The following is a 57,671-nucleotide window of genomic DNA, read 5'->3' on the forward strand; positions in this document are numbered from 1 at the left end:
TCGCGGTGGGGTTCGACGCGATGAACGGCGGGTTGTGGTGCTCGCCGGTGGCGAACACGTCCAGGCCGATCTCCTCGGCCTTCGTCGCGATCTCGACGGTCGCCTTGATCCGCTCGTGCTCGGTCGGGGTCCGGCCCGTCGTGGGGTCGGCCGTGACGTCACCGACGGTGAAGATGCCGAACTGCATGACCACTCATCTCCTGGGGTAGTTGGTTGAAATCCGAACTATATCGCCCAACGACGCACGCCCGCCCGGTATTCCTGCCACCATCCTCGCGTGACGCCGCCGACGACGAGAGTCCGTGCCTGGGTCCCCGCGCTGGTCCTGCTGCTCACGGTCGGCCAGCTGGCCGTCGCCGAGTGGGTGCCGGGCATCGACCGCTTCGCCGACAAGGCCTTCCGCGCCCGGCTGCTGGCCTATCCCCTGCTGATGCTCGTCGCCCCGGCGATCTGGTGGCTGGCGACCCGGCGCCGTGACCCGCGCCCGGCCCCGCCGTACGGCGCGTTCACGCTGATCATGCTGCCGTTCCTCGTCGACGTGACCGGCAACAGCCTGGACCTCTACGACTCGCTCGTGTGGTGGGACGACGTCAACCACTTCGTCAACTGGTTCCTCCTGCTGGCCGGCGTCGGCCTGCTGGTCGCCGGGCCGGTGCGGCCGCGCTGGGCCGTCGTGCTCGTGGTGTGCGGGCTCGGCGCGATCCTCGCGATCGGCTGGGAGGTCGGCGAGTGGTGGACGTTCATCCGCCACGGCACCGAGATCGACACCGCCTACGAGGACACCCTCGGCGACGAGGTGCTCGGCACCCTCGGCGCGCTCTGCGCCGGGCTGGCCGTCGCCGTCGGCGGAGGTCGGTCGGACACAGTTCGATAACGGGACGTCGTCAGCGACCCGCGTGCTTGCAGCGGGGCTGGCAGATTTCTGTCGGCGGTTGTCGAGTTCTTGCACAGTTCCATCGGTTAGATTGCGGCCATGACGCGGCGTTTGGCGGAGGTGGCGGCCCGGGCCGGGGTCAGCGAGGCGACGGTGAGCCGCGTGCTCAACAGCAAGCCCGGGGTCTCCGAGGCCACCCGGCAGACCGTGCTCACCGCCCTCGACGTGCTCGGCTACGAGCGGCCCACCAAGCTCCGTGGCGAGCGGGCCCGGCTGGTGGGCCTGGTGCTGCCCGAACTGTCGAACCCGATCTTCCCCGCGCTCGCGGAGGTCGTCGGCGCGCTGCTCTCCCAGAACGGCCTGACGCCGGTGCTGTGCACGCAGATCAACGAGCCCGGCGCCGAGGCGGCCTACGTCGACATGCTGCTCGAGCAGCAGCAGGTCGCGGGGATCATCTTCGCCGGCGGGCTCTACAGCCAGGCCGACGCCGACCACGAGCACTACGACCGACTGGCCCGGCGCAAGCTGCCGGTCGTGCTCATCAACGCAGGCATCGAGCGGCTGCCGTTCCCGAGCGTGGTCTGCGACGACGCCAGCGCCGTCGAGCAGGCGATCGACCACCTGCGCGCGCTCGGCCACGAGCGCATCGGCCTGGTCCTCGGGCCGCGCGACCACGAGCCGTCGGTCCGCAAGCTCGCCGCCGCCCGCGCCCTCCTCGACCTGCCCGACGACCTGGTCGGGCACAGCCAGTTCTCGCTGCAGAGCGGCCAGGCCACGGCCAGCGTGCTCGTCGGCCGCGGCGCCACCGCGCTGGTCTGCGCGAGCGACCCCATCGCCCTCGGTGCGATCCGGGCGGTGCGCCGGGCCGGCCTGCGGGTGCCGGAGGACGTGTCGGTGATCGGGTACGACGACTCGGCGTTCATGTCCTCGGTCGAGCCGCCGCTCACCACGGTCCGGCAGCCGATCGAGGCGATGGGTCGCGCCGCGGTGGCCGCCCTGCTCACCCAGCTGCGGGGCGAGGACGCCGCCGCCGACGAGCTCCTGTTCGAGCCCGAGCTGGTGGTCCGCCGCTCCACCCGCCCTGCAAGCGCGAGCCCCGTCGCTGCAAGATCTGAAAGATAAATACGTCCTGTCGAGTTCTTGCAGAGGCCTGCAAGCCCTCCTAGCGTTCCCGTCGCCGTCAGCACTGTGACGGCCACCACAACCGGGAACGAGGCCCTCCGACGTGAGCACCGACTGGTGGCGGGGCGCCGCCATCTACCAGGTCTACCCACGCAGCTTCTGTGACGCCAACGGCGACGGGACCGGCGACCTGGCCGGCGTCCGCACCCGGCTCGCCTACCTCGCCGGGTTGGGCGTGGACGCGCTCTGGTTCACGCCGTGGTACCCCTCCCCGATGGCGGACGGCGGCTACGACGTCGCCGACTACCGCGCGATCGACCCGCTGTTCGGCGACCTCGCCGAGGCCGAGGCGCTCATCAGCGACGCCGCCGCGGTCGGCATCCGGATCATCATCGACGTCGTCCCCAACCACGTCTCGGACCAGCACGCGTGGTTCCAGGCGGCGCTCGCGGCCGGGCCTGGCTCTCCCGAGCGCGAGCGCTTCTGGTTCCGCGCCGGCCGGGGCGAGGACGGCGAGCTGCCGCCGAACGGCTGGGTCTCCGAGTTCGGCGGGCCGGCCTGGTCCCGGGTCGTCGGCCCGGACGGCACCCCCGAGCAGTGGTACCTCCACCTGTTCGCCCCCGGGCAGCCGGACCTCAACTGGGGCCACCCGGACGTCATCGAGGACCACGAGCAGACGCTCCGCTTCTGGTTCGACCGGGGCGTCGCCGGCATCCGGATCGACTCGGCCGCGCTCGTCGCCAAGGACGAGCGGCTGCCCGAGGTGCCGGGCACGCCGCTGCCCGGCGAGCACCCGTACGTCGACCGCGAGGACCTTCAGGACATCTACCGCTCCTGGCGCCAGATCGCCGAGTCCTACGGGCCGGACCGGGTGCTCATCGGCGAGCTGTGGCTTCCCGACGCCGAGCGGTTCGCCCGGTTCCTGCGTCCGGGCGTCCTGCACTCGGCGTTCAACTTCGACTACATGTCCTCCCCCTGGGACGCCAAGGCCCTGCGTGCCTCCATCGAGCAGACGCTGGCGGTCCACGACGGGGTCGGCGCGCCGGCGACGTGGGTGCTCTCCAACCACGACGTGACGCGGCCGGTGACCCGCTACGGCCGTGAGGACACCGCGTTCGCGTTCGACACCAAGCGGTTCGGCACGCCGACCGACCTCGAGCTCGGGGCCCGCCGGGCTCGCGCGGCGGCGCTGCTGGCGATGGCGCTCCCCGGCGCCTACTACCTCTTCCAGGGCGAGGAGCTCGGCCTCCCCGAGGCCGACATCCCGGTGGAGCGCATCGAGGACCCGATGCACGCGCGATCCGGCGGGGTCGACCCCGGACGGGACGGCTGTCGCGTGCCGTTCCCCTGGTCGGGCACCGAGCCGCCCTACGGCTTCAGCCCCCGGCCGGTCGACACGTGGTTGCCGCAGCCGGCGGGCTGGGGCGACCGCACCGCGGCAGCACAGGCCGGTGACCCCGGCTCGATGCTGGCGCTCTACCGCACCGCCCTGCGGCTGCGGCGGGACGTGCCCGAGCTCGGCGCCGGGCACGACGAGGCGCGGTTCCACTGGCTCGACCTCGGCGCGGACGTCATCGCGTTCGGTCGCGGCGAGCGGTTCGTCTGCGTCAGCAACCTCTCGGGAGCCCCGGTGGACCTGCCCCGCGCGGTCCGGCTCCACCTGAGCAGCGCACCCCTCGTCGACGGGCAGCTGCCCGTCGACGCCACGGCCTGGCTGGACCTGGGCTGACCCGCACCACCCCGGCACCACCACATCCACCATCAAGGAGTCACCCATGAGGAACCACCGGCGGCGCGGCCTCACCGCGCTGGCGACCATCGCCTCCCTCGCCACCGTGTCCGTGCTCGCGACCGCCTGCGGCAGCGACGACGACAAGGATTCCGAGAGCGACGGCAAGGTGCACATCACCGTCGAGGGCTGGCGGCCCGGGGACGAGCAGGGCACCATCGACGCGGTCAACAAGCAGGCCGCGGCGTTCATGAAGGACAACCCCGACATCATCGTCGAGCCGATCGAGTGGGAGTGGAACGCCGAGACGTTCTCGACCCAGCTCGCGGGCGACCAGCTGCCGACGACGTTCCGGGTGCCCTTCACCGACACCAAGGGGCTCGCCGAGCGGCAGCAGATCGCCGACGTGACCGACTACGTCAACGAGCTGCCCTACGCCGAGGACTTCAACCCCAGCGTCCTCGCCGCCGCCCAGGGCACCGACGGCAAGATCTACGGCCTGCCGACCGACGTCTACGGCGTCGGCCTGCACTACAGCCGGGCGCTGTTCGAGAAGGCGGGTCTCGACCCGGACCAGCCCCCGACGACGTGGGACGAGGTCCGTGAGGACGCCCAGGCGATCGCCGAGAAGACCGGGCAGGCCGGCTACGTGCAGATGACCTCCAACAACACCGGCGGCTGGATGCTCACGACGCTGACCTACGCGCTCGGCGGGCGGATGGAGTCCGAGGACGGCGCGACGGCCAGCATCGACAACGACGCCACCCGTGAGGGGCTCGAGCTCCTGCACGACATGAAGTGGGACGACCAGTCGATGGGCAAGAACACCAACTTCGAGTGGGGCACCATCAACGAGGCGTTCGCCGCCGGCAAGATCGGCATGTACATGTCCGGCTCCGACGTCTACAACGCGCTGGTCACCACCAACCAGATCGACCCCGACGACTACGGGCTCGCGGCGCTGCCGCTCTCGGACAGCGCTGACGCGGGCATCCTCGGCGGCGGCTCGGTCGCGGCGGTCAGCGCCAAGGCCAGCCCGGAGGAGCAGGAGGCCGCGGTGAAGTGGAACGACTTCTACCGCGAGCGCAAGAACTACGACCCGGACGCCGCGGTCGCCGACGCGAAGGTGCTCGCCGAGAGCGACCAGCCGATCGGCACCCCGACGCTGCCGATCTTCGACCAGGAGACCTGGCAGGCCGTCGAGGACGCCAAGGCCGAGTACGTCAACGTGCCCCAGGACCAGATGACCTCCTTCACCGAGGGCGTCTTCTCGCAGACGCTGATCCCCGAGCCCGCCTCGCACACGCAGGAGGTCTACGGGATCCTCGATTCGATCGTCCAGAAGGTCCTCACCGACGAGGGCGCCGACATCGACGCGCTGCTCGCCGACGGCAACGAGCAGGTCCAGGCACTGCTCGGCTGACCCAGCTCCGGGCCGGCCGGGGTGTTCCTCGACGACCCCGGCCGGCCCGGCCCCATCTCGTGTGAAAGGTGATCATGACCGCGTACCTGGCGCGCGTGCGTGGCTCAGCCGCCACCATCGCGTTCCTGCTGCCGATGCTGCTCGTCTTCGGCCTCTTCTCCTGGTGGCCGATCGTGCGCTCGGTCGTCATGAGCATGCAGCAGACCAACCTCGTCACCCCGGCGGAGTTCGTCGGCCCCGACAACTTCCGCGCCGTGCTCGCCGACCCGCTCCTGTCGACCGCGGTGCAGAACACCATCTGGTTCGCGGTGCTCGCGCTGGTGATCGGCTACCCGGTGCCGCTGATGCTGGCGGTGGTCATGAGCGACGTACGCCGGGCGCGGGGGCTCTACTCGCTGCTCGCCTACCTGCCGGTCGTGATCCCGCCGGCGGTCGCGGTGCTGCTGTGGCGCTTCTTCTACGACGCCGAGGAGACCGGTGTCTTCAACACCATCCTCGGCTGGTTCGGCCTCGGCCCGGTGCCCTGGCTGGAGGACCCGTCGTGGGCGATGCCGTCCCTGGTCATCGAGGCCACGTGGGCCGCGGCCGGCGGCACGGTGATCATCTACCTGGCCGCGCTGGTCTCGGTGCCGCCGGAGCTCTACGACGCTGCCGAGGTCGACGGTGCCGGCATCCTGCGCAAGGTCTGGCACGTCACCGTGCCCCACCTGCGGGGCGTCATGCTGATCACCCTGATCCTGCAGGTCATCGGGACCGCACAGGTGTTCCTGGAGCCCTACCTCTTCACCGACGGCGGCCCGGACAACGCGACGCTGACCGTGCTGCTGCTCGTCTACGACTACGCGTTCGCGAACACGACCGGCGGTGACTACGGCAAGGCCACGGCGCTCAGCCTGATGCTCGCCGCCACGCTGGCACTGCTGTCGGTGGCCTACTTCCGCCTGACCCGGAGGTGGTCGGAGTGAGCACGCTCCTCCAGCACACCCCCGACCTCGAACCGGAGCCCGAGGCCGACCTCGCCGGCCCGGCCCCGCGCCGTGGCCGCCGCGCACGTCGTACGGCGCCGGACGGCGAGACCCGCACGATCACCTCGGCGTTCGAGCGCCGGCGTCCGCTCACCCGGGCGACGCGCGCGCTTCTCAACGGCGGTCTGCTCGTGTTCCTCATCATCGTGTGCCTGGGGCCGATCCTGTGGCTCGCGAAGTCGGCGATCACCCCGACCCAGGACACGCTGCGCTACCCGCTGGCGCTGTGGCCCAACGGCACGGACTGGGAGAACCTGCGCACGGCGTGGGTCGACATCGACCTCAAGCTCTACTTCTGGAACACGGTGGTCATCGCCCTCGGCTCGTGGGCGGTGCAGATGGTCGTCGCCGTGACCGGCGGCTACGCGCTCTCGATCCTGCGTCCCCGCGGATCCCGGGTCATCTACGCCCTGGTGCTCTCGACGATGTTCGTGCCAGCGGTCGTGCTGCTGGTGCCGCTCTACCTGACGGTCCTCGACGTGCCGTTCGTCCACTGGAACCTCGTCAACACGTTCTGGGGTGCGTTCCTCCCCGCGGGCGCGTCGGCGTTCAACGTGGCGATCGTCAAGCGCTTCTTCGACAACCTGCCGCGCGAGATCATCGACGCCGCTCGCGTCGACGGCTGCGGCGACTTCCGGCTGTTCTTCAGCATCGTGCTGCCGATGTCGCGGCCGGTGCTCGGCGTGGTGTCGGTGTTCGCGGTGCTGGCGGCGTGGAAGGACTTCGTCTGGCCGCTCGTCGTGCTGCCCGACCCGGCGAAGCAGCCGCTGTCGGTCCGGCTCCCCCGGCTCGCCGCCGTGACCGAGCTGGACGTCGTGCTCGCGGCGCTGCTGATCTCGTGCGCGCTGCCGATCGTGTTCTTCGTCGTCTTCCAGCGCCTGTTCCTGCGCGGCGGGCTCGAGGGTGCGGTGAAGGGCTGAGCCCGGCTCAATCGCGGGGAGTCGCGACGACGACCACGTTGCTGAGGTAGCGCTCGCCGTCCCAGTCCTCGCAGGTGATCAGCACGAGCCGGCCCGGCACGTCCTGGCTGAAGAGCCTCGTCGCGTCATCGGCGACCCGGCCCTTGCTGTAGACGTGCATCGACCGGACGACGTACCGGAACCGCCCAGCCTTCGTGCCCACCACGACGGTGTCGCCGCGGCGGAGCGTCTCGAGGTCGTCGAGGGCACCGCCCCCGGTGTGCACCGTGTGCCCGGTCACCAGCACGCTGCCCTCGGCGTCGCCCGGACGGGCGCCGTCGGCCCACCAGCCCAGCCGGCTCGGGTCCGAGGGTGGCACCAGGGTGCCGTCCGGTGCGCGCACCGGGAGCACCGGCGCGTCGACGTCCAAGGCCGGGATCAGCACGCGCCGAGGTGCGCCCGGCGTCCGCGGCGCGCGCACCGGGGTCGCCGTCGCGCCCTGGCCCGGAGCCGGCGACGCCGCCGTCGCCGGCCGGGTGCCGTCCGCGGATCCGCCGCTCGCCCACCAGGCGCCCCCCGCGGCCGCCAGCACCAGGCCGGCGGCCGCGAGGACGATCCGAGGCGCGTCAGGCACGGGTCCGGCGCGCCGCGAAGGCGGCGCCGACGAGGACCGCGCCGCCCGCCAGCAGGACGAGCGCCAGCGGCGAACGTGCCCACTCCGGCAGTGCGCCCTCCTCACCGGCGTCGACGGCCGTCGGCACGTCCGTCGCGTCGGAGCTCGAGCCGGTCGTGGAGCCCGTCGTCGAGCCGGTCGCCGTGTCGGTCTGGGGCACGGTGTCGGCCTCGGTGTTGCTCTCGGTGTTGCTCTCGGTGCTGGTCTCCGTGGCGGTCTCCCCAGCGGCCCCCGTGTCGGCGCGGACGGTGTCCGTGTCGGTCGACGTGTCCGTGCCCGTCGCCGTGTTGGTTCCGGGCACCGTCCCCGCCTCGGTGCCGGTGCCGGTGGTGGGCGCGGGGCCCGTGTCACCGGTGACCCCGGTCGTGGCCGGGACGGGCGCACAGGGCTGGACCCAGAAGACCTTGGTCTTCGTGTCGTTGCCCAGGGAGCGCGGCGTGGCGACCGTGAGCTTGACGTGGTAGCCCTGCTTGGGGTGCGGAGCCCCGCCGCTGAACGTCAGCGCGTACGCCTGACGGCCGTCCAGGTCCGTGCCACCGCCGGCGGCGTCGCCGCCCACGAAGACCTGGCTCGGCGACGTGCCACCGATGGTGACGTCGCTCGTCGGCGCCTGCGGCGTGAACGTCACGGTCGAGACGACGTCCGCGCCCGCGTCGTACCCGAACCACTCCACGTCGAGGATGCAGCCGGGGTGCGGGTTGTTGCTCGGGTGGCCGACGGCGTCGGCCGGGCCGGCGATCTTGACGGTGCCGTTGTTGCCCGGAGGGTTGCCGGTGGCGCCCGTGCCCTTGTCGCCGCTCTTGTCCCTGCCCTTGTCCCTGCCCTTGTCGCCCTGGTCACCGCCGGTGCCCGGCGCCTTCGGCTGGGGCTTGGCCTGGCCGGGCGCGTGCGCGTGCCCCTTCGCCTTGCCCTGGTCCTGGCCGGCGCTCGGCGCGGCGGCCGGGCCCTGCGGCGCGGCCGGGGCCGGGGTCGCCGCCTGGCTCGGGGCCTGGCTGGGGGCGGCGTGGCCCGGCGCGCTGGCCGAGGCGCCGTGGCTCTCGCCCGAGTGGCCGGGTTCCCCCGTCGGGTCCGCGAAGGCGGCGCCAGCGAGCGGGCCGCACGTCAGGGTCATGAGGGTCGCCACGCCCGCGAGGGCGAGGCCATGTTGCGTCCGGGAAGTCATCGTCAGTCACGCTCCGTCATCCTGGGGGTCGTCAAGACGACCCCGTGTCCCCACATCGGCCGACCGGCGGTTGCCGTGTGCCGTGCGAGTGGGGTGCCCACTACGACGGGGCTGTCCGGGCTGGACTAGACCGGGGATAGATCACCCGTAACTCCGCGCATGCGCGCGCGTTGGACAGGGATCGTTTCGGGGCGGCCGTCCCTCTCTCAGGGTTCGAACTGAACCAGGTTGACGGCGGTCACCTGACCGTCGTCGACCACGAGCTGCACGAGCCAGTAGTCCAGGCATGATGTCACGCCCGTCGGGGTCAGGTTCACCGTCGCTGCGGCCAGCGTCTGCGCCGCGGGCACGCAGCTGTTCGTCGGCGGACGAGCCGCGAGGGCCACCGCACCGGCGTGCTGCCGGAGCACCTCGAGCGCCGACCCCGGGCACACCCGACCGGCGAAGTGCCCACCCTCGGGGCAGGTCTCCCACGCCTGCCGGTCCCCGAGCCCGCTCGACGTGAGGGTCCGGGTGCGGTGGCCGCCGAGATAGAGCTCGACGGGCGTGTCGGCGGGTGGGCGGTCGCGGTCGCCGCGGGCGAAGGCGACGAACGCGCGGGCCACGCGCTCCTGGTCAGGGGCGGCGGCCGTGGCGGTCTCCGACGGCGGCGCAGCGCCCGTCCCGCTCGCCGTCGGACCCGTCTCCGTCGTCGCCGGCTCCGCGGTGCCGCAGGCCGTCAGCAGCAGGGCCGCAGCGATCCAGGCGGCGCATCTCATCACCTTCGTAGGACGCCCGTCGGCGGCCCCGGGTTGTCCGCCACCGCGACTACCTCAACGGCGGCTGCAGCGACAGGCGTACGCCGTGGCGCTCGCCCGCAACGTCCACCTCGAAGCCACCGGCGGCGAGCCAGTCGGCGGTCACCGGGCCATCGTGGCGGACGTAGGCCAGGCCCACCGACGAGCCCACGGTCTCGCCCCAGGCGGCGCTGGTGACCTGGCCAGCGGCCACACCGTCGCGCAGCAGGAGCTCGCCGCCCCACAGCATCGGGTCGGGCGACTCGACCACCAGCGACACGAGCCGACGCCGCGCGCCCCCGGCCGCCAGCGCGGCACGGTGCTCCTCCAGCGCGGCTCGGCCGAGGAAGTCCTTGTCGCCCTTCAGGGCCGTGGCGAAGACGAGGCCGGCCTCGGCCGGGCCGTAGTCCGGGGTGAGCTCACGGCCGAAGGCGCGGTAGCCCTTCTCCAAGCGCAGCGACTCGATCGCGTAGTAGCCCGCATCGGTGGCACCGGCCGCCGAGACCGCCTCGTACACCGACAGCGCCGCGTCGGCGGGCACCAGGAGCTCCCACCCGACCTCGCCGACGTAGGTCATCCGGGTCGCCCGCAGGGACGTGCCCGCCACGGTCGCCGGCCGTGACGTGGCGAACGGGAACCCCTCCTCGGACCAGTCATCGGCCGAGAGCGAGGAGAGCAGCGCGCGAGACCGCGGACCCATCACGCCGAGCACGGCGTAGGACTCGGTGACGTCCGTCGCCGGCACGTCGTGCCGCGCCAACCAGTCCAGGTCGCGGACCGTCGTCGCCGAGCTGGAGACCAGCAGGAAGGAGTCGGCGCCGCTGCGGGTGACGGTCAGGTCCGCCTCGTAGGTCCCGCGGTGGTTGAGGAACGGCGTGTAGACGCAGCGCCCGATCGGCACGTCGACGTCCGCCGCGCACACCCACTGCAGCGTCTCGAGCGCACCGGGTCCGGAGACCTCGTACTTCGAGAACGACGTCTGGTCGAAGACCGCGACGTCGGTGCGGCAGGCCGTCTGCTCGGCGGCGCACGCCGCCAGCCACGACGGCTTGCCCCACGTGTAGTCCAGCGACGGCGCGAAGACGTTGGGCCGCTCCCAGCCCATCCGGGCACCGAAGCTCGCCCCGCGCTCCGCCAGCGTCGCGTGCAGCGGCGACGTCCGCTGCGGGCGACCGGACTCGAGCTCGCGGTTGGGCCACGGCACCGCGTAGTGCAGGCCCAGGACCTCCGACACCCGGGACCGGAGCCACCCGTGGTCGCCGTGGAACGGCGCGAACCGCCGGACGTCGACCGCGACCAGGTCGTCCTGCGGCTCCCCCGCCACGATCCACTCGGCGAGCGCTCGGCCGGCGCCGCCGGCCGACGCGATCCCGACCGAGTTGAAGCCGGCGCCGACGAAGTAGCCGCGCAGTCCGGGCGCCTCGCCGAGGAGGAACTGGTTGTCGGGCGTGAAGGACTCCGGTCCGTTGTAGAACTTCCGGATGCCGGTCTGCTCGAGCGCGGGGATCCGCAGCAGGGCCTGCTCCATGAGCACCGAGAAGTGCTCCCAGTCCTCCTCGAGCAGCTGGAACTCGAAGGGGTAGGGCAGGTCGTCGGGCGAGCGCCAGGGCTTGGCCTCGGGCTCGAAGCCTCCGACGGCCAGGCCGCCGGTCTCCTCCTTGAAGTAGGTCCACCCGTCGGGGTCGCGCATGATCGGCAGGTCCGGGTGCGTGCCGGGCACCGCCTCGGTGACGACGTAGAAGTGCTCTGCGGAGTGCAGCGGCACGGTCACACCCGCCAGGTCGCCGAGGGCCTTGGCCCACTGGCCGCCGCAGTTGACCACGACCTCCGCCTCGACGTCGCCGGCGTCCGTGTGCACCCCGGTCACCCGCCCCCCGGCGATCGGGAACCCGGTCACCCGCACTCGTTCCACGATCCGCGCCCCACGCTGGCGGGCGCCCCGCGCAAGCGACTGCGTGAGGTCCGCGGGGTTGACCTTGCCGTCGCCCGGGAGCCAGAGCGCGCCCAGCAGGTCGTCGACCCGCATCGGCGGCCACAGCTCCTGCGCCCGGTCCGGCGACACCAGCTCGCAGGGCAGGTCGTAGGCGACCGCGTTGGCCGCCGTACGCCGCAGCTGCACCATGCGGTCCTCGGTCCGCGCGACGACGACGCCGCCGACGTTGCGGTAGCCGGTAGCCAGCCCGGTCTCGGCCTCCAGCGACGCGTAGAGCTCCGCCGAGTACTGCACCAGCCGGGTGCCGCTCTCGGAGGCGCGCAGCGGTCCGACCAGGCCCGCCGCGTGCCAGGTGGTGCCGCACGACAGCGTGCCCTGCTCGAGCAGCAGCACGTCGGTCCAGCCCAGCCTCGTCAGGTGGTAGGCGACCGAGGTGCCGATCACCCCGCCCCCGACGATCACCACCCGGGCGCGGCTCGGGAGGTCAGCCACCCGTCGCCTCCTCGAGCAGTCGCCGGAAGCCGGGGCCGCGGAAGGTCGCGGCCGCCTTCTCGTACCGCTGCAGTCCCCAGCCGCGGAAGTCGTAGTCGATCGGGCTCGCGGCGGCCTGGATGAAGCCCCACAGGGACCAGCCGTACTCGCTGCACAGCGCCTGCAGCCGCACCCGCGCGAGCCGGGCGGGCGTCACCGCGCCGAAGTACGCCGCGACGTACGCCTCGACCTGCTCGACGCTCAAGTTGCACTCGGTGGCGGTGTTGCCGAGCTCGAAGCACGGGTCGTTGTTGCCGGAGTACTCGTAGTCGATCAGCCAGGCGGCGGTGCCGTCGTCGATGAAGTTCGCGGCCAGCAGGTCGTTGTTGCAGGGCACCGTCGGCGGCGCAGTCTCGGTCAGCACGCGGCGTACGTCGGCCCAGGCGGCCGCGTGGTCGTCGTACCCGAGCGGCAGCCAGTAGCCCTGAGCCCGCACGGTCCGCAGGTACGCCGCCTGCCGGGCGAACATGTCGAAGTCGTTGACGAACCGGGGGCCCGCGTGCAGACGCCGGGTCGCGTCCGCGGCCCGCTGCAGCACGCCGGGGTCGGCGAAGTCCGAGTCCTCCAGCGACCGGCCCCGGAGGAAGGAGATCACCAGCAGCGAGAGCTCGGGGCGGTACTCCAGCACCTCGGCCCCCACTCCGGCCTCCGCCGCGAGGGCGGTGTTGGCGGCCTCGGCGTCGCGGTCGATGCCGAGCAGCGTGGCGTCACCGAGCGCCCAGCGGACCACCAGGTCGAGCCCGTCGTCGGTGACGACGTGCAGGTTCCGGTTGGTCAGGCCACCCGGCAGGTCCGAGACGCGCCAGGACCGCCCCGCCAGGCAGGCGAGGCGGTCCAGAGCGGCTTCGGTCACTCGTCGAAGGCCTCGACGACCGCCTGGTCGATCGTGTGCTTCGGTCCGGTGAACCAGTGCCTCGCCGAGGCGAACCACCAGATCGTCAGGATGAGCAGGGCGCCCAGCGTCACGATCGGCGCGTAGTTGACGAACTTCCACTCGAACTCGTCGCGGAACGGGTTGGCGGCCGGCGTGGTCGGCATCATGAGGAACAGCGACACCACCACGATCTCGATGACCGCGATCGGGTTCATCCACTTGTACTTGCTGCCGTTGGTCCAGCTGCCCGCCTCGAACGCGTCACCCATCCGCCAGCGCAGGAAGATCGGGATCGCGAACGCGAGGTACAGGCCGATCACCGCGATCGACGTCACCGCGTAGAACGCCAGCGGGACCGGCGTGCCGCCCACGTCCACCTTGATCAGCGCGGGCAGTGTCAGCAGGGCGGAGCACACGCCGACGAAGACGACCGCGTTGGCCGGCACGCGGGCCGCCGTCAGCTTCTGGAAGACGGCCGAGCCGGGGATCGCGCCGTCGCGGCTGAAGGCGAACGTCATCCGCGAGGCAGACGTCATGCACGACGTTGCGCAGAAGAACTGCGCCGACGCCGAGATGAACAGCACGAACGTCGCCCAGTTCTGGCCGAGTGCCGTCAGGAAGATCGGCTGCACGCCGAGCCCGGCGAGCGCGTTGTCCGCCTGACCGGTCTCCGGGTTGTCGGGGATCGCGAACACGACGCAGAGCAGCAGGATGTAGCCGCCGATCACCGAGTAGAAGATCGAGCGCCAGATGCCCTTCGCCGCAGCCTGGGACGCCGCGGCCGTCTCCTCGGACAGGTGGGCGCACGCGTCGAAGCCCGTGATCGTGTACTGCGTCAGGAGGAAGCCGAACGGCACGATCGCGAACCAGAACGCGAGGGTGGTGGTGCTGCCGTCGGCGTACCCGGAGTTGTTGAAGCGCTCCGTGAAGACGTAGCTGAAGCTCTGGTGCTGGTCGGGCACGAAGATCAGGACCAGCACGATCGCGCTCGCGCCGATGACGTGCCACCACACGGAGACGTTGTTCATGATCGCCATCAGGTGGCCGCTGAAGATGTTCAGCAGGGAGACCAGCGCCAGCACGATCACGAAGATCACGAACACCCGGGTCAGCGAGTAGTCGGCCGCGAACGACTCCGAGTAGGTGCTGATCGTCAGGTCGATGAACGTCGCGCACCCGTAGGAGACGCCGGCCGTCACCGCGACCAGACCGATCAGGTTGAGCCACCCCGTGAAGAAGCCGGCCGCCGGGCCGCCGAGCTTCGAGGCCCACCAGTAGATGCCGCCGGACGTCGGGTAGGCCGACACCAGCTCCGACATCGTGAACCCGATGATCAGGATGAAGACGCCGAGGATCGGCCACGACCACGAGATCGAGATCGGACCGCCGTTGTTGAAGCCGGCGCCGAAGTTCGTGAAGCAGCCGGCCAGGATCGAGATGATCGAGAAGGAGATCGCGAAGTTGGAGAACCCTGACCAGGACCGGTTGAGGTCCTGCTTGTACCCGAGTCTCGCCAGGTGCTTCTCGTCTTCGCTGAGCTCTGGAACAGGGTGAACCGGGACCGGCTCGTGTGCTTCGGGCATGCTGCACCCCTCCGGGAGAGTTCGTGCGAATGTGAACCGGACGCTAGACCCGGGCAGATTCTGGTGTAAAGACGTTCCCGTAAAAATGGTATGAACTCAGACCATTGGCGTCATTGACCCGCGGCGCCCGGAGCCGAAGGATGAACCCGTGACCGCCTCCCCTGACCAGCACCTCCCCGGGGCGGTGCTGCGGCCGGTGCGCGGGCATCACGCGTTCGAGGCGTGCGTCGAGCAGCTGGCGACCGCGATCCGCCTCGGCGTCTATCCGCTCGGCTCTGCGCTGCCGCCGGAGCGTGAGCTCGCCGCGATGCTCCACGTCTCGCGAGCGACGCTGCGCGAGGCCATGGCGGCGTTGCGCGAGGCGGGCCTGGTCGAGACCACCCGAGGCCGCGGCGGCGGCACCGTCGTCACCCTCAAGCCGCGGACCCCGTCCGCCCGGGCGGCCGCGCGGATCTCGGCGAGGCGCCGCAGGGAGTGGCTGGACGCGCTGGAGTTCCGCCGGATCGTCGAGCCGGGTGCGGCGTACCTCGCGGCGAGCGCCACCCTCGGCGACGAGCAGCGCGGGCAGCTCGAGCGCGCCCACGCCGAGGTCGCGGCCGCGAGCAAGCCCGCCGAGCACCGCCAGGCCGACTCGCGCTTCCACCTGACCATCGCAGCCCTGTCGGGCTCGTCCCGGACCGTCGAGGCGGTCACGTCGGTGCAGGCGACGCTGCACGAGATGCTGCTGGCGATCCCGGTGCTCGGCACCAACATCGCCCACTCCGACCGCCAGCACGGCGCCCTGGTGCGGGCGATCGAGGCGGGCAATGCCGAACGGGCGCGCAAGACCATGGAGCAACACTGCGACGACACGGCCGCGCTGCTGCGCGGCCTCGTGGGATAGGAGACCGGTGACCGAGCTGCGCAACGACCGCCACCTGACGATGGAGCGGCTGCTCGACCTGATCGGGACGGACAAGATCGACACCGTCGTCGTCGCGTTCACCGACATGCAGGGCCGGCTCCAGGGCAAGCGGCTGCACGGGCACTACTTCCGGGACGTCGTGGTGCCGCACGGCACCGAGGGCTGCAACTACCTGCTCGCGGTCGACGTCGAGATGAACACCGTGCCTGGCTACGCGATCTCGTCCTGGGAGCAGGGCTACGGCGACATGGACTTCGTGCTCGACCACCGCACGATCCGGCTGCTCCCCCACCTGCCGGCGACCGCGATGGTCCAGTGCGACCTGGTCTGGCCGGACCACCGGCCCGTCGTGCAGTCGCCGCGGACGATCCTCACCCGGCAGCTCGACCGTGTCGCCGAGCGAGGCTGGCAGGCGCTGGCGGGGACCGAGCTCGAGTTCATCGCGTTCGACACGACCTACGAGGCTGCGCACGACTCCGGCTACCGGGACCTGCGTCCGGCCAACCAGTACAACGTCGACTACTCGATCCTCGGCACGTCGCGGATCGAGCCGCTGCTGCGCGAGATCCGCAACACGATGTACGCCGCCGGGCTCGACGTCGAGGGGGCCAAGGGCGAGTGCAACTTCGGCCAGCACGAGGTCGGGTTCCTGTACGCCGACGCGTTGACGACCGCGGACAACCACGTCGTCTACAAGAACGTCGCGAAGGAGATCGCAGCCCACCAGGGCAAGGCGATCACATTCATGGCGAAGTACAACCAGCGCGAGGGCAGCTCGTGCCACATCCACCTGTCGCTTCGCGGGCAGGACGGCGGGCTGGTGTTCTGGGAGGACGGCGCCCGCACCCCGCTCTACGACCAGTTCGTGGCCGGCGTCCTCGCGACGGTCGCGGACTTCACGCTGCTCTACGCGCCGAACATCAACTCCTACAAGCGGTTCGCCGACGGCTCGTTCGCGCCGACCACGATCGCGTGGGGGCTCGACAACCGCACCTGCGCGGTGCGGCTCGTCGGCCACGACGCCGGTGCTCGGATGGAGAACCGGATCCCCGGCGCCGACGTGAACCCCTACCTGGCGCTCGCGGCGATGCTCGCCGGCGGCCTGCACGGCATCGAGAACGAGCTCGAGCTCGAACCGGCGTTGGAGGGCAACGCCTACACCTCGGACCGGCCCAAGGTGCCGCACACCATGGCCGAGGCGCGCGAGAGGTTCTCCTCGTCGGAGATCTCCCGGGCGGCCCTGGGCGACGAGGTCGTGGACCACTACGCCAACATGGCCGACGTCGAGCTGGCGGCCTACAACGCCGCCGTGACCGACTGGGAGCTCCACCGTGGATTCGAGAGGCTGTAAGTGACCGACCTGTTCACCGTCATCAACCCGGCGACCGCGCAGCCGGTGACCGACGTGCGCGAGGCGACCCTGGCCGACGCAGACGCGGCGATCGAGGCCGCCCACGCCGCGTTCCCCGCCTGGAAGGCGCTGCCACCGGGCGAGCGCGCCGCGCTGCTGCGTCGCTTCGCCTCCGTCGTCGACGCCCACATCGATGAGCTCGCCGAGCTCGAGGTCCGCAACGCCGGCCACACCTGGGGCAACGCGCGCTGGGAGGCCGGCAACGTCCGCGACTGCCTCAACTACTACGCCGGCGCGCCGGAGCGGCTCTTCGGTCGCCAGATCCCGGTGGCCGGCGGCATCGACGTCACGTTCTACGAGCCGCTCGGCGTCGTCGGCATCATCGTGCCCTGGAACTTCCCGATGCCCATCGCGGGCTGGGGGTTCGCGCCTGCGCTAGCGGCCGGCAACACCGTCGTGCTCAAGCCCGCCGAGCTCACCCCCCTGACCGCGATCCGGCTCGGCGAGCTCGCCCTCGAGGCGGGTCTGCCCGAGCACGTCCTCACGATCGTCGCCGGCAAGGGCTCGGTCGTCGGGGAGCGGTTCGTGACCCACCCGCTGGTGCGCAAGGTCTGCTTCACCGGCTCGACCGAGGTCGGCAAGCGGATCATGGCCGGCTGCGCCGACCAGGTGAAGCGGGTGACGCTCGAGCTCGGCGGCAAGAGCGCCAACATCGTGTTCGCCGACGCCGACATCGCCGCGGCGGCCGCCAGCGCGCCGTACGCCGTGTTCGACAACGCCGGTCAGGACTGCTGCGCCCGCTCGCGGATCCTCGTCGAGCGCTCGGCCTACGACGAGTTCCTGTCCCACCTCGAGCCCGCCGTGACCGCGCTGCGGGTGCTCGACCCCGGCGACGAGTCGTCCGAGATGGGTCCGCTGATCTCCGCGCAGCAGCAGGCCAGCGTGCGGGGCTACCTCGACGGGGTCGACGTGGCGTTCGCCGGCTCGGCGCCCGACGGGCCGGGCTTCTGGGTGCCGCCGTCGGTGGTGACCGTGGACGACCCGGCGGAGCGGATCTGGCGCGAGGAGGTGTTCGGGCCGGTGGTCGCGGTGATGCCGTTCGACGACGAGGCCGATGCCGTCGCGAAGGCCAACGACACCGAGTACGGCCTCTCCGGCTCGATCTTCACCAACGACCTCGGCCGCGGCCTGCGCGTCGCCCGCGCCGTGGAGGCCGGCAACCTCAGCGTCAACTCGCACTCCTCGGTCCGTTACTGGACGCCGTTCGGTGGCTACAAGCAGTCCGGCCTCGGCCGCGAGCTCGGGCCCGACGCCCCCCAGTCGTTCAGCGAGCTGAAGAACGTCTACTTCGCCCACTGATCAACCCAGCTAGAGAGGCAGCAACGTGGCAGGACGCATCCAGGACCGGGTCGCGGTCATCACCGGCGGCTGCTCGGGCATCGGCCTGGCCACTGTGCGCCGGTTCGTCGCCGAGGGCGCCAAGGTCGTCATCGGCGACATCGACGACGCCCGTGGCGCCGAGGTCGTCGAGGAGCTCGGCGGCGCGAGCGTCGCGACCTACGTGCACGTCGACGTGACGTCGAAGGAGGAGGTCGACGCCCTCTTCAAGACCGCCCACGACACCTACGGCTCGGTCGACATCGCGTTCAACAACGCCGGCATCAGCCCGCCCGAGGACGACTCGATCCTCGACACCGACCTCGATGCCTGGCGCAAGGTGCAGGAGGTCAACCTGACCTCGGTCTACCTCTGCTGCAAGGCCGCGCTCCCCTACATGCTCGAGCAGGGCAAGGGCTCGATCATCAACACCGCCTCGTTCGTCGCCGTCATGGGGGCGGCGACGAGCCAGATCTCCTACTCCGCATCGAAGGGCGGCGTGCTGTCGATGACGCGCGAGCTCGGCGTGCAGTTCGCCCGCCAGGGCGTGCGCGTCAACGCCCTGTGCCCGGGGCCGGTCAACACGCCGCTGCTCCAGGAGCTGTTCGCCAAGGACGAGGAGCGGGCGGCCCGGCGGCTCGTGCACGTGCCGATGGGTCGCTTCGGCGAGCCGGAGGAGATGGCGTCGGCGGTGCTCTTCCTGGCCTCGGACGACTCCTCCTTCATGACCGCCAACACGTTCCTGGTCGACGGCGGCATCTCCGGGGCCTACGTCACCCCGCTCTGATGCCTGCCCCCGTCATCGGGCTCACCACCTATCGCGAGGACGCGGCCTGGGGGGTGTGGCAACAGCGCGCCGACCTGCTCCCGGCGCAGTACGCCGCCGCGGTCGAGGCGGCCGGCGGCGTACCGCTGCTGCTGCCGCCCGTCGACGTCCCGGGCGCGGCCGACGCGGTCGCGGAGCGCCTCGACGGTCTGGTGATCAGCGGCGGCGCGGACGTCGAGCCCGGGCGGTACGACGCCGAGCCGCACCCGCGGACCACGGGCTGGCGTCCGGACCGGGACGCCTGGGAGCTGGCGCTGCTGGACGCTGCCGAGGCGGTGGGCCTGCCGGTCCTCGGGGTCTGCCGCGGGATGCAGGTGATGGCCGTGCGCGCCGGCGGGACCCTCGACCAGCACGTGCCCGACCTCGTCGAGCACGAGCAGCACTCCCCCGGCGGCCCCGAGTTCGGCGCGATCGAGGTGACCACGACCCCGGGCAGCCGGCTCGCCGGGCTGGTCGGCGACCGGCTCGCCGTCAGCTGCCATCACCACCAGTCGGTGCGGACACACCCGGGTTTCGCGCCCGTCGCGCACGCCGCGGATGGCACGCTGGAGGCCATGGAGGCGAACGGAGAGCGGTTCTGCGTGGGCGTGCAGTGGCACCCGGAGACGGCCGTCGACGTCGGTCTCCTCGCCGGGCTGGTGCGCGCGGCCGCGGCATACAACGCGGACCGATGACGCTGGTCAGTGCCCACCGGTGCCTCACCGCCGAGGCCATCGAGGCCGCGATCGACCTGGGCGCCGACTACGTCGAGTTCGACGTGCAGCGGTGCGCCGACGGATCCCTCGTGCTGCTCCACGACCCGGTCGACGTGGCGCCGCCCGGCACGCTCGGGTACGCCGAGGCGCTGGAGCTCCTGGCCGGGCGGGTTCGCCTGCACCTCGATCTCAAGGTCGAGGGCGGCGAGGTGCCCGTCGTGGCGCAGGCCGTCGACCGGCTCGGCGCGGACCAGCTGCTGGTGACGACCCTGGACGACGACGGGGTGCGCGCGGTCCGCGACTGGGCCGAGGCCGAGGGGCACGACCTGCTGGTCGGCCTGTCGCTCGGCCGTGGCCTCCGCGACATCCCGGTGCTGCACGGGATCCGGATCCGGCTCACCGAGCTCTTCCCCGGGGCCCGCTACCGCAGCGCCGGTGCGAACCTCGCGGTCGCCCACCACTGGCTGGCGCGGCTGCGGGTACGCGCTTTCGCGCGCCGGCACCGGCTGCCGCTGCTGGTGTGGACCGTGGACACCCCGCGCGCGCTGGCGTTCTGGATGCGACCCCGACGGGCCTGGCTGGTGACCACGAACCACCCGGACCTCGCCCTCCGGCTGCGCGGTGCTGGAAAGATGCTCCCGTGAGCCGCAGAACCCTCGACGTGCTGGAGACCGACGTCCTCGGTGAGCCCTACCTCGCCGAGACCATCACCCTCCCGCCGGACGACGAAGGTCCGGTCGTGGCGACGCTGGTCGTCCGGCGCGCGGCGCAGCCCACCGGCAGGGCGGTGCTGCACATCCACGGCTTCTGCGACTACTTCTTCCAGACGGCGTACGCGGAGTGGTGGAACGCCCGCGGCTACGACTTCTACGCGCTCGACCTGCGCAAGTACGGCCGGTCGCTGCGTCCCCACCAGACGCCCAACTACGTCGCCGACCTGCGGGAGCACTTCCCGGAGATCGACGCCGCCTACCTGCGGGTGTCCGAGCGCGACGACCACGACCACGTCGTGATGAGCGCCCACTCGACCGGCGGTCTGATCGTGTCGCTGTGGGCCAACGAGCGGCGGCACGCCCTCGCCGGGATGGTCCTCAACTCGCCCTGGCTCGACATGCAGGGCGGCCCGGTGATGCGCGGCGTCGGTACGACGATCGTCAAGCAGCTCGGCGCCCGCCAGCCGATGCGGACCATCCCGCGCACCATCGAGGGCCACTACGCCGCCAGCCTGCACGCCGACCACGCCGGCGAGTGGACCTTCAACCTCGACTGGAAGCCACTCGGCTCCTTCCCGGTCACGTTCGGGTGGCTGCGGGCGATCCGGATGGGCCACGACGAGCTGCACGCCGGGCTCGAGGTCGGCTGCCCCGTGCTCGTGCTCTCCTCCGCCGGCACCCGGTGGCCCAAGGAGATGGGCCCGGACGTCCACAACTACGACATCGTGCTCGAGGTGCCGCAGATCCGGCAGTGGGCCACCGCCCTCGGGTCCCACGTCACCTACGTCGCCATCGAGGGCGCCCGCCACGACGTCGTGCTCTCGCTGAAGGAGCCGCGCGAGAAGGCCTACGCCGAGATGGGTCGCTGGCTCGGCACCTACGTCGACGCCGACTGAGCCGTCCGTCGACGCGCAGCACCTCAGCTCGGGTACGAGCTCGGGTACGCGCTCGGCCAGTCGCTCAGAGCGCCGCGCCGTCGAACCGCTCCAGCGTCACGAACTCCGACACCGGCCGGCGCGTGAGCCTGGTGAGCTGCTTGACCGGCTTCCCGAGCGGCAGGACGGCGGCCACGGCGTACCTCTCCGGGATGCCGAGCAGCTCGCGGACGGCGGGCTCCTGGGCGACGGCCATCGTGGTGATCGTCCCGCCGAAGCCCTCGTTGCGGGCCGCGAGCAGGATGTTCCAGACCAGCGGGTAGACCGAGGCGCCACTGACGACCCCGATCCGGTCGAGGTGCTGGTCCATCGCGGCGACCAGCCCGAGGTCCACGCACACCACGAGCACGGCGCCGGCGGTCAGGACCGGCTTGGTGAACTGCTCGGGCACCTCGGTCGCCGCGATCTCCGCCGGGGTCGGCGCCGGGGCCTCGAGGGGGTTCCACGGGCTCTGCCCGGCCCTGATCTGCGCCAGGTAGCGCCGGACGGCCGGCTTGTTGAGCTCGGCGATCCGCTCGCGGGTGGCCCGGTCGCGGACGACGATCACGTGGGTGCCCTGCCGGTTGCCCCCGCTCGGGGCGAACCGGGCGTTGTCGAGGATCCGGCGCAGCGTGTCGTCGGGCAGCGGCTCGTCGGTGAACTCGCGGACGGCCGGGGTCGAGCGCATCACGTCATACAGGTCCATGGGGCGAGCCTGTCACGGGCGCGGTCGACCGGGCGACCGCTACGGTGCTCGGCATGAACCCTGTGATCGGACTCTCGCTCGGCCGGATCGCGGTGGGTGCCGCCGCGGTGGCGAACCCGGAGCTCGCGGCCCGGGCGTTCCGCCTCGACCCCGTGAGCAACCCCCAGGTCCCCTACGTCACGAGGCTCTTCGGGACGCGCGAGATCGCGCTCGGCGTCGCGACGCTGGTCGCGCGCGGGAGGTCGCAGCGCGGGCTGATCGGGGTCGGCGTGCTCGTCGACGCCGCGGACGCCGCCACGGGCTACCTCGCGATGCAGGACGGCACAGTGTCGAAGAAGACCGCCATGACGCTCATCGGCCCGGCCGTCGGGGCCACGGTCTCGGGGCTGATCGGGCTGCTGCGGCGCAGCTGAGTGTCCCGGCGCTCAGCCGAGGACGAACACGCCGAGCGCCACCGTCCCGACGACGACGATCGCGATCCGCAGGCCCAGCGGGGGCAGGCGACGCCCGACGGTGGCGCCGATCTGGCCACCGATCACCGAGCCGACGCCGATCAGCAGCACGATCCACCAGTCGACGTCGGCGACGAAGGCGAAGATCAGGCCCGCGATCGCGTTGACCACCGCGGCGAGGACGTTCTTGACGGCGTTGAGCCGCTGGAGCGACTCGTCGACGCCGGTCCCGAGCACCGCCATCAGCAGCACGCCCTGGGCCGCACCGAAGTACCCGCCGTACACACCGGTCACCAGCACGCCCGGCCAGACCCACCAGGTGCCGTGGTAGGGCATCCCCCCGGTGTCGTCGTGGCGGCGAGCGACCCAGGCGGAGATGCGCGGCTGGAGCACGACCAGCACGAGTCCGAGCACGATCAGGATCGGGACGATGGTCTCGAAGGCACCCGCAGGCAGCACGAGCAGCAACACCGCGCCCGCCGTACCGCCCACGAACGACGCGACGCAGAGGCGCAGCACGCGGGACCGCTGGCCCTCCAGCTCGCGGCGGTAGCCGATGGCGCCCGAGACGGAGCCGGGCACGAGGCCGATCGTGTTGGAGACGTTGGCGGTCACCGGCGGCACGCCGAACGCGAGCAGGGTCGGGAACGTGATCAGCGTTCCCGACCCCACCACGGTGTTGATGGTGCCGGCCGCGACCCCGGCCAGCAGGACCGCGACGATCTCGAACAGACTCACGTGGTCGGAGGCACCTCACCCGGTCCGACCGCCGGGTCGGTGTCGGCCGGCGTCGCGGGGCGCCCCGGGCGGGCGGCGCTCTCGGCCGCGGCGATCGCCTGCTCCACCGCGGCGTTGGTCTTGCGCAGCTCCGCGTCGACGTCGGGGGCCGCGCCCGGCCCCATCTCGACGCGGGTGCGCGGGCCGTCGACCTGCTGCGGGATCCCCTCCATGTTCGTGAGCGTCGAGCCGAGTCCCTCGAGGGCCTTGCCGATCTCGCTGGGCACGATCCAGAGCTTGTTGGACTCGCCTTCGGCGATCTTCGGCATCATCTGGAGGTACTGGTAGGCGAGCAGGGACTGGTCCGGCCGGCCGTCGTGGATCGCCTGGAACACGGTCTGGATCGCCTGGCCCTCACCCTGGGCGCGCAGGATCTGCGACTCACGGTCGGCCTGGGCACGCAGGATCTGGGACTCGCGCTGGCCCTCCGCGTTGAGGATCGCGGACTGCTTGTTGCCCTCGGCCGTGAGGATCGCCGACTGCCGCTCGCCCTCGGCGGTCAGGATCGAGGCGCGCTTGTCACGGTCGGCGCGCATCTGCTTCTCCATCGCGTCCCGGATCGACACCGGCGGGTCGATGCTCTTGATCTCCACGCGCTTGGCCTTGAGGCCCCATCGCCCGGTGGCCTCGTCGAGCACGCTCGCCAGGCCGGCGTTGATGGAGTCGCGGCTCGTGAGCGTCTCCTCGAGGTCCATGCCGCCCACGATGTTGCGGACGGTCGTCATCGTCAGCTGCTCGACGGCGGTGATGTAGTTGCCGATCTCGTACGTCGCCGCGACCGGGTCGGTGACCTGGAAGTAGATGACGGTGTCGATCGAGACGCCCAGGTTGTCCTCGGTGATCACGTTCTGCGGCGGGAAGGAGACCACCTGCTCACGCATGTCGATCACGTAGCGCACCCGGTCGATGAACGGGACGATCAGGTGGGGGCCGGCACCGAGGCTCTCCTTGTAGCGCCCCAGCCGCTCCACCAGCCCGGTGTGCGCCTGGGGGATGATCTTGATCGACTTCGCGAGCGCGATCACGACGAACAGCACCACTATTGCGACCAGCGCGATCAGCACCGTCTCGGCCACGACGTTCTCCTTCAGGTTCGGATGAGCTCAGGACTCGATCGACGGGAGGGGGTGGACGTAGGCGGTTGCGCCGCGGATCGCGAGGACCTCGACCAACGTGCCCGCCTCGATCGTCATCGACTCGTCGTACGGCTTGGCCTGCCAGTCCTCGCCCCCGATCTTGATCCGGCCCGGGACGTGCACGGAGATCGCGGTCGGCGTCAACGCCTGCAGGCCGATCAGCGTCTCGGGTCCGACGCGCAGCTCGGGACCGGTGTGCAGGCGGCGCACGATGTTGGGGCGGACCAGGGCGAGCATGCCGATGGAGATGACGCCCGCCACCAGCAGCTGCAGGACGAACGGCGCGCCGGCGGCAGCGGTGACGGCGCCGCCCAAGGCGCCGACCGCCAGCATGACGAGCACGAGGTCGAGGCTCACCAGCTCGGCGATGCCGAGGAAGGCAGCGACCCCCAGCCAGACCGCCCACGCGTTCTCGCTCAGCCAGTCCATGCGCAGACCCTAGCGCTGCCGGGTACGCCGACGAGCGGTCCAGCGACCGTCCTCGTGGTGCAGGACCAGTGGCATGCCGAACGTCGCGGAGAGGTTGTGGGCCGTGATCACGGTCGAGATCGGCCCCGCGGCGACGACCTTGCCCTTGCGCAGGAGCAGGGCGTGGGTGAAGCCGGGCGGGATCTCCTCGACGTGGTGGGAGACGAGCACCGTCGCCGGCGAGCCGGGGTCGGCCGCCAGCACGGACAGCGTCGAAACCAGGTCCTCCCGGCCGCCGAGGTCGAGCCCGGCGGCGGGCTCGTCGAGCAGCAGCAGCTCGGGGTCGGCCATCAGGGCCCGGGCGACCTGCACCCGCTTGCGCTCCCCCTCGCTCAGGGTGCCGAAGGTGCGGTCGACGAGGTGCACGGCACCGACCTCGGTGAGCAGGTCGCTGGCCCGGTCGTGGTCGAGCGCGTCGTACTCCTCCCGCCAGCGACCGACGACGCCGTAGGAGGCGGACACGACCACGTCGTGCACCCGCTCCGCCCGCGGGATCCGCTCGGCGAGAGCGACGCTGGTGAGGCCGATCCGGGGACGCAGCTCGAAGACGTCGACGGCGCCGAGCACCTCGTCGAGGATCCCGGCGACGCCGGTCGTGGGGTGGATCTGGGCGCTCGCGACCTGAAGCAGCGTGGTCTTGCCGGCACCGTTCGGGCCTAGGACCACCCAGCGGTCGCCCTCGTCGACCCGCCAGTTGATCGAGTCCAGCAGCGTCGCCTCACCTCGCCGGACGGTGACGTCGGCGAAGTCCAGGACGGCGGCCCGAGGGGTGTTCACGCGGCACACCCTATCCAGTGGATCGGCGGTTCCCACGCGTATCCTCGGCGGGCGTGAGCACTCCCCTCCCTGCCTCCGCCCGGCTGGCCTGGTGGGCGACGGCGTGGCTGCGCGGGCAGGTGGTCACCGACCTCGTGGTGGACGCCGTCATCGGGCCGGACGCCACCCACGCCGTCGCCGGCCTGCCCGGCACCACGACCACCGAGAGCCTGGTCGTCGGCCTGGGCAGGCTGCGTGCGCTGGGCGCGAGCTCCGTGGGCGCGGCCTTCCCGATCGACGGCGATCCGGCCGGTCTCGGCGGCCCGGCGGCGTTCAACGCCGAGGCGCTGTCCGTCGGCGAGGCCGTGGTGGTGGCCGACGCCGCGGTCGGGTTGGTGCCGGTCCGCACGGGCGCCGCGATCACCTGGGTCGCCCACCCTGCCGAGCGGCGCCCGCTCGCGGACGTCGGCGAGGCGGACCGGGCGCTCCGTGCGGCGATGCCGGCTGCGGCTGACGCGCTGGCCGCGCTCGACGTCGCCCGCTGGCGTCCGGAGGTCGCCGACGAGCTGATCGACCTGCGCCGCGCCGCGCCGCTGCAGGCGCCGCCCGGTGTGCCGGCCCGGTGCGTGGACCTGGCGGGCCGCGCGCTGCAGGCGATGGCGATCGTCGACCTCGCGCTGGAGGACGACGGCGGCGCCGTCAGCGCGTCCGAGATCGGGGCCCGCCGGCAGGCACTGGTGCCGCTGGAGCGGGCCGGCCGCCACGCGCTCCTGGCCGCCTGCTCGCCCGAGGTCTGGCCGCCGTCGTGAGTGGCGTCCGGCGGGCGATAGCCTCGCGCGTGAGATGACTGACGCGAAGCCGGAGACCCTGCTCATCACGCTGACCGGCAAGGACCGGCCCGGCGTGACGTCCGCCGTGTTCGGCGCGCTCGCCGGCGCGGGCGTCGAGGTGATCGACCTCGAGCAGATCGTGATCCGTGGCCGCCTCGTCCTCGGCGTGCTCGTCACCACGCCTCGCAACGCCGATCGCCTCCGCTCGGCGGTCGAGGCCACCGCGTCCGAGCTGGGCATGGCCGTCGAGCTGGAGCACGGCGTCGGCGACAACCGGGCCCGCGGGCTCGGCCGCTCCCACGTCACGGTGATCGGCGTACCGCTCCGGGCCGCCGCGATGGCCGCCGTGGCCGGGCGGATCGCCGACGCCGGAGCGAACATCGACCGCATCGAGCGGATGGCGCGCTATCCCGTCACCGCCATCGACCTGCACGTCTCCGGCGTCGACACCAACGCCCTGCGGTCGGTGCTCGCCGTCGAGGCAGCCGCCCACGGCATCGACATCGCGGTGCAGCCGGCGAACCTGATGCGCCGCGGCACGCGGCTGGTCGTCATGGACGTCGACTCGACGCTGATCCAGGGCGAGGTCATCGAGATGCTCGCCGAGCACGCCGGGTACGCCGCCGAGGTCGCCGCGGTCACCGAGCAGGCGATGCGCGGTGAGATCGACTTCGAGGAGTCGCTGCGCAGCCGGGTCGCGCTGCTGCAGGGCGTGCCCGCCACGGCGATCGACGACGTGTACGCCGCCATCGAGCTCGCTCCCGGCGCCCGGACCCTGGTGCGCACGTTGGGCCGGCTCGGCTACCGGTTCGCGATCGTCTCGGGTGGCTTCAGCCAGATCACCGACCGGCTGGCCGAGGACCTCGGGATCCACTTCTCGCGGGCCAACGAGCTCGAGATCGTCGACGGCGTCCTGACCGGGCGGGTGCTCGGTCCCGTCGTCGACCGGGCGGGCAAGGCGGCCGCGCTGCGCGAGTTCGCCGCCGAGATCGGGGTGCCGGAGGCGGCGACGATCGCCATCGGCGACGGCGCCAACGACCTGGACATGCTCAACGCCGCCGGCCTCGGCATCGCCTACAACGCCAAGCCGATGGTCCGCGACGCCGCCGACACCTCCGTCAGCGTGCCGTACCTCGACGCGATCATGTACCTCCTCGGCATCTCCCGCGAGGAGATCGTCGCGGCCGACGCCGAGGCCGGCTTCGTCACGCCTGCGCCGCCGGTGTGAGGCGGTGTCGGAATCACCGGTGCACCGGTGATTCTGTCACTTCTCAGGCGTTGCAGCGGCCGAGAAGTGACAGGAGAGCCTGAGGAGTACGCCGCCGCCGAGTACGCGCCGCGTACGCCGCGTCAGCCGCGGCCGACGTGGAACGCGTCGAGCCGGGCGCCGGCGACGCCGAGCGACGACCAGTCGCCGTCGTAGGAGAAGACGGCGACCGCGCTGGTGGGGAAGTCCGTCGCCATGGCCGCGACCGCGTCAGGGTCGCCGGTGCCGTCGTCGAGCATCTGGGCGAGGTAGGCCATCGTCGGGTTGTGGCCGACGACGACCACGCAGGTCGCGTCCTCGGGCACCAGCCGGACCAGGTCGATCGTGGTCTCGGGGCCGGCGGCGTAGAGCCCTCGGTCGAGGTCAGGCTCGAGCGTCCAGCCCGCGCCGTCGCTGACCGACGCCCACGTCTCCTGGGTGCGCAGGGCGGCCGACACGAGCGCGTGGTCCGGCTCGACGCCGATCGACGCCAGCCAGGCGCCGGCCTCGGCCGCGTCGCGATGGCCCCGGTCCGCCAGGGGCCGCTCGAAGTCGGTCGGTCCGTGCTGCTCGGCCTTCGAGTGCCGCATCACGACGAGACGGCGGGGTGGTGCTGAGCTCACCAGGTCAGGCTCCCATGGCGTGGAACCCGCCGTCCACGTGCACGATCTCGCCGGTGGTCGCCGGGAAGAAGTCCGACAGCAGCGCACAGACCGCCTTGGCCGTGGGCGTGTGGTCGGCGTTGTCCCAGCCGAGCGGCGAGCGCGAGCTCCACATCGACTCCAGCTCCTCGAAGCCCGGGATGGCCTTCGCCGCCAGCGTCTTCAGCGGGCCGGCCGAGACCAGGTTGACCCGGACGCCCTCCGGGCCGAGGTCGCGGGCGAGGTAGCGCGACGTTGACTCCAGGCCCGCCTTCGCGACGCCCATCCAGTCGTACGCCGGCCACGCGACCGTCGCGTCGAAGGTCAGCCCGACCACGGACCCCCCGTTCGACATCAGCGGGAGGCTGGCCATGGCCAGCGACTTCAGGGAGTACGCCGAGACGTGCACCGCCTGCGCGACGTCCTCCCACGGCCCGGTGAGGAACTTGCCACCCAGCAGCGTCTCCGGGTTGCCGTAGGCGATGGAGTGCACCACCCCGTCGAGCCCGTCGACGTGCTCGCGGACCTGCGCCTCGAGCCCGGCCAGGTGGTCGGGGTCGGTCACGTCGAGCTCGAGCACCGGCGGCTCGACGGGGAGCCGCTTGGCGATCCGCCGGGTGATGCCGAGCGCCCGGCCGAAGTTGGAGATCAGCACGGTCGCGCCCTGCTCCTGCGCCACCTTGGCGGTCGCGAAGCCGATCGAGGAGTCCATCGTCACGCCCGCGACGAGGATCCGCTTGCCGTCGAGGATGCCGCTCATGTCAGTGCCCCATTCCGAGTCCACCGTCGACCGGGATGACCGCCCCGGTGACGTACGCCGCGCCGGGGCCGGTCAGCCACAGCACCGTGTCCGCGATCTCCGCCGCTGAGCCGTAGCGGCCCAGCGGCACCTGCGCCTTGATCGCGGCCTTCTGCTCGTCGGTGAGCACCCCGGTCATGTCGGTCTCGATGAAGCCGGGGGCGACGACGTTCGCGGTGATCGACCGCGACCCGAGCTCCCGGGCCAGCGACCTCGCCATGCCGACGAGACCGGCCTTCGACGCCGCGTAGTTGGCCTGGCCGGCCGAGCCGAGCAGGCCGACGACCGAGGAGATGAAGACGATCCGGCCGCGGCGCAGCCGCAGCATGCCCTTCGCCGCCCGCTTGGCGAGCCGGAAGGAGCCGGTGAGGTTGGTGTCGATGACCGACGACCAGTCCTCCTCCGACATCCGCAGGATCAGCGTGTCGGCGGTGATGCCGGCGTTGGCGACCAGCACCTCCACGGGACCGTGCGCCTCCTCGATGGTGGCGAACGCCGCCTCGACCTGCGCCGGGTCGGTCACGTCGCAGCGCACATCGAGCGCCCCGTCGGGGGCGCCGCCGCTGCGGGTAGTGACCGCGACCTTGTCGCCGTTGGCCACGAACGCCTCGGCGATCGCGCGGCCGATGCCACGGTTGCCGCCGGTCACGAGGACCGACCTGGGCTCCTGTGCTCCGCTGTGTTCTGAGCTCACGTCACGTGACGCTAGCCATTACCGCCGGGTACGCGGAAACGGTCAGTCGTCCTCGAGCCGGAAGCCGACCTTCATCCCGACCTGGAAGTGCTCGACGGCACCGTCCTTGATCTGGCCGCGGACCTGCGTCACCTCAAACCAGTCCAGGTGGCGCAGCGTCTGCGAGGCGCGCGCGATGGCGTTGCGGATCGCGGCGTCGACGCCCTCGGGCGAGGTGCCGACGATCTCGGTGACCCGGTAGGTGCGGTTCGTCATGACCCGAGCCTAGCGACCACGGCGCCGGTCGCCGTGGGGCGCGACGTACGATCGAAGAATGTCCCGGATCGCACGTCGCAAGCATGACGACGCGGTCCGCATCACGACCGCCGCCAGCAACCCCGAGGCGGAGATCTCCGCCCGGCAGCGCCGCTACGTGATCTCGATGACCATCCGCACCGTCTGCTTCGTCTGCGCGGTCCTGGTGGGGCCGGGGTGGCTGCGCTGGGTGCTGATCGCGGCCGCGCTGCTGCTGCCCTACGTCGCGGTTGTGATGGCCAACGCGGCGACCAGCAAGGACGACGGCTTCGCCCTGCCACCGGGCGGGTACGACGTCAAGGAGCTCGGTCCGGAGGACGACGGTTATCGACCGCCCGAAACGGGCCCTCATCCTTGACTTCACCCGGACGGGTGAAAGAATCCACGCGCGAGCCGGGTCTCCCCCGTCCTGGATCGCACGTGGTGCCGGACGGCTTCCCCCGTGGCTGTCTGGCACCACCTCATTTCCCAGGAAGGGCCCCCACGTGACCGAGGTGACCGAGGCCGCCGTCTGCTCGGCGAAGGGCTGCCAGGAGCCCGCCACCTGGGAGCTGCAGTGGAACAACCCCAAGCTGCACACCCCCGACCGTCGCAAGGTCTGGCTCGCCTGCGACCGGCACCGGCAGTCGCTCGCGGACTTCCTCGGCGCGCGGCAGTTCCTGAAGGACGTCGTCCCCCACCGACCCTGAGTCAGCCGCCGATGGCCGACATCGGCCGGTCGGGCTGCAGGAAGGTCGGGTCGTCGATGCCGTGCCCGGCCCGCTTGCCGAGCATCGCGACCACCCAGCGGCCGGCGATCTCGTCGTCGCTCGCCCCGCTGCGCAGCGCGGCGCGCAGGTCGGACTCCTCGCGGGCGAACAGGCAGTTGCGCACCTGGCCGTCAGCGGTGAGGCGGACCCGGTCGCAGTCGCCGCAGAAGGGCCGGGTGACCGAGGCGATGACCCCGACCGTGCCCGGACCGCCGTCGACGCGGAAGAGCTCGGCCGGCGCGCTCCCGCGCGGCTCGTCCACCGGTTCGAGCACGAACTCGGCATCGAGCGCGGCGAAGATCTCGTCCGCCGTGATCATGCCGTCCCGCGACCAGTGGTGCTGGGCGTCCAGCGGCATCTGCTCGATGAACCGCAGCTCGTAGCCCTCGGCCAGCGCCCAGCGCAGCAGCTCGGGTGCCTGGTCGTCGTTGATGCCGCGCATCAGCACGGCGTTGACCTTGACCGGGCCGAGACCGGCCGCCCGGGCGGCCTCGAGGCCGGCCAGGACGTCGTGGAGGCGGTCACGCCGCGTGATCGCCAGGAAGCTCTCGGGCCTGATGCTGTCGAGACTCACGTTGACCCGGTCCAGCCCCGCGGCGGCCAGTGCCGACGCGGTGCGCGCCAGGCCCAGCGCGTTGGTGGTCAGCGAGGTCTCCACGCCCAGCGCGTGGGTACGCCGCACGATGTCGACGAGGCCACGGCGTACCAGCGGCTCGCCGCCGGTGAATCGGACCTCGCGGACCCCGAGCATCTCGACCCCGATCCGGACCAGCCGGACGACCTCGTCGTCGGTGAGCACCGACTCGTCGGGCAGCCAGTCCAGGCCCTCCGCCGGCATGCAGTAGGAGCAGCGCAGGTTGCATCGGTCGGTCAGCGAGACGCGCAGGTCGGTCGCGACTCGGCCGTAACGGTCCTCGAGCATCCTGGTGGCCACCCCTGCAGTCTAGGCGCCCCCCGGTCGCGGCTAGCCTCGTGACGTGCGGTCGTGGCGGTTCCTCCTCACGCGACGCTGGCTGGTCTTCGCCGCCGTCGTCGTGGTGTTGTGCTACGCCGCCTGGTGGCTCGGCCAGTGGCAGTTCCACCGCCTCGAGGACCGCAAGGACCGCAACGCCGTCGTCCGCGCCAACGAGGACCGCGACCCGGCCACCGTCAGCGACGTGCTCGCCCCCGGTCGTCCGGTGGCCGAGGACGACGAGTGGCGCCAGGTCACCGCGACCGGCACCTACGACACCGACAACACGGTGATCGTCCGCTACCGCACCCGTGACGGGCAGTCGGGCGTGGACGCCGTCGTGCCGCTGGTCACCACCGACGGGGCGACGCTGCTCGTCGACCGGGGCTGGATCCCGGTCGACAACCAGGGCAGCGCGCAGCCGAGCGACCTGCCTGCGCCGCCGACCGGCGAGGTGACCGTCGAGGGCTGGGTGCGTGCCGACGCGACCGGCGACAGCACCACCGTCGACGAGCGCTCGACGAGGGCGATCTCCAGCGCCGAGATCGGTCCGGCGATCGGGCAGGAGGTCTACGGCGGGTTCGTGGTCCTCGAGTCCGAGGACGGCGAGCCGGCCGCCGGCCTGGAGCCGGTGGAGCTGCCGGAGCTCGACAACGGCCCGCACTTCTTCTACGGGCTCCAGTGGTGGTTCTTCGGCCTGCTCGCGATCGTCGGCTTCGGCTACCTCGCGTGGGACGAGCGGCGCTCCCAACGCCGTGGCGAGCCGTCGCCGGCCGAGGGTGCGCTGGCCGAGCGCAAGCGCCGCCGACAGGCCAAGGACGCGCACAAGCAGCGGGTCAGGGCGGCCTACCAGCAGGCGTACGCCGAGGAGCGCGCCGCCCGCGAGGCCCACCGGGATGCCGCCCGAGAGGATCAGAGCGCGCGCACCATGCCGCCGTCGACGGGCAGCATCGCACCGGAGACGAACGACGCCGCCGGCGAGAGTAGGAACGCCGCGACCCGGCCGAACTCCTCCGGCACGCCGTAGCGCCGGAGCGGGATCGTCGCGACCGCCGCGGCCCGCGCCGCCTCCGGGTCGCCGCTCGCGGCGTCGAGCTCCGCGACCCGCTCGGTGCCGACGCGGCCGGGCAGCAGCCCGTTGACGCGGACGCCGACCGGGCCGAGCTCGTCGGCGAGGGTCTTGGCGACCATCGCCAGCCCGGGACGCAGGCCGTTGGAGATCGCCATGTCCGCCAGCGGTGCGCGGACGCTCGACGACAGCACGAAGCACAGCGAGCCGCCCGCCGGCAGCGCGGCGCCGACCTCGCGGCCGATCCGCACGGCCCCGAGGAACACCGACTCGAACGCCGCCGTCCACTGCGCGTCGGTGATCGCCGTGACGGCGCCCTTGGGCGGGCCACCGACGCTCACGAGGGCTCCGTCGATGCGCCCCCAGCGACGCTGCGCGGCCGCGAGCAGCCGGCCGGCCGTCGCCGGGTCCGCGTTGTCCCCGGCGACGACCTCGACGGACTCCCCCAGCGCCTCGCGGGCGGCGGCGAGCGTCTCCTCGGACCGACCGGAGAGCACGACCCGGGCGCCCTCGGCGACGAGCACGTCGGCGGTCGCCCGGCCGAGGCCGCGCGCTCCACCGGTGACGACGTAGACGCGGCCGGTGAGATCGAGGTCCATGCGGCGACTCTAGACAGGCGCGGGTGGCTGGTCCTCGATGAACTGGGTGCGGTAGAGGTCGGCGTAGAGACCGCCCTCGGCGAGCAGGCTCGCGTGGGTGCCGCGCTGCACGATCCGGCCGTCGTCGACGACGAGGATCTGGTCGGCGCCGCGGACCGTGGAGAGCCGGTGCGCGATCACCAGCGACGTGCGACCCTCCAGCGCCGCGTCCAGCGCCCGCTGGACCGCCGCCTCGGACTCGCTGTCGAGGTGGGCGGTGGCCTCGTCGAGCACGACGATCGAGGGCGCCTTGAGCAGCAGCCGCGCGATCGCGAGCCGCTGTCGCTCGCCGCCCGAGAGGCGGTAGCCGCGGTCGCCGACGACGGTGTCGAGGCCGTCGGGCAGGCTGCGGATCAGCCCGGCGATCTGGGCGGCCTCGAGCGCCACCCAGACGTCCTCGTCGGTGGCGCCGGGCCGCGCGTAGAGCAGGTTGGCGCGGATCGTGTCGTGGAACATGTGCGCGTCCTGGGTGACGTAGCCGACGACGGCCTCCAGGGAGTCGAGCTGCACGTCGCGCACGTCGTGGCCGCCGACCCGCACCGCGCCGGAGGCGGCGTCGTAGAGCCGCGCGACCAGGTGCGTCATCGTGGTCTTGCCGGCGCCCGAGGGGCCGACGAGCGCCACCATCTCCCCGGGCTGCGCGACGAAGGAGATGTCGGTGAGCACCGGGCCGCTGTCGCGCGACTCGGCGCGCGCCACCACCTCCAGCGACGCGAGTGAGATGTCCTCGGCGCGGGGGTAGGCGAACGCGACGTGGTCGAACTCCAGGCTGGCCGCGGACCGGGGCAGCACCACGGCGTCGGGGCGCTCCTGGATGAGCGACGGGAGGTCGAGCACCTCGAAGACGCGCTCGAAGCTGACGAGCGCCGTCATCACGTCGATCCGCACGTTGGAGAGCCCCTGGAGCGGGCCGAGCAGGCGGACGAGCAGCGTCGCCAGGGCGAGCAGGGTGCCGACGGTCAGCACGTCGTCGATGACGAGGTGACCGCCCACGCCGTAGACCAGCGCGGTCGCGAGCGCCGGTACGGCGAGCATCGCGGCCATGAACACCCGCTGGATCAGCGCGATCCGGACTCCGAGGTCGCGCACGACCGCGGCCTTCGCGGCGACCGCCCGGTCCTCCTCCTCGCGGCGTCCGAACAGCTTGAGCAGCATCGCGCCGCCGACGTTGAAGCGCTCCGTCATCGCGTTGCCGAGGTCGGCGTTGCCGTCCATCTGGTCACGGGTCAACCCGGCGAGCCGGTTGCCGACCCAGCGCGAGCACAGGTAGAGCAGCGGGAAGAGCAGCAGGCACAGGAGGGTGATCTGCCAGCTGAGCGCCAGCATGGCGATGCCGACCACGATCACGGAGATCGAGTTCGACACGGTGCCGGACAGCGTGGAGGTGAACGCCCGCTGGGCGCCGATCACGTCGTTGTTGAGCCGGGAGACCAGGGCACCGGTCTGGGTGCGGGTGAAGAAGGCGAGCGACTGGCGCTGCACGTGCCCGAAGACGGCGGTGCGCAGGTCGTAGATCAGTCCCTCGCCGATCCGCGAGGAGAGGTAGCCGACGAGCACGGTCAGCAGCGCGTCGAACAGGGCCACCGCCGCCATGAGCAGCGCCAGCTCCGTGACCAGGCCCCCGTCGCCGGCGAGGATCCCGTCGTCGACGATGCGCTGCACCAGCAGCGGCGAGACGACGACCAGTCCGGCGTCGACGACGGTCAGCACGAGGAAGTAGGCGATCAGGACCCGGTGCGGGGCGGCGTAGCGCAGCACCCGTCGCACCGTCCCGCGAGCGAGGCGCTGCTGCGCCGCGGTGCGGTCGGTGCGCAGGGCCCGGAACGCCGGGCCCATCCCCATACCGGCTGCCACGTCTCTCTCCTTCGGTCAGCCGCCCATCAGCGCGGCCAGCTCGCGGAACCGCCGCGTCTGGGCCTCGCGCTCCAGGCGGCGCTGCTCGTCGAGGCTGCGGTCGGCAGTCCCTTGCAGCAGCGCCTTGGTCTCGGTCACCGCGCCCGCGAGCGGGGCGGTCAGGGCGGTGACGAGCTGCGCCACGGCCTCGTCCAGCTCGGCGGCCGGCACGACGGTGTGCGCGAGGCCGATCCTCTCGGCCTCCTCGGCGCCCACCATCCGCGCCGTCGCGCAGATCTCCAACGCCCTGGCGTACCCAACGCTCTCGACGAGCGGCTTTGTTCCCGTCAGGTCGGGCACCAGGCCGAGCGCGGCCTCCTTCATGCACAGCTGCGCGTCGTCGGCGAGCACGCGGAGGTCGCAGGAGAGGGCCAGCTGGAAGCCGGCGCCGATCGCGTAGCCCTGCACCACCGCGATCGAGACGAAGCGGGGGTCGCGCAGGAACGTGAAGCCCTGCTGGAACTCGTCGATCCGCGCCGACATCTCCTCGTCGGAGAGGCCGAGCAGCGAGAGCACCGACTCCGGGCCGGCGTTGGCCGGGTCCAGCATCGCCCGGTCGAGGCCGGCGGAGAACGAGTGCCCGGAGCCCTTGACCACCACGACGCGGACGTCGTCAGGGATCTCCCGCCCGAGCTCGGCGAGCGCCAGCCACATCGTCGGCGTCTGCGCGTTGCGCACGTCGGGCCGGTGCAGGGTGATCGTCGCGACGGGGCCGGCTACGTCGTACCTCAGCCCGGCGGCTGCGAGGGTCTCGGGATCCATGGGGCGCACGATAACGGTGGGTCAGGCGAAGGCCGGCAGCCGGTCGACGGTCGCGCCGAGACCCTCGGGAGCCGGTCGCCGGCCCGTGCCGACGAGCGCCACGTCCTCGGCGGTCCAGTCCTCGGGGAAGGCGCCCGCGAGGGCCTCCACGGTCGCGCGGGTGAGGTCGAGCGCGCCGGCCGGGACCGGCTCGTCGGCGAGGAGGTCGAGGTGGTGGACGGCGTCCTCCACCGCCCAGACGGCGAGGTAGTCGCCGGCCGTGAACACCTGCTGCTGCCAGAAGTGGTGGACCTCGGTCATCCCGGCGGCGCCGCGCAGCACCATGCCGGCGACGTCGCGAAGCTCCTCACACGCCAGCGCCGGGCGTCGGTAGGCGGCGGTCCGGCGCCGCTGCACCATCAGGACGTCCACCGGGTCGGCGCCGGCGTACTCCTCTGCGAACGACGTCCAGTAGGACGCCGCGTCCACGGTCGGCTCGTCGTCGACGACCGACACCATCCCGCCGAGCATCTCGTGCCAGCCGCTGATCGTGTGCACGACCACGTCGAGACGCGTCCAGCCGTGGCACCGGGACGCCCCGAGCAGGGCGTGCTCGTCGAACCCGTCGACGGCGCGCAGGAACGCCTCGACCGACTCGGAGAACGCCCGCCGCCCGACCTCCAGCTCCACCACAAGGCTCATGGACCGACCTTAGGCGCCGGCAGGGACAGTCGGTCAGGCGAGCGACACGAGGTCGGCGTAGTCGTCGCTCCACAGGTCCTCGTCGCCGTCGGGGAGGAGCAGCACGCGATCCGGCTCCAGCGCGAAGACCGCGCCCTCGTCGTGGGTGACGAGGATGATCGCGCCCTCGTAGGTGCGGATCGCGGCGAGCACCTCCTCCCGGGAGGCGGGGTCCAGGTTGTTGGTCGGCTCGTCGAGGAGCAGCACGTTGGCGCTGGAGACCACCAGCGAGGCCAGCGCCAGCCGCGTCTTCTCGCCACCCGAGAGGACCTTCGCCGGCTTGTGGGCGTCCTCGCCGGAGAACAGGAACGACCCGAGCACCGAGCGCGCCTCGGTGTCGGTGAGCTGCGGCGCCGCGCTCTGCATGTTCTCGAGCACCGTGCGGTCGACGTCCAGGGTCTCGTGCTCCTGGGCGTAGTAGCCGATCTTGAGGCCGTGACCCGGGATGACCGCGCCGGTGTCCGGCTGGTCGACGCCGGCGAGGATGCGCAGCATCGTGGTCTTCCCGGCGCCGTTGAGGCCGAGGATCACGACCCGGGACCCCTTGTCGATCGCCAGGTCGACGTCGGTGAAGACCTCGAGCGAGCCGTAGGACTTCGACAGCTCGGCGGCGGTGAGCGGCGTCTTGCCGCAGGGCGCCGGTGCGGGGAACTTGATCCGGGCGACCTTGTCGCTCTGCCGCTCCCCCTCCAGGCTGGAGATCATCTTCTCCGCGCGCTTGAGCATCGACTGCGCGGCCGTCGCCTTGCTGGCCTTGGCGCGCATCCGGTTGGCCTGGTCGGTCAGCGTCTTGGCCTTGGACTCGGCGTTCGCGCGCTCCCGCTTGCGGCGCTTCTCGTCGGTCTCGCGCTGGGTCAGGTAGGCCTTCCAGCCCATGTTGTAGACGTCGACCTCGCCGCGGTTGGCGTCGAGGTGGAGCACCTTGTTGACGGTCTCCTCGAGCAGGGCGTTGTCGTGGCTGATCACGATCAGGCCGCCCTTGTGGGCCTTGAGGAAGCCCCGGAGCCACACGATGGAGTCCGCGTCGAGGTGGTTGGTGGGCTCGTCGAGCAGCAGCGTCTCCGCTCCGGAGAAGAGGATGCGCGCCAGCTCCACCCGGCGACGCTGGCCGCCCGAGAGCGTCTTCAGCTGCTGGGTGAGGATCCGCTCCTCGATGCCCAGGCTGGAGGCGATGATCGCCGCCTCGGACTCGGCGGCGTACCCGCCCCCGGCGTGCAGCTCGGCGTCCGCGCGCTCGTAGCGGCGCATCGCCTTCTCACGGACGGCGGGGTCGTCGCTGCCCATGTCGGCCTCGGCCTGCCGGAGCCGGCGTACGACGTCGTCGAGGCCCCGCGCGGACAGGATCCGGTCGCGGGCGAGGACCTCGGGGTCGCCGATCCGCGGGTCCTGCGGGAGGTAGCCGACCTCGCCGGTCCGCTGGACGGTGCCGGCCGCGGGCAGGGCCTCGCCGGCGAGGATCTTGGTGAGCGTCGTCTTGCCGGCGCCGTTGCGCCCGACCAGACCGACCTTGTCGCCGGCGGCGACGCGGAAGCTGACGTTCTCCATGAGCAGGCGCGCCCCCGCTCGGACTTCGAGCTGATGGGTGGTGATCATGAGGGGTTCAGTCTAGATGTGGGTACGTTCCTGGCTGACATCGGCGACCGGCACGTGGGCCGGATCTGGGAAGAGGGCGGGCATGCGGTTCAACCCCAAGGCACGGCTGGACACCGGGCGCACCTCCGACGCCGGTCGCACGGCGGGCGGGGGCGGTGGCGGCGGCATCCCGATCCCCGGCGGCCTGGCCGGCGGCGGCATCGGCGGCCTGATCGTCACCGCGATCATCGTGGCCGCCTTCATGTTCCTCGGCGGCGGGGGCGGGTCCCCGCTCTCTGCCTACGACACCGGACGGATGGCCGACACCGACCGCTACGCCGACTGCGAGACCGGTGAGGACGCCAACAAGTCGGCCGACTGCGCCCGCGTGGCGGTCGAGAACTCGCTCTACGACTACTGGTCCGAGACGCTGCCGGCGCAGTCCGACGCGTCGTTCTCGCCGGAGAAGGAGCTGCGGACCTTCGGCGGCGGCATCTCGACGGGCTGCGGGTCCGCCTCCGCGGCCGTCGGCCCCTTCTACTGCCCCGTCGACGAGTCGATCTACCTCGACACCACCTTCTTCTCCGACGTGCTCGACCAGCAGCTCGGCGGGCCGACCGGGGCGTTCGTCGAGCCCTACGTGCTCGCGCACGAGTACGGCCACCACGTCCAGCACCTCCTCGGCACCGACGAGCAGGTGAAGTCGCGGGAGGGCGCCGGCAGCGACGCCGTACGGCTGGAGCTGCAGGCCGACTGCTACGCCGGGATGTGGGCCGGCTCGGCCACCGACACCGAGGACGCCAACGGCGCCGTGCTGATCTCCGACCTCACCCGCACCGACGTCCAGGAGGCCATCGCAGCGGCCACCGCCGTCGGCGACGACCGGATCCAGGAGGCCTCCGGAGGCGAGGTCGATCCCGACTCCTGGACCCACGGCTCGGCCCAGCAGCGCGTGGACTGGTTCGTGACCGGGTTCGAGCAGGGCACGCTCGAGGCCTGCGACACGTTCGCCCCCGGGGCCCTCTGAGCGGGGTCAGCCCTTGACGAGGGCCTCGATGTGGGTGAACTGCCGCTGCAGGGCGCGCAGGTGCGGGGCGACGGCGGGGTGGCGGAACTTGCCTGCGAGGGCGCCGTCGCCGCGAGCTGCGCGGGCCAGCGCCCACTCCGCCCGGTTGAGCACCGTGTAGACCGCGGTCACCCGCGCGCCGAGCGTCACCTCGTCGCGGGTCGCGAGCCCGTCGGGCAGCCCGAGCAGGTAGGCGTCGACGAGCGGCTCGAGCTCCTCGCGCGCACTGAGCGCGAAGTAGCCGAGGTCGGCACCGACCGGTCCGGTGCCGAGCGTCGCCCAGTCGATCGCGACCACGTCGTCGCCGGACCGCCCGAGCAGGTTCGCGGGTACGGCGTCGCCGTGCTGCGGCACCTGCACCAGCGCGTCGACAGCGGCCAGGATCTCCTCGCGACGCGTCCAGAGGTGGTCGGCGACGTCGGCGACCGTGGTGCGCGCCAGGGTCTGCCAGCCACCGTGCCGCTCGACCCGGGCGAGCCGGTCGCGGAGCTGGTTGCGGGCCAGCCACGGGGCCGCGGCCAGGTGGGCACCGGCGAAGCGGCCGAGGGCGTGGGCGCAGAAGAGCCCGCTGTTGGCGGCGTCCTCGACCCACTCCTGGGTGATCGTGATGCCGTCTTCGTCCTCCTCGACGGCGCCGAGCAGCGGGCTGCGGAGGCCCGGCGTCTCGACCGCCGTGCCCACCGCCAGCACGTCGGCGGCCCGCCGCCAGTAGGCGAAGTGACGGGCGTTGGAGAGCTCGGCCGGGTCCCCGGGCACGGGCGCGGCGATCCGCTTCACGACGACCGGCTGCCCGTCGAGGACGGTGCGCCACACGCCAACGGTGGAGGCTCCCCCGCCGCCGGGCAGGGCGTGCCACCCCGGATCGGGCTGCCACATGACTCGCACGCTAGTGCACGTCGCGCCGCCGGAAGGCGAGCTGGCCCGCGACACTCAGGAGGGCGGCCACGGCGGCGACGCCGAGGACGGCCGCCCAGTCGACGCTCTGCGCCGGCACGAGCGCGAGGTGCTCGAACGGCGAGAGGTCCTGGATCCACTGCGGGATCGACAGCAGGTCGCCGAAGAGCATGACGACGGACGCGAGCACCAGCGGGAGCCAGGCGGCCGCCATGGCACGCGGTGAGACGCCGTAGAGCAGCCTGGCCACTCCGCTCAGCACCAGGACGGCGGGAGCGTACTGGAGGAGTGGCACCGACAGGTCCCAGAACTCGTCCGACGTCCCCGTGACGAGGGAGAACGCGAGCCCGAGACCGACACCGGCGCCGAGCAGTGCGAGGGCGGTCCCCGCCACCGTGATCGCGACGTGCGCGGCCAGCCACCGCGAGCGCGGCACCGCCGTCGCCAGCACGACCTCGAGCCGACCCTCGTCCTCCTCGCTTCTCGGTCGCAGGGTGGACGAGATGGCGAACCCGCACACGATGAGCGCGAGCATGACCATCGAGGTGGCGTAGAACCCCTGCACGATGTCGTCGCCGCCCTGGAGGAACATCTCCTGCGACGCCTCGGAGTCCCCGATCAGGTCCTGGACGTCGCGGCCCATCGAGCCGTAGACGGCTCCGAGGACGAACATGCCCGCGGTCCAGCTCACCAGCGGCGCCCGTTGCAGCCGCCAGGCGAGCCCGAGCCCGCCGGTCAGCGAGGCGGGCGCACGTGCTGGTCCGGGGCGGGCGCCGAAGACGCCGGCGCCGTAGTCACGCCGGTCGAAGAGCCATCGTGCGACCAGGACGACGACCAGGGTCCCGACGAGCAGGAGCAGCGCAGGCCACCAGCGCAGGCCCGAGAACGGATGCATCGCCTGGTACCAGCCGATCGGCGACAGCCAGCTGGCGACACCGTTGCCCACGTCGCCCAGGGCGCGCAGCACGTAGGAGGCCGCGATCACGACGCCGGCCAGTCCGTACGCCGCCCGCGTACTCGCCACCAGCTGCGCCGCGACCAGCGCCGTCCCGGTGAAGAACCAGCCGCAGAGGGTCAGGCCGACGCCGGTCGCGACCGAGTCCGCGGACGCCAGGCCGTAGAGCACGAGGCTCCCGGCGACCAGCACGCCGAGCAGGACGTTGGCGAGCAGGGCGTTCAGCAGCGCCGCTGTCGTCGGCGCCAGCCGCCCCACCGCTGTCGCTCGCAGCAGCTCGTCGCGCCCGGCCTCCTCCTCGGCGCGGGTGTGCCGCCCGATCAGGAACATGCTCATCAGCCCGGCCACGATCGCGCCGAAGGCGGACGCCTGCCAGAAGACCTGGCCTCCGGTCGTGTTCAGGGCGCGCGCCGGACCGGCCATCGCGATGAAGGCGGCGTTGCTCTCCATGCTGGCCGCCGCGCGGTCGAACTCCGCCTGGGTCGCGTAGAGGTCGTCCACGCTCACTGCCTGGCTGACGTAGAGCAGCATCGTGCCCAGTCCCCACCACAGCAGCATCCAGCGGTCTCGGCGCAGGAACAGCCGCAGGAAGGCCGGCCAGCCGGTCACCCGGCGTCCTCGACGCGGTCGCCGTAGTGCCGCAGGAACAGCTCCTCGAGCGTGGGCGGCTGGCAGGTCAGGGTCCGGACCCCGCTGCTCGCGAGGACCGCGAGCACCGGATCGAGCCGCGCGGTGTCGACCTGGAAACGTACGCGGCTCCCCTCCACCACCAGGTCGTGGACACCGGGAACGTCGCGCAAGCCGTCGGCGGGCCTGCCGAGCTCGGCGCTGACCGACGTGCGGGTCAGGTGTCGCAGCTCGGCAAGCGTGCCGCTCTCCACGACCTTCCCGGCCCGGATGATGCTCACCCGGTCACCGAGCTGCTCGACCTCGGCGAGGATGTGACTGCTCAGCAGGACCGCGTGGCCCCGGTCGCGGAACGCGTCGACGTACCGCCGGAAGACCGACTCCATCAGCGGGTCCAGCCCGGACGTCGGCTCGTCGAGGACCAGCAGGTCGACGTCGGAGCACAGCGCGGCGACGAGCGCCACCTTCTGCCGGTTGCCCTTCGAGTACGCGCGGCCCTTCTTGGTCGGGTCGAGCTCGAAGGCCTCGACCAGCTCCCGGCGCCGCGACTCGTCCAGCCCGCCGCGCAGCCGGCCCAAGAGGTCGATGACCTCGCCGCCGGTCAGGTTCGGCCAGAGGTTGACGTCGCCCGGGACGTAGGCGAGCCGCCGGTGCAGCTCGGCCGCCTGGCTCCACGGGTCCCCGCCGAAGAGGCGCACCTCGCCGCCGTCGGCCCGGAGCAGCCCCAGCAGCACCCGGATGGTCGTGGACTTGCCCGCGCCGTTGGGGCCGAGGAAGCCGTGCACCTCTCCCGGTCCGACGTCGAGATCGAGCCCGTCGAGCGCCCGGAGGCGGCCGAAGCTCTTCACGAGTCCGCGGATGTCGATGACGCGCTCACCGGTCACGGACCGACGGTAGCGCCGGGGGGCGGTGTCGGACCCAGGACTTAAGTAGATAATGTTGCTCGACATACGGAATGTACGGGTATTTGGGCCCGTTCTAGGGCAGAGTCCCGGCTCGGGACATCTGGGAGGGAGCACGCACACGTGAACACGTGGGACTTGGCAGCACTGGCGGTGACGCTCGGGCTGTTCGCCGGGCTGATGGAGCTGTCCAGGCGACGGGTCAACTTCAGCCTCCTGACGTTCATCGGGCTCTTCCTCGGGGTCGGCGTCGGATACGTCTTCCGCGACCACGTCCGGTACATCGACCCGATCGGCCAGGCCTACGTCAAGCTGCTGATGGCAGTGGTGGCGCCCCTGGTGATCGTCTCGATCCTGTCGAGCATCACGTCGCTCGGCTCGACCAGCCAGCTCCGCACCATCGGCGGGCGCTCGGTCTTCTGGCTCCTGATGCTGAACTTCATCGCCATCCTGCTGACGCTCGGCCTCTCGCTGGCGCTGAAGGTGGGCGACGGCGCGGACCTCGCGACCCAGGGCGTGCCGACCGAGACGCTCGACGAGTTCAAGGAGTCGTTCACCCAGGTGTTCCTGGGCTTCTTCCCCTCCAACATCGTCGAGGACATCTCCGAGAACAACGTCATCCCGATCATCGTCGCCTCGGTCGCGATCGCCGTCGCGCTGACCCTCGTCGGCGAGCGGAGGCCCGAGGCGGTCGCCCCGGTCAAGGCGCTGATCGACGGCGGCCGGGAGATCATCTTCAAGGTCGTCGGTTTCGTCATCAAGCTCACGCCGTACGCCGTGCTCGCGCTCACCGCGAGCGCCGCGTCGAAGACCGCGCTCGACGCCGACACGCTGCGCCCCCTGCTGGCGCTCACGGTCGTGGGCTACCTCGCCTGCTTCGCCGACACCTACCTCGTCAACTCGGTGGTGCTCCGGGTGTGGGCCGACGTGCGGCCGGTGACGTTCTTCCGCAAGATCTTCCCGGCCCAGCTCACCGCGTTCACGACGCAGAGCAGCGCCGGGACGCTGCCCGTCACGACCGGCCTGCTGACCCGCAAGATCGGGGTGCCCGCCGACATCGCCGGCTTCACGGCGCCGCTGGGCACGACGATCGGCATGCCGGGCTGCGCCGGCGTCTGGCCGATCCTGCTCGCGGTCTACACCGTCAACGGGCTCGGCCTGTCCTACGGGCTCGCCGACTACGCCGTGCTCGTGCTGCTCGCGCTCGTCGTCTCCCTCGGCACGGCCGGAGTGCCCGGCACCGCGACCGTCACCGCGACGACCGTCTTCGCCGCCGCGGGGCTGCCCCTCGAGGTCATCATCCTGACGCTGCCGATCAGCGCCCTGGTCGACATGGCTCGGACGATGACCAACGTGACCGCTGCCGCGGTGGCCTCGACCGTCGTCGCCCGCGGCGAAGGTCGCCTGGACGACGCCGTGTTCGACGCGCCCGACGAGGAGACGGCGGTGGCCGCCGCGCCACCGCCACCAGCAGACCGACCGTCCCTGGACGACTTCCCCGCAGACCTGATCGGCGTCTGCGAGATCCCCGACCGCACGCTCGTCACCCACTCAACGGAGGCCCGATGACCACCCGCACCTCACTCCTGCGCCAGCCACGGTGGCTGCTGGGCGCACTGGTGCTCGTTCCCGTCCTGCTGCTCGCGCTGCAGGGCCTGACCTTCCAGGCCAGCGCGGCCGACCTGGACTGGGTGGACGGCGGCGACGACCAGCTCTGCCTCCAGGACGACACCGGCGCCGCCCTCTCGCACCCCGAGATCGAGCAGTGCTCCCCCATCATCGGGTGCGAGACCGGCGAGACCAACGGGCGCGCCTGGATCCGCTTCCCCACGCGCAACGGCGTGTGGCAGCCGAAGGGTGAGTTCGCGAACTACCTGGTGCTCTACGGCGACGAGCAGCCGCCCTCGGCGACGCCCACACCCACTCCGACGCCCACAGCGGCAGCGACGCCCACCGCGTCGCCGACGTCCGGCTCCTCGACACCCAGCACGCCCGGCACGTCGAACCCGACGAACCCGACGAACCCGGCCAAGCCGAACCCGGGCACCAAGCCGACCAAGGCCCCCGGCGGCAAGCCGAGCGTCCAGCCCAGCAGCTCCCCGACCCCCGGCGTCTCCACGCCGCCGGTCGCGAGCGACGCCGACGACCTCGGCCTCACCGACGACGAGGAGGTCGCCGAGGGCGCACCGACCGCACCGGCCGCGCCGACGATCGCCGTCGACGGCAAGGACGTCACCGTCACCTGGACCCCGACCGCCGACGCCGAGCTCGAGGGAGTGACCGGCTACGTGCTGCGGTTCAGCGGCACCGACCCCATCACGACCGACGCGGCCACGACGTCGCACACCTTCGCCGGGCTCGCAGACGGCAACTACCGCGCCGCCGTACGCGCGGTGAACGAGGCGGGCGAGTCCCCCTCCTCGCCGCCGTCGGACATCGCGACCGTGGGCGCCCCGATCACCGAGGTGCTGGGCACGCTGACCGTCGAGGGCGACCTGGCCCCCGGCGCCACCGTCACGCTGACCGGCGCGGGGTACGCACCGAACGTGCCCGAGCTCGTGCTCGAGCTGCACTCGACGCCGGTCCAGATCGGCGCCGTCGCCACCGACCAGACGGGCGGCTTCGCCACCACGGTCACCCTCCCGGCCGACGTCGAGCCCGGCGAGCACCACGTCGTCGTGCTCTACGACGGCGCCGAGATCACCAGCACGCCGGTCCAGCTGGTCGCCGCCGCGGGCGGCGACGTCGCCACGACCGACGCGGCGGCCGCGACTCCGGCCGAGACCGTGCCTCCGCAGGCCGGCGTCCTCATCCTCGGCGTGCTGGCGGGCCTCGGCCTCCTGGCCCTGGGCTGGCACCTGGTCTCCGGGCGTCGGCGCCGTCCGGTCCGCGGCCGCGCCGCGGTGCCGGCCACCACTGCTCCACTCACCCGCGGCCTCTCGGGCTCGACCACGGAGGTGATCGGCAGCTCCCGATGACCACCTGACGAGAGGTGGCTGGATTGCCTGACCTTGGACCGCCCGGCAATCCAGCCCGCCGAAGCCCCCTTCAACAGCAAGGCATCCGGCCTGCCCATGGTGGCAGGAGAAAGTGAAGAACGCCCGTGAACGCACGACGTACGACGCGCCTCGGCTCCGTAGCCGCGGTGGCGGCGCTGGCCCTCTCGCCGCTCGTCGGCCAGGCCTCGGCGCACGCCGACCCCGCCCCGACACCCACCCATGGCATCGACTTCGACTACTTCGACGAGGCCTACACCGAGCTCGGCCCGAACAGCGTCTTCGAGACCGTCACGCTGGAGCGCTTCAAGTACATCCTGCGCGACAAGCCCGGGAACTTCGCCTTCTTCATCGGCGACCCCAACGACGCCAACGCCCAGGCGACGATCGGCCACATCAACGACGTGGCCAAGGACCTGGGCATCACGAAGATCTACAACTTCACGCCCAAGATCGACGGCGGCAAGTGGAACCTGTGGAACTGGAACGACCTCGAGTCGGTCGTCGGCGGCAACGCCCTCACGTACTGGAAGAACGAGGGTCCGACCACGACCACGGCCGGCAACCCGGGGTCGTACTACTCCACGCACACCGACGACTACCTCAACAAGGACACCACGCCTGAGTTCACCAGGACCGGCGGCGTGATCAACGGGCCGTACCTGTTCGTCTACAACAAGGACCGTCAGGTCACCGTGGGCGGGTCGCCCGTGGACGACCACATCGTGTCGTCGTTGTCCGACCGCAAGAGCGCGGCCGACCTCGACACGCCGGCCGAGGTCGACGCGTTCGAGCAGGATGTCGCGGACGTGCTCGGCGCCGTCCCGGCCGCCCAGTACGCCACCAACTCGGCGTTCCAGTTCTGGAAGGACGAGGCCAACCGGCGCCACAACGCGACGTACGCCGACGCCTCGCTCTACGGCGGCGACATCCTCGACGACAGCGACAACGCCGACGGCTGGCGGGTCCAGCCGATCACCTACCCGGAGTGGATCGCGCTGCTGAAGCACGACGGCGACATCCCGTTCCTCTTCGGCGGCACGTGGTGCCACAACACGCGGGCGATCGTGAAGTCGGTCAACAGGTACGCGCAGCAGTACGGCGTGAAGAAGGTCTACAACTTCGACTACTCGCTGTTCTCCTCGTCCAACGGCGGCCAGAACTACGACCACTCGCGCAGCTCCGGCCAGAACATCACCGTCGGCACGGGCGCTGACGCCCGGCTGCTCTACCCGAGCCACCTCTACGGCCAGACGATCAACACCTACCTGACCAACGCGAGTGCCGAGTACGGCAAGGTCGGCCAGGTCGGCACCCCGCCGAACACGCCGCACTACTACTACCCGAACGGCGACCTGACCAAGCCGATCGAGAACGCGGTCCGCATCCAGGTCGGCCACTTCCTCACCTACAACAAGGACCACAAGGACGCGGCGGGCGACCCGGCCCCGGTCGTGGACCAGGCGCTGCGCCAGAAGGACGACGGCGGCAACACCGAGTACATGACCGAGTGGTGGTTCGTGAAGGGCAAGGACCTTCCCGCATCGGACGGCACCTGGCGCGGCAGCGCGGCCGCCGGCAGCAACGCGCTCGCCAACCAGCGGGCGTTCGCCAAGGAGGGCATCGAGGACATCGAGCAGGTGTTCCGCGGGTTCACCAACGACGTCGCCAGCACCACGACGGTGACCGGCGTCGGCTCCCAGGTGGGCAAGGGCTCGTCGGTCACGCTCGACGTGGCGCTCGACGCAGCCGGCTACTCGCCGTACCTCTCGGCCAACAACGCGAGCTCGTCCGACCCGGCGAACGCCCTCTCGGCCAAGCCCCGCGGCTGGGTGCGGGTGCTGGACGCCGCGGACCACGAGGTGGCCCGTGCGCGGGTCAGCCGCGCGGGCACGGCACAGCTCCCGCTCGGCACCCAGGACGCGCTCGGCGCGCGGAGCTACACGGTCGAGTACCTCGGTCGGGGCGAGCTCATCCAGCCCTCGACCAACGCCGTGTCGTTCAACGTCGTGGCGGCCTCCACCACGACCCTGACCGGCCCCGCCAGCACGACGTACGGCGCGGGCGGCACGCTCACCGCGACGGTCACCGACGGCGCCACCGGCACCGCCCGCCTGCTCGGACTGCCCACCCCGGTGGACGGCACGATCAACGCCAACCAGGCGACGTTCGCGCTGCCGGCGTCCCTCCCGGTGGGCAGCTACCAGGTGCGCGTGCAGTACCTCGGCGACGCCCAGCACGTCGGGTCCGAGTCCGCCGTCCACACCCTGACGGTCGGCAAGGCCGCGGCGTCCCTCACGGCGTCGGCACCGGCGACGACGTACGGCACCGCCGGCACGGTCGCCGTGAAGGCCACCGGCGTGGTCGGCTCCGTGCCGACCGGCACGGTGACGGTGGCCGACGGGGGCACGACCGTGGCCACCGGCACGCTCGCCGGCGGCGCGGCCAGCATCCGGCTGCCGGCCACCCTGGCGGCCGGGCAGCACGCGCTGACCGTGACCTACGCCGGCGACGGTTCCTACCAGGGCGCCACGCAGAGCGCGGCGGTCTCGGTCGCGAAGGGCACGGCCGGCGCCATCACCTTCAAGCCGCACGGCAAGGTGAAGGCGAAGAAGGCCGGCTCGGCCACCGTCGCGGTCGCCGCTCCGGCCGGGCTCGCCAAGCCCGGCGGCAAGGTGAAGGTGCTGATCACGAAGGGCTCGGTGAAGAAGACCGTCATCGGCACCCTCGGGTCCGCCGGCACGGTCAAGCTCAGGCTCCCCAAGCTCACGCAGGGCAGCTGGAATGTCACGGTCACCTACCTCGGTGGCGCGAACTACCAGCCTGCGAAGCCGAAGGTGTTCAAGCTGGTCGTCAAGAAGTAGGCCTGCTCCCGCACCACCAGGTCGCCCCGGGTCCTCGGCCCCGGGGCGACCTGCACGTCCGGGGAGCTGACGCGGCCACTCCTCAGGCGTTCCTGTCACTTCTCAGGCGTTGCAACCCCTGAGAAGTGACGGAATCACCGGTGCACCGGTGATCCCGCGCCCGGCGCAGCACCCTCAGTCGCCCGCGTTGTGGACGTCCACCCGCACGGCACAGGCGTCGGCGACCGCCTGCTCGAGGACGCCGCGCCGCGGGTCGGGCACGGCGAGCCACGGCCCGACGGTCGCGACTCCGCGCAGCCGCGGGTCGGCGAGCACCTCGTCGACCGCCGTTCGGTCACCGCCGACCACGACCGGCCCGCGCAGCCCGGCGAGGATCCTGGCGGCGTGGTCCGCCGCGGCCTCGTAGGCCTGACGCGCCTGGTTGTCCCGACGCCGGGCGAACCGCTGCTGGCTCTGACCGCCGGCCTTCGTGCGGCCCTGCACGTGGCGCTGGCCGGTCTTGCTGCCGGTCATGGTGGACCCGCTGAGCCGGGCGATCGCGAACCCGCCCTTGCGCACCAGCAGCACGCCCCAGTCCTCGGGCGGCGCGACCCGGCCCGCGAACACCTCCACGTCCGCCGGCCCGTCGTACGCCGCCTCGAAGGGCAGCCGGGCCGCGAAGGTGCTGCCGTCCGCGGCGGCTCCGGTCAGCGCACCGTCGGCGATCGCCAGCTCGGTCGATCCGTGCTGCTCCTCGAAGTTGGCGACCCACCGCACCATGCGGCCGGCCGGGACGACGATCTCCATGCGCCGGACGCTAGCGGAGTCGTGGCGCGCGACTGGGAGCCGGCTCCCAGTCAACCTCCAGTCGGCTACGAGTCGCGCACGGTGGGATGCCGTCGCCACCCGACGAACCGGCGAAGGAGCCTGACCCATGTCCGAACGGACGCCCGACCACCGTGCCGAACCCGACCCCCGCCCCGCATGGCGGCGCCGCCTCCTGGTGACGCTCGGCGCGGTCGCTGCGCTCGGCGGACTCGGGTGGTCCGCCAGTGCCGCAGCCACCGGGTGGTTCGACGCGGGCGACGAGAAGGCAGTCGCCGCCACCGCCGCTGCGGCCACCCCCGAGGAGACCGCGCAGGTCCAGGACACCGCCGACGCCGTGGGCGCGTGGCTCGACCTCGCCGGTGGGCTGAAGGCCGAGGACGCCGTCTCCGACGACCTCGTCTTCGGCGCCGGAGGGTTCGCCGCCGAGAGCTTCCCGGGACTCACCCAGGCGCTCGACTACGCCCAGCAGCGCCTCGACGCCCTGGCCGCCGACCCCACCCAGACGCCGGCGACCCTGGACGCGAAGCTCGACGACATCGACGCGGACGGCGACGCCGAGAGCGACTTCGACGGCGTTCCCGGCCTCGCCTTCGACTTCGACGGCGACGTCGAGACGCTCGGCGGCGGGAAGTACGACGTCAAGGTCACCGCCGAGGCCCGCCTGGCGAAGGACAGCCCGCTGGCCATGCGCCTCGACGGCCTCCGGATCAACAAGGACAAGGTCGGCGACACGCTCGAGGTCAGGCTCCAGAGCACGCTCCGACTCGACCGCGCCGCCGCGGGCGCCAAGAAGGTCACCCTCAAGGTCGGTCCCGACACGACGCTCGGCAGCGTGCGCGTCGACCTCACCGGCACCTTCCAGGGTGGCGACGCGCTGGCCTTCAACGCCGGCATCCTCGGCGTCAAGGCCACCGGCACCGTCCGGGCCGAGGGGGGCGTCGCACTCAAGCTCCGCGACCCCGACCAGGACGGCTTCCTCGACCTGTCCGAGCTCACCGGGACCGCCGACGTCTTCACCCCCGCCTGCGTCTCCGAGGGCGCCCAGGTCGACCTGACCGTCACCACCGACCTCGCCGGGCTCACCGGCCAGGCAGGCACCATCACGCTCGACGACACGAGCCTGTGCAACGGCCTCGCCGCCCCCGACGTCAAGCTGGCCGACCTCGGCAAGTTCCGCCAGGTCACCCTCGGCGACTTCATCAACGGCCTCGCCCAGGTCACCCAGGCCCTGCAGACCGCGCAGGACGCCGGCGACCTCGACATCCCCTTCGTGAAGGAGCCGCTGCGCGACCTCCTCCAGGCCAACGAGAAGCTCGTCGCCTTCTTCGTCGACAACGGCTTCACCGACCCGGACAGCCCGATGTCGACCATCACCGTCGAGACCGCCGAGGACGCCCCGCTCAAGACGATCCAGGACGTCGCGCCCGCCCTCGCCGAGGCGCTGGGCGTCGACCTGGACGCCCTCGGCCTGCACTTCGCCGACGGGCGCGTGCTCCTGGACGTCACCGCCCACCCCGACGGGGACGCGCCGGCCAAGCGCGTCTCGCTCGACTTCGGCGACACCCTCAAGGGCCTCGGCGTCACCGACGTCACCGGCACGGGCACCGCGACCATCGACCCCAGCTACGCCGTCGACATGGGCGTGGGCCTCGACCTCGCCCCGGGCCTGGCGCTCGCGGACCGCTTCTACCTCACCAACGGCGGCAACGGCGCCGTCGCGACGTTCGACGCACCGGTCACCGCCGACCTGCACGTCCAGGCGATCGCGTCCGCGCTGCGCCTCAAGCTCGACGACGCGAACGCCGAGGGGTCGGTCGACCTGCTCGCTCGCAAGGACGCGGGCAAGCCGATGCTCTCGGTCGCGCTGACGGACCCCGACAAGAACGGCCGGGTCACGCTGAGCGAGCTGTCAGCAGCCGCCGCCCTCCCGGTCAAGGCCACCGTCAACGCGACCGTCCCCTCGACCCGCCTGGACGCGACCGCCGACGCCGTCGGCTTCCCGCTCGCCGCCGGCCACGTCACGGTCGCCTGGCCGACCGTTCCGGACCTCACCGGCACGGGCGCCCTGAAGATCGAGGCCGACGCCGAGTTCACCGACGTCGCCCTGCCCTTCGCGTTCGACACCAGCAACCCGCGCGCCTTGATCTCCCAGGTGCTCGAGGTGACCCACAAGGCGGTCACCGACCTGCGCGCCCGGATCGCCGACGGGGACGTCACCACCACCAAGCCCCTCCCGCTCGTCGGCAAGAGCGTCGCCGACCTGGACCCGGTCCTCGTGAAGATCGAGGGCAAGCTCGACCAGCTGATCCAGGCCAACGAGATGCTCACGCTCGACCAGCTCAAGGGCGAGCTCACGAAGGTCATCCGCGACGCGCTGGGCGGCGACGGTGCCGGCCTCTCCACGAGCGCGGCGGCGCTCGCGCTCGACGACTTCGTCGAGTTCGAGTACGAGAAGAAGACCGCGACCAAGCCGGCGTCCGTCGTCGTCGACCTGCACGTGGGCGCCTGCACGAGCGACCGCTCGAAGGGCCGCGACGGCTGCTCCGTCGAGACCGACCCGGTGAAGGCGCCGTTCAACCTCGACCTCGGCACCGGCTCCCGCGTCGGCGGCGTCGCCGGTGTCGGCACCACCGGCGAGGTCTCGATCTCCTACGACGCGCGGCTCGACCTGACCCTCGGCGTGCAGCTGCCCGATGTGGCGATGCCGGCGACGATCGGTGCGCTGCCGAAGGTCACCGGCTCGCCGAAGCTCTTCCTCGAGGACGACGCGTTCGTCGACCTCGGCGTCGGCGCGAAGCTCGACGGCACCCTGACCGCGGGCCTCGGTCCCATCCAGGTCAGCCTGGGCAGCGAGGGCGAGCACGCCAAGGCCGCGATCGCCGCCCGCTACCGGCTCCAGCACGCCGACCCCACCGGGGCCCGGCTCGTGCTCGGCACCCCCGCGTTCGACGAGTTCCTGGCGACCCTGCTCCCGAAGGCGGGCGTGACCGACGTCCACGAGACCGACGACGCGCTGAAGGCGACCTGCGACGGCGTCCCGGGGCCGGTCGACGCGTGCGCCGTGCTGCCGGTCTACTCCGGCAGCACCGACCTCGGCTCGATCGTCTTCACCGCCCCTGACCTGCTCACCCCGAGCGGCTGGGACGCCGACAGCGACGAGGTCGAGGCCAAGCTGCAGAGCGAGGCGATCCAGTTCGCGCTCCTGGTCGACGGCGTCCGCACGCTGACCCACCAGATCAGCGACGGCCTCAAGAGCCTCCCGACCGGCACCAGGATCCCGCTCATCGGGACCGACGTCACCGCGGGCGCCGAGGTGCTCGACAAGTTCGACACCGCGATCCTCGCCAAGGTCGACGACCTCTCCGACGCCGTCGCCTCGGCGGGCACCGCCGGTGCGGTCAAGACCAAGGCGGAGGAGGTCCTCGCCGGCATCGACGGGCTCGGCACGACCCCGCCGTCCGTCACCCTCACCTGCCGGCCCGCGACCGGGACCACCCCGGTCACCGCCTGCACCGGCACCGAGACGATCTCCCGGATCCAGAGCTTCGAGGTCAACCTCGTGCTCGAGTACGCGAAGGACGGCGGCACCGGCAGCTTCGACATCGGCTTCCCCGGCCTGCGCCTGGCCAGCGACGGCGAGTTCACCGGCAAGGCCGGCGTGAAGCTCGACCTCGGCTTCGGCGTCGACCGCGACCTCGGCTTCTACATCCCGACCGACGGCAAGGAGGTCGCGGTCACGGCCGAGGCCAGCCTGCCCAAGTCCGCGGGTCCGGACCTGCGGGGCGACCTGGCGTTCTTCCCGATCGAGATCGAGGACGACAGCAACACCCGGGCCGACGTCACCGTCACCGCGGGCCTCGACCTCTCCTCGACCCGCGCCGACAAGCGCCTGCCCCTGGCCGACCTCGGTCGCGCCCGGCTCACGCCGTCCCTCAGCGCCGACACCCTGCTCAAGCTCGGCATCAAGACCGTGCGCGGGGACGGCCCGGCCGGCATGCTCCCGACGTTCGGCACGAACTTCGTGCTGGACGCGGGCATCACCTGGAACGGCACCGGCACGCCCACGACCAACGCCAGCATCGACTTCAACAACGTGACGGTCGACGCGGGCAGCCTGGTCAGCGACGTCATCAAGCCGGCGGCGAAGACGCTGCGCAAGTACACCGGACCGCTGGAGAAGCCCATCGAGGCGATCCAGAAGCCGATCCCCGGCGTCGCCGAGGCGGCCAAGCTGGTCGGCAAGACCGCGCCGACCTGGTACGACGCGTTCAAGGAGGCCGACCGGGCCGCCAACGGTCCCGACTCGAAGTCGCTCCAGGTCATCGACCGCGTGATCATGCTGGTCAACCTGGTCAAGGCCATCGACCAGGGCTCCACGAGCGCCGGGCAGATCGAGATCGGGTCCTTCTCCGTGCTGTCGAAGGCCGCCGAGCAGCCGGTGCCGCTCAACGAGGCCGACAAGCTCGTCACCAACACGTCGGTCAAGACGACCAACGTCATCGACAAGCTGGGGTTCGACACCGAGAAGAAGGACTTCAGCACGGCGCGCGCCAAGGGCGGACTGACGTTCCCGGCGTTCGAGAAGCCGTCGTCGCTCTTCGGCATGCTGCTCGGCAAGGACGTGCCGCTCGTCTACTACGACGCCGGTGAGCTCGGCATCCAGCGCGGCTTCCAGTTCTCCTACCCGATCGGCCCCGCCCGCCTCTACATCGGTGGCTCGGCGGGCGTCTACGGACACCTGGCCGCGGGCTTCGACACCTACGGCATCCGCAAGGCGTTCGAGGTCCTCAACGACGAGGACGAGACCAACGACGGCGCCTGGGACGTCACCAAGGGCCTGCTGCAGGGCTTCTACCTCGACGACTTCGACCAGTCCGGCAAGGACGTGCCGGAGATCCGGTTCGAGGCGAAGCTCGTGGCCGGCGCGTCGGTCGGCGTGCCCGGGCTCGAGGCCGGCGCCGAGGGCGGCGTGCGCGGCACCGCCGAGTTCAACCTCAAGGCGGACCCGACCGGCAAGCTGCGCTACACCCACATCGCGGCGCAGCTGAAGGTGAACAGCAACCCGCTGTGCTTCTTCGACGCCTCGGCACGGGTGGAGGCCTTCATCAAGGCCTACGTCGACACGCCGTTCGGCAAGGCCGACTACCCGATCGCGTCCACGGTCATCTACGACCAGCCGAACCTGTTCGACTTCTGCAACACCCCGCAGAAGGACCGGGAGAACCTGCTGGCCGAGCTCGCTGAGGACGGCACGCTGGTCCTCAAGGCCGACGCGAGCCCGCAGTCGGTCGTGATGACCCAGCTGGACGCGAACACCGTGCAGCTGTCCGGCCAGGGCGTGGTGGAGGAGTACTCCCCCGTCGCACGGGTGCAGGCAGACCTGCTCGGCGGCGACGACCTGTTCGACGTCCAGCAGCCGTACGGTGGCGCGGCTCCCCTGCCGGTGAAGGCCTGCGGAGGTGGCGGCAACGACCGGATCATGGTCTTCGGCGGCGCGGCGACGCTCGCCGGTGACGCCGGGATCGCCGGCTGCAACCCCGTGTCGACGGCCTCCTCCGGCGACGACACGCTCGTGAGCGGCGCCGGTGCGGACGACCTCTCGGGCGGGCCCGGCAACGACAGCCTGGACGCCGGTCCCGGGGCCGACGTCCTCAAGGGCGACGCCGACAACGACGTGCTGCGTGGCGGCCTCGGTGGCGACGACATCCAGGGTGGTGCCGGTGACGACACCACCGACTACGGCGACCACACCACCGCGGTCACCATCACGCTGCCCGGCCCGAGCGGGTCGGCCGGCGAGGCCGACACCGCGGCGAGCGTCGAGAACGTGCGGGGCGGGAGCGGTCAGGACACGATCAACCTGCCCGCGACGGGCTCGCTGGTCGTGGATGGCGGCATCGGCGACGACACCGTCGTCGGCAACGCGAGCACCGGCATCGTGATGGGCAACGACGGCAACGACACCTTCGTCGCCGGCACCGGCAGCGTGCAGGTCATCGGCAGCGCCGGCGACGACACGATGGTCGACGGTCCGGGTGCGCAGACCTTCCTCGGCATGGAGGGGCGCGACACCGTGGACTACAGCGGCGCCACCGCTCCGCTCCGCGTCGTGCTCGACGGGGAGCCCGGCGACGGTCCCGAGGGTGCCCGGCGCGACAACATCATCGACACCGACGTGGTGATCGGTGGTGCCTTCGACGACCAGCTCACTGGCGGCAGCGGCAGCGAGGAGCTGCGCGGCGGCGACGGCGCCGACGTCATCGAGGGCGGCCCGGGCTCGGACAACCTGATCGGCGCCCAGGGCGACGACCGGATCTCCGGCAACGGCGGGGACGACCGCCTCGACGGCGGCGCCGGTGTGGAGGTGCTGCGCGGAGGCGGCGAGAACGACGTGCTGCTCGGCGGCTCCGGTGACGACGACCTCGACGGCGAGCAGGGCAACGACCAGCTCGACGGCGGCACCGAGGACGACCGCGTCCGCGGCGGCGAGGGCGGCGACGACCTGCACGGTGGCGACGGCTTCGACTGGGTCGACTACTCCGACCGCACCGACGACCTGCGCGTCAGCATCGACGACGCGGCGTACGACGGCGCCGGGTTCGGCTCGGAGAAGGACAACCTGCACACCGACGTCGAGAAGTACGTCGGCGGCAGCGGGCGCGACGAGGTGCACGGCTCCACCCACGACCAGGTGCTCATCGGCAACGACGGTGACGACTTCCTGGCCGGCATGGGCGGCGCGGACACCTTCGAGGGCGGCACGGGCAACGACCGGCTGTTCGACCTCGAGTTCAACCGCTGGAGCCTGCCGGCCGGCGACGGCACACGTGTCGACCACTTCCTGGGCGGCGACGGCAACGACGAGGCCTACGGCAACGGCGGCACCGACCAGTTCGACATGGGCGCGGGCGACGACGACGTCAACGCCGGGCAGGACGTCGACACGATCCGGATGGGCGACGGCAACGACGACGTCTACGCCGGCGGCGGCGCGGACCTCGTCTACGGCGAGGCCGGCGACGACTCGCTGCGCGGCCAGGACGGCGACGACAAGCTCGACGCCGGCACCTCGGTCGCGGGCAACACCACGGTCTGGGGCGGCCTCGGCGCCGACGAGATCTGGAACGGCCTGCAGGGCGGCTCGGTCGTGACCGGCACCGGTGGCGGGGTCGAGACCGACACCAGCACCAACATCGTGCACGGCTACGCCAGCGCGCCGGGCTACCACAACTCCTACACCGGGGCGCTCGGCAAGGACATCCTGCTCCTCGGCTCCGGCGACGACCTCGTCTACCCGGCAGGTGGCGACGACGAGATCCAGCTCGGCGACGGCGCGAACACGTCGTACGCCAGCGACGGCGACGACGTCATCACCGGAGGCGAGGGCAGCGACCAGATCAGCGGTGGCAAGGGCAACGACACCGTCGACGCCAAGGGCGGGAAGGACAACGTCTACGGCAACGAGGGCGACGACGTCCTCAGCGGCGGCGCGGGCGACGACGGCGTCTACGGCTACGAGGGCGACGACGTCATCGACGGTGGCCTGAACGCCGACCAGATGGACGGCGGTCCCGGCACCGACACCGTGACGTACGCGTCACGCACCACGTCCCTCGACATCGGCGAGGACGGCAACTACAACGACGGTGGCATCGAGGACGTCGGCATCAGCTCGACGTACCGGGACTACATCACCGACACCGTGGAGCGGATCATCGGCGGCCAGGCGGCCGACCGGATCTGGCTGGCCGACAAGGACCGGACGGTGGCGGCCTTCATCGAGGGCGGCGCGGGCGACGACCGGCTCGAGGTGCGCGCACCGGCGACGGCGGCGACGACGTTCACCGGTGGTCCCGGCAACGACACGATGGTCGGCGCCGGCGGTGCGGACACCTTCGCGCAGGGCTCGGGCCCGGACGGCGCGGACGACATGACCGGCGGCGGCGGTGTCGACACCGCCTTCTACGGTGATCGTCCGGCCGGCTCGGTGAGCGTGACCTTCGACGACGTGGCGAACGACGG

At 71.9% G+C, this 57,671-nt stretch carries 50 protein-coding genes (2 of these 50 cut by a window edge); 24 read left to right on the forward strand and 26 right to left on the reverse strand.

Annotated elements, in window-relative coordinates; genetic code table 11:
* Positions 1–187, reverse strand: partial view of an LLM class flavin-dependent oxidoreductase gene (locus HZF07_RS03685; protein WP_157347029.1) — the beginning only. Its footprint begins 959 nt before the window's first position; 187 of the gene's 1,146 nt are visible here — the first part of the coding sequence; its start codon is at positions 185–187; the stop codon falls past the left edge of the window.
* A gap of 90 nt (positions 188–277) precedes the next feature.
* Here HZF07_RS03685 and HZF07_RS03690 point away from each other — a divergent pair, with 90 nt between their 5' ends.
* The 6 genes from HZF07_RS03690 (at position 278) to HZF07_RS24305 (ending at position 7,093) form a co-directional block, all read left to right on the forward strand.
* On the forward strand, positions 278–874 hold the full coding sequence (locus HZF07_RS03690; RefSeq protein ID WP_181644724.1) for a hypothetical protein: 597 nt from the start codon (positions 278–280) through the stop codon (positions 872–874).
* A 99-nt stretch (positions 875–973) separates the two neighbouring features.
* Complete coding sequence (locus HZF07_RS03695) at positions 974–1,996, forward strand: LacI family DNA-binding transcriptional regulator (RefSeq protein ID WP_157347031.1); 1,023 nt, start codon at positions 974–976, stop codon at positions 1,994–1,996.
* Between the two features lie 103 nt (positions 1,997–2,099).
* A complete protein-coding gene (locus tag HZF07_RS03700; RefSeq protein ID WP_181644725.1) occupies positions 2,100–3,725 on the forward strand; it encodes a glycoside hydrolase family 13 protein in 1,626 nt (541 codons plus the stop codon).
* Positions 3,726–3,771: 46 nt separating this feature from the next.
* The gene (locus tag HZF07_RS03705) at positions 3,772–5,148 is read left to right on the forward strand and encodes an ABC transporter substrate-binding protein (RefSeq protein ID WP_157347033.1); all 1,377 of its coding nucleotides are present in this window, start codon (positions 3,772–3,774) and stop codon (positions 5,146–5,148) included.
* Between the two features lie 74 nt (positions 5,149–5,222).
* Complete coding sequence (locus HZF07_RS03710) at positions 5,223–6,113, forward strand: carbohydrate ABC transporter permease (RefSeq protein ID WP_157347035.1); 891 nt, start codon at positions 5,223–5,225, stop codon at positions 6,111–6,113.
* Positions 6,110–7,093 carry a carbohydrate ABC transporter permease gene (locus tag HZF07_RS24305; protein ID WP_309504394.1) on the forward strand — a complete coding sequence of 328 codons (984 nt, stop codon included), beginning with the start codon at positions 6,110–6,112 and terminating at the stop codon, positions 7,091–7,093. Before HZF07_RS03710 ends, HZF07_RS24305 begins: the two co-directional genes overlap by 4 nt.
* Positions 7,094–7,100: 7 nt before the next feature.
* Here HZF07_RS24305 and HZF07_RS03720 read toward each other — a convergent pair whose 3' ends face one another.
* The 6 genes from HZF07_RS03720 to HZF07_RS03745 form a co-directional block, all read right to left on the reverse strand.
* The gene (locus HZF07_RS03720; RefSeq protein ID WP_309504396.1) at positions 7,101–7,706 is read right to left on the reverse strand and encodes a class F sortase; all 606 of its coding nucleotides are present in this window, start codon (positions 7,704–7,706) and stop codon (positions 7,101–7,103) included.
* Complete coding sequence (locus HZF07_RS03725) at positions 7,699–8,856, reverse strand: hypothetical protein (RefSeq protein WP_181644726.1); 1,158 nt, start codon at positions 8,854–8,856, stop codon at positions 7,699–7,701. Before HZF07_RS03725 ends, HZF07_RS03720 begins: the two co-directional genes overlap by 8 nt.
* Positions 8,857–9,113: 257 nt before the next feature.
* Positions 9,114–9,665, reverse strand: coding sequence for a hypothetical protein (locus tag HZF07_RS03730; protein ID WP_157347039.1), 552 nt, complete (start codon positions 9,663–9,665; stop codon positions 9,114–9,116).
* Between the two features lie 49 nt (positions 9,666–9,714).
* On the reverse strand, positions 9,715–12,108 hold the full coding sequence (locus HZF07_RS24310) for a GcvT family protein (protein WP_181644727.1): 2,394 nt from the start codon (positions 12,106–12,108) through the stop codon (positions 9,715–9,717).
* Positions 12,101–13,000, reverse strand: coding sequence for a phosphotransferase (locus HZF07_RS03740; RefSeq protein WP_181644728.1), 900 nt, complete (start codon positions 12,998–13,000; stop codon positions 12,101–12,103). The genes HZF07_RS24310 and HZF07_RS03740 overlap by 8 nt, the downstream gene beginning before the upstream one ends.
* Positions 12,997–14,604, reverse strand: a complete 1,608-nt coding sequence (locus tag HZF07_RS03745) for an amino acid permease (protein ID WP_157347041.1) — start codon at positions 14,602–14,604, stop codon at positions 12,997–12,999. The genes HZF07_RS03740 and HZF07_RS03745 overlap by 4 nt, the downstream gene beginning before the upstream one ends.
* Before the next feature lie 148 nt (positions 14,605–14,752).
* Between HZF07_RS03745 and HZF07_RS03750 the strand changes: the two genes are divergently transcribed.
* Genes HZF07_RS03750 through HZF07_RS03780 form a run of 7 tightly spaced genes read left to right on the forward strand, consistent with a single transcriptional unit; the run spans position 14,753 to position 21,366 of the window.
* Positions 14,753–15,487 (forward strand): FadR/GntR family transcriptional regulator, encoded by a 735-nt coding sequence (locus HZF07_RS03750; protein WP_309504399.1) that lies wholly within the window; start codon positions 14,753–14,755, stop codon positions 15,485–15,487.
* Positions 15,488–15,494: 7 nt separating this feature from the next.
* Entirely contained in the window at positions 15,495–16,859 is a 1,365-nt protein-coding gene (locus HZF07_RS03755) for a glutamine synthetase family protein (RefSeq protein WP_309504401.1), read from the forward strand.
* On the forward strand, positions 16,860–18,218 hold the full coding sequence (locus HZF07_RS03760) for an aldehyde dehydrogenase family protein (protein ID WP_309504403.1): 1,359 nt from the start codon (positions 16,860–16,862) through the stop codon (positions 18,216–18,218). It begins immediately after the preceding gene.
* Between the two features lie 25 nt (positions 18,219–18,243).
* The gene (locus tag HZF07_RS03765) at positions 18,244–19,023 is read left to right on the forward strand and encodes a 3-oxoacyl-ACP reductase (RefSeq protein WP_181644729.1); all 780 of its coding nucleotides are present in this window, start codon (positions 18,244–18,246) and stop codon (positions 19,021–19,023) included.
* Complete coding sequence (locus HZF07_RS03770) at positions 19,023–19,736, forward strand: gamma-glutamyl-gamma-aminobutyrate hydrolase family protein (RefSeq protein ID WP_157347045.1); 714 nt, start codon at positions 19,023–19,025, stop codon at positions 19,734–19,736. Before HZF07_RS03765 ends, HZF07_RS03770 begins: the two co-directional genes overlap by 1 nt.
* Positions 19,733–20,401, forward strand: coding sequence for a glycerophosphodiester phosphodiesterase (locus HZF07_RS03775; protein WP_157347047.1), 669 nt, complete (start codon positions 19,733–19,735; stop codon positions 20,399–20,401). Before HZF07_RS03770 ends, HZF07_RS03775 begins: the two co-directional genes overlap by 4 nt.
* The gene (locus tag HZF07_RS03780; RefSeq protein ID WP_309504405.1) at positions 20,398–21,366 is read left to right on the forward strand and encodes an alpha/beta hydrolase; all 969 of its coding nucleotides are present in this window, start codon (positions 20,398–20,400) and stop codon (positions 21,364–21,366) included. The genes HZF07_RS03775 and HZF07_RS03780 overlap by 4 nt, the downstream gene beginning before the upstream one ends.
* A gap of 64 nt (positions 21,367–21,430) precedes the next feature.
* Here the strand turns inward: HZF07_RS03780 and HZF07_RS03785 are convergent, their stop codons facing one another.
* Positions 21,431–22,090, reverse strand: coding sequence for a nitroreductase family protein (locus HZF07_RS03785; RefSeq protein ID WP_157347049.1), 660 nt, complete (start codon positions 22,088–22,090; stop codon positions 21,431–21,433).
* A gap of 53 nt (positions 22,091–22,143) precedes the next feature.
* On the opposite strand from HZF07_RS03785, the gene HZF07_RS03790 reads away from it, so the two are divergent.
* Positions 22,144–22,503, forward strand: a complete 360-nt coding sequence (locus HZF07_RS03790) for a DUF4267 domain-containing protein (protein WP_157347051.1) — start codon at positions 22,144–22,146, stop codon at positions 22,501–22,503.
* 12 nt (positions 22,504–22,515) lie between these two features.
* Here HZF07_RS03790 and HZF07_RS03795 read toward each other — a convergent pair whose 3' ends face one another.
* From HZF07_RS03795 to HZF07_RS03810, 4 genes are read right to left on the reverse strand one after another with little or no spacing between them, the layout of a single operon-like run.
* Positions 22,516–23,280, reverse strand: a complete 765-nt coding sequence (locus tag HZF07_RS03795; protein WP_181644730.1) for a sulfite exporter TauE/SafE family protein — start codon at positions 23,278–23,280, stop codon at positions 22,516–22,518.
* Positions 23,277–24,395: an SPFH domain-containing protein gene (locus HZF07_RS03800; protein ID WP_181644731.1), complete on the reverse strand. Its 1,119-nt coding sequence runs from the start codon at positions 24,393–24,395 to the stop codon at positions 23,277–23,279. Before HZF07_RS03800 ends, HZF07_RS03795 begins: the two co-directional genes overlap by 4 nt.
* Before the next feature lie 27 nt (positions 24,396–24,422).
* Complete coding sequence (locus HZF07_RS03805; RefSeq protein WP_157347053.1) at positions 24,423–24,884, reverse strand: NfeD family protein; 462 nt, start codon at positions 24,882–24,884, stop codon at positions 24,423–24,425.
* A gap of 9 nt (positions 24,885–24,893) precedes the next feature.
* Positions 24,894–25,700, reverse strand: a complete 807-nt coding sequence (locus HZF07_RS03810; protein WP_181644732.1) for an ABC transporter ATP-binding protein — start codon at positions 25,698–25,700, stop codon at positions 24,894–24,896.
* A 53-nt stretch (positions 25,701–25,753) separates the two neighbouring features.
* Between HZF07_RS03810 and HZF07_RS03815 the strand changes: the two genes are divergently transcribed.
* Together HZF07_RS03815 and serB are read left to right on the forward strand one after the other, a co-directional pair.
* Entirely contained in the window at positions 25,754–26,488 is a 735-nt protein-coding gene (locus HZF07_RS03815; RefSeq protein WP_181644733.1) for a hypothetical protein, read from the forward strand.
* A 34-nt stretch (positions 26,489–26,522) separates the two neighbouring features.
* Positions 26,523–27,737, forward strand: a complete 1,215-nt coding sequence (serB, locus tag HZF07_RS03820; protein WP_157347055.1) for a phosphoserine phosphatase SerB — start codon at positions 26,523–26,525, stop codon at positions 27,735–27,737.
* A gap of 122 nt (positions 27,738–27,859) precedes the next feature.
* On the opposite strand, the gene HZF07_RS03825 is transcribed toward serB, so the two are convergent.
* The 4 genes from HZF07_RS03825 to HZF07_RS03840 are packed head-to-tail and all read right to left on the reverse strand — an operon-like array spanning position 27,860 to position 30,144.
* Positions 27,860–28,378 carry a SixA phosphatase family protein gene (locus HZF07_RS03825; protein ID WP_309504408.1) on the reverse strand — a complete coding sequence of 173 codons (519 nt, stop codon included), beginning with the start codon at positions 28,376–28,378 and terminating at the stop codon, positions 27,860–27,862.
* A gap of 4 nt (positions 28,379–28,382) precedes the next feature.
* Positions 28,383–29,156, reverse strand: a complete 774-nt coding sequence (gene fabI, locus HZF07_RS03830; RefSeq protein ID WP_157347057.1) for an enoyl-ACP reductase FabI — start codon at positions 29,154–29,156, stop codon at positions 28,383–28,385.
* 1 nt (position 29,157) lies between these two features.
* A complete protein-coding gene (locus HZF07_RS03835; RefSeq protein ID WP_181644734.1) occupies positions 29,158–29,889 on the reverse strand; it encodes a beta-ketoacyl-ACP reductase in 732 nt (243 codons plus the stop codon).
* Positions 29,890–29,931: 42 nt separating this feature from the next.
* On the reverse strand, positions 29,932–30,144 hold the full coding sequence (locus HZF07_RS03840; RefSeq protein WP_157347059.1) for a dodecin: 213 nt from the start codon (positions 30,142–30,144) through the stop codon (positions 29,932–29,934).
* Positions 30,145–30,202: 58 nt separating this feature from the next.
* On the opposite strand from HZF07_RS03840, the gene HZF07_RS03845 reads away from it, so the two are divergent.
* On the forward strand, positions 30,203–30,541 hold the full coding sequence (locus HZF07_RS03845) for a DUF3099 domain-containing protein (protein WP_157347061.1): 339 nt from the start codon (positions 30,203–30,205) through the stop codon (positions 30,539–30,541).
* Positions 30,542–30,668: 127 nt separating this feature from the next.
* The gene (locus HZF07_RS03850) at positions 30,669–30,872 is read left to right on the forward strand and encodes an acetone carboxylase (RefSeq protein ID WP_181644735.1); all 204 of its coding nucleotides are present in this window, start codon (positions 30,669–30,671) and stop codon (positions 30,870–30,872) included.
* A gap of 1 nt (position 30,873) precedes the next feature.
* On the opposite strand, the gene moaA is transcribed toward HZF07_RS03850, so the two are convergent.
* Positions 30,874–31,854 (reverse strand): GTP 3',8-cyclase MoaA, encoded by a 981-nt coding sequence (gene moaA / locus HZF07_RS03855; RefSeq protein WP_157347620.1) that lies wholly within the window; start codon positions 31,852–31,854, stop codon positions 30,874–30,876.
* A gap of 55 nt (positions 31,855–31,909) precedes the next feature.
* Here moaA and HZF07_RS03860 point away from each other — a divergent pair, with 55 nt between their 5' ends.
* Positions 31,910–32,911, forward strand: coding sequence for an SURF1 family cytochrome oxidase biogenesis protein (locus tag HZF07_RS03860; protein WP_181644736.1), 1,002 nt, complete (start codon positions 31,910–31,912; stop codon positions 32,909–32,911).
* Here the strand turns inward: HZF07_RS03860 and HZF07_RS03865 are convergent.
* The 5 genes from HZF07_RS03865 to abc-f are packed head-to-tail and all read right to left on the reverse strand — an operon-like array spanning position 32,797 to position 38,559.
* Positions 32,797–33,552, reverse strand: a complete 756-nt coding sequence (locus tag HZF07_RS03865; RefSeq protein WP_157347063.1) for an SDR family oxidoreductase — start codon at positions 33,550–33,552, stop codon at positions 32,797–32,799. The genes HZF07_RS03860 and HZF07_RS03865 overlap by 115 nt on opposite strands.
* A gap of 9 nt (positions 33,553–33,561) precedes the next feature.
* Positions 33,562–35,427: an ABC transporter ATP-binding protein gene (locus HZF07_RS03870; protein ID WP_220131828.1), complete on the reverse strand. Its 1,866-nt coding sequence runs from the start codon at positions 35,425–35,427 to the stop codon at positions 33,562–33,564.
* A 33-nt stretch (positions 35,428–35,460) separates the two neighbouring features.
* A complete protein-coding gene (locus HZF07_RS03875; protein ID WP_157347065.1) occupies positions 35,461–36,246 on the reverse strand; it encodes an enoyl-CoA hydratase/isomerase family protein in 786 nt (261 codons plus the stop codon).
* A 21-nt stretch (positions 36,247–36,267) separates the two neighbouring features.
* Positions 36,268–36,927 carry a maleylpyruvate isomerase N-terminal domain-containing protein gene (locus tag HZF07_RS03880; protein WP_157347068.1) on the reverse strand — a complete coding sequence of 220 codons (660 nt, stop codon included), beginning with the start codon at positions 36,925–36,927 and terminating at the stop codon, positions 36,268–36,270.
* Between the two features lie 33 nt (positions 36,928–36,960).
* Entirely contained in the window at positions 36,961–38,559 is a 1,599-nt protein-coding gene (gene abc-f, locus HZF07_RS03885; RefSeq protein WP_157347070.1) for a ribosomal protection-like ABC-F family protein, read from the reverse strand.
* Between the two features lie 82 nt (positions 38,560–38,641).
* Between abc-f and ypfJ the strand changes: the two genes are divergently transcribed.
* Positions 38,642–39,565 carry a KPN_02809 family neutral zinc metallopeptidase gene (ypfJ, locus tag HZF07_RS03890; RefSeq protein WP_157347072.1) on the forward strand — a complete coding sequence of 308 codons (924 nt, stop codon included), beginning with the start codon at positions 38,642–38,644 and terminating at the stop codon, positions 39,563–39,565.
* A gap of 6 nt (positions 39,566–39,571) precedes the next feature.
* Here the strand turns inward: ypfJ and HZF07_RS03895 are convergent, their stop codons facing one another.
* From HZF07_RS03895 to HZF07_RS03905, 3 genes are read right to left on the reverse strand one after another with little or no spacing between them, the layout of a single operon-like run.
* The gene (locus HZF07_RS03895) at positions 39,572–40,480 is read right to left on the reverse strand and encodes a phosphotransferase (protein ID WP_157347074.1); all 909 of its coding nucleotides are present in this window, start codon (positions 40,478–40,480) and stop codon (positions 39,572–39,574) included.
* A 10-nt stretch (positions 40,481–40,490) separates the two neighbouring features.
* Positions 40,491–42,062, reverse strand: coding sequence for an ABC transporter permease (locus HZF07_RS03900; protein ID WP_157347076.1), 1,572 nt, complete (start codon positions 42,060–42,062; stop codon positions 40,491–40,493).
* A complete protein-coding gene (locus tag HZF07_RS03905) occupies positions 42,059–42,964 on the reverse strand; it encodes an ABC transporter ATP-binding protein (RefSeq protein WP_309504413.1) in 906 nt (301 codons plus the stop codon). Before HZF07_RS03905 ends, HZF07_RS03900 begins: the two co-directional genes overlap by 4 nt.
* 141 nt (positions 42,965–43,105) lie before the next feature.
* On the opposite strand from HZF07_RS03905, the gene HZF07_RS03910 reads away from it, so the two are divergent.
* The 3 genes from HZF07_RS03910 (at position 43,106) to HZF07_RS24315 (ending at position 48,842) form a co-directional block, all read left to right on the forward strand.
* Entirely contained in the window at positions 43,106–44,551 is a 1,446-nt protein-coding gene (locus tag HZF07_RS03910; RefSeq protein ID WP_157347080.1) for a dicarboxylate/amino acid:cation symporter, read from the forward strand.
* Complete coding sequence (locus HZF07_RS03915) at positions 44,548–45,960, forward strand: fibronectin type III domain-containing protein (RefSeq protein WP_157347082.1); 1,413 nt, start codon at positions 44,548–44,550, stop codon at positions 45,958–45,960. Before HZF07_RS03910 ends, HZF07_RS03915 begins: the two co-directional genes overlap by 4 nt.
* A 125-nt stretch (positions 45,961–46,085) precedes the next feature.
* Entirely contained in the window at positions 46,086–48,842 is a 2,757-nt protein-coding gene (locus tag HZF07_RS24315) for an Ig-like domain-containing protein (protein WP_157347084.1), read from the forward strand.
* A 174-nt stretch (positions 48,843–49,016) separates the two neighbouring features.
* On the opposite strand, the gene HZF07_RS03925 is transcribed toward HZF07_RS24315, so the two are convergent.
* Positions 49,017–49,628, reverse strand: a complete 612-nt coding sequence (locus HZF07_RS03925; protein WP_157347086.1) for an acVLRF1 family peptidyl-tRNA hydrolase — start codon at positions 49,626–49,628, stop codon at positions 49,017–49,019.
* A 127-nt stretch (positions 49,629–49,755) separates the two neighbouring features.
* Here HZF07_RS03925 and HZF07_RS03930 point away from each other — a divergent pair, with 127 nt between their 5' ends.
* A protein-coding gene (locus HZF07_RS03930; RefSeq protein ID WP_157347088.1) for a Calx-beta domain-containing protein crosses the window boundary here: on the forward strand, positions 49,756–57,671 show its 5' portion. The gene runs 823 nt beyond the window's last position; only the first 7,916 of its 8,739 coding nucleotides appear in the window; its start codon is at positions 49,756–49,758; the stop codon falls past the right edge of the window.

This window comes from Nocardioides agri, assembly GCF_013778305.1.
In the GTDB taxonomy this organism is placed as follows: Bacteria; Actinomycetota; Actinomycetes; order Propionibacteriales; family Nocardioidaceae; genus Nocardioides; species Nocardioides agri.

What these genes read in the sequence shown, in the direction of transcription:
- HZF07_RS03745 (WP_157347041.1), bottom strand. Translation starts at nt 14,604, where the DNA reads ATGCCCGAAGCACACGAGCCGGTCCCGGTTCACCCTGTTCCAGAGCTC.
- HZF07_RS03705 (WP_157347033.1), top strand. Translation starts at nt 3,772, where the DNA reads ATGAGGAACCACCGGCGGCGCGGCCTCACCGCGCTGGCGACCATCGCC.
- HZF07_RS03875 (WP_157347065.1), bottom strand. Translation starts at nt 36,246, where the DNA reads ATGGATCCCGAGACCCTCGCAGCCGCCGGGCTGAGGTACGACGTAGCC.
- abc-f (WP_157347070.1), bottom strand. Translation starts at nt 38,559, where the DNA reads ATGATCACCACCCATCAGCTCGAAGTCCGAGCGGGGGCGCGCCTGCTC.
- HZF07_RS03785 (WP_157347049.1), bottom strand. Translation starts at nt 22,090, where the DNA reads ATGGACCTGTATGACGTGATGCGCTCGACCCCGGCCGTCCGCGAGTTC.
- HZF07_RS03840 (WP_157347059.1), bottom strand. Translation starts at nt 30,144, where the DNA reads ATGACGAACCGCACCTACCGGGTCACCGAGATCGTCGGCACCTCGCCC.
- HZF07_RS03895 (WP_157347074.1), bottom strand. Translation starts at nt 40,480, where the DNA reads ATGTGGCAGCCCGATCCGGGGTGGCACGCCCTGCCCGGCGGCGGGGGA.
- HZF07_RS03730 (WP_157347039.1), bottom strand. Translation starts at nt 9,665, where the DNA reads ATGAGATGCGCCGCCTGGATCGCTGCGGCCCTGCTGCTGACGGCCTGC.
- HZF07_RS03870 (WP_220131828.1), bottom strand. Translation starts at nt 35,427, where the DNA reads ATGGGCCCGGCGTTCCGGGCCCTGCGCACCGACCGCACCGCGGCGCAG.
- HZF07_RS03865 (WP_157347063.1), bottom strand. Translation starts at nt 33,552, where the DNA reads ATGGACCTCGATCTCACCGGCCGCGTCTACGTCGTCACCGGTGGAGCG.
- HZF07_RS03805 (WP_157347053.1), bottom strand. Translation starts at nt 24,884, where the DNA reads ATGGACTGGCTGAGCGAGAACGCGTGGGCGGTCTGGCTGGGGGTCGCT.
- moaA (WP_157347620.1), bottom strand. Translation starts at nt 31,854, where the DNA reads ATGCTCGAGGACCGTTACGGCCGAGTCGCGACCGACCTGCGCGTCTCG.
- HZF07_RS03915 (WP_157347082.1), top strand. Translation starts at nt 44,548, where the DNA reads ATGACCACCCGCACCTCACTCCTGCGCCAGCCACGGTGGCTGCTGGGC.
- HZF07_RS03775 (WP_157347047.1), top strand. Translation starts at nt 19,733, where the DNA reads ATGACGCTGGTCAGTGCCCACCGGTGCCTCACCGCCGAGGCCATCGAG.
- fabI (WP_157347057.1), bottom strand. Translation starts at nt 29,156, where the DNA reads ATGAGCGGCATCCTCGACGGCAAGCGGATCCTCGTCGCGGGCGTGACG.
- HZF07_RS03725 (WP_181644726.1), bottom strand. Translation starts at nt 8,856, where the DNA reads ATGACCCTGACGTGCGGCCCGCTCGCTGGCGCCGCCTTCGCGGACCCG.
- ypfJ (WP_157347072.1), top strand. Translation starts at nt 38,642, where the DNA reads ATGCGGTTCAACCCCAAGGCACGGCTGGACACCGGGCGCACCTCCGAC.
- HZF07_RS03925 (WP_157347086.1), bottom strand. Translation starts at nt 49,628, where the DNA reads ATGGAGATCGTCGTCCCGGCCGGCCGCATGGTGCGGTGGGTCGCCAAC.
- HZF07_RS03845 (WP_157347061.1), top strand. Translation starts at nt 30,203, where the DNA reads ATGTCCCGGATCGCACGTCGCAAGCATGACGACGCGGTCCGCATCACG.
- HZF07_RS03710 (WP_157347035.1), top strand. Translation starts at nt 5,223, where the DNA reads ATGACCGCGTACCTGGCGCGCGTGCGTGGCTCAGCCGCCACCATCGCG.
- HZF07_RS03695 (WP_157347031.1), top strand. Translation starts at nt 974, where the DNA reads ATGACGCGGCGTTTGGCGGAGGTGGCGGCCCGGGCCGGGGTCAGCGAG.
- HZF07_RS03790 (WP_157347051.1), top strand. Translation starts at nt 22,144, where the DNA reads ATGAACCCTGTGATCGGACTCTCGCTCGGCCGGATCGCGGTGGGTGCC.
- HZF07_RS03880 (WP_157347068.1), bottom strand. Translation starts at nt 36,927, where the DNA reads ATGAGCCTTGTGGTGGAGCTGGAGGTCGGGCGGCGGGCGTTCTCCGAG.
- HZF07_RS03770 (WP_157347045.1), top strand. Translation starts at nt 19,023, where the DNA reads ATGCCTGCCCCCGTCATCGGGCTCACCACCTATCGCGAGGACGCGGCC.
- serB (WP_157347055.1), top strand. Translation starts at nt 26,523, where the DNA reads ATGACTGACGCGAAGCCGGAGACCCTGCTCATCACGCTGACCGGCAAG.